Below are 57,091 nucleotides of genomic sequence, written 5' to 3' on the forward strand. Positions count from 1 at the left end.
CGGTAGAAGGCCAGGACGTCGTCGACGACGCGGGCGGCGACCCCGGGTGGCAGCCCGGTGGACGCGGCCACGCGCTCGACGATGTCGGTGTCCTCCACGCGGGCCATCATGCCTCTTCTGGTGGCGAACCCCAAATTCCTGCCCGAAATCGGGCAAGTTCTACCTGGTTGGACACTTTCCGTGGCCGTGGCCGTGGCCGCGGCCGCGGCCGCGGGCGGGGACGTGCGACAAGACGAGATCTGGGACGCCGACGCCGCCGAACGCTACGACACCCCGGGCCGCGGGAGGTTCGCCCCCGAGGTCGTCGGGCCCGTCGTGGAGCGCCCGGACGGCGGGCGGGCGCTGGAGTTCGCCATCGGGACCGGGCGGATCGCCGTCCCGCTCGCCGAGCGCGGCGTGTCCGTGACCGGCATCGAGCTGTCGGAGCCGATGCCGGCCCGGCTGCGCGCGAAGGCGGCGATCCCGGTGGTCGCGCGAACCTGCCGACCCAGGACGAGCAGGTGGCGTGCTTCCCCAACGCGGCCCGCCACCTGGAGCCGGGCGGCCGGTTCGTGATCGAGCTGGGCGTCCCTGTGTCCCACCACTTCACGTTCGGCTCGGGACGGCAGGCGCGGGCTCCGCTTCGACCAGCGGAAGGCGCACGCTCGCGTGCGGGATGACGCCCAGCTCGGCCAGCGCGGCCTTGGCGTTCGCCGCGGCCGTGCCGGACCGCATGAGCCGGTCCGTCAGCGGGATCAGCTCGTCGTGGATCGCGCGCGCCTTCCCGAGGTCGCCGTCGCGGACGGCGCGGATGAGGTCGGCGGTGCGCTCGGCCGCCACGTTGGCCACGACGCTGACCAGGCCCGCGGCGCCGCACGCCAGGTACGGCAGGTTGAGCTCGTCGATGCCGCAGTAGTACGCCAGCGACGTCCGGCTCAGCACCGTCATCGCTTCGGACAGGTCGCCCTTCGCGTCCTTGACCGCCCGGATCCGCGGGTGGCCGGCCAGCTCGATCAACGTCGCCGCCGTCATCGCGACGCCGGTGCGCGCCGGGACGTCGTAGAGCATCACCGGCAGCTCGGTGGCGTCCGCGACGGCCAGGCAGTGGGCGAGCACGCCGGCCTGCGTCGGCCGGGAGTAGTAGGGACAGACGAGCAGCAGCGCGTCGGCGCCCGCCGCCTCGGCTTCGCGGGCCCGGCGGACGCTCGAGGCCGTGTCGTGGGTGCCGACGCCGGCGATCACGCGCGCCCGGTTCGCCACCTGGGCGGCCACGGCCCGGACGAGGCCGGCGGACTCGGCGTCGGAGAGGGTCGGGGACTCGCCGGTGGTCCCGCCGACGACGAGGCCGTCGCACCCGGTGGCCAGCAGGTGCTCGACGAGCCGGGTCAGGCCGGGTGCGCTGAGCGCGCCGCCGGGCTCCATGGGGGTCACCATCGCGACGAGGTTGGCGCCGAATTCGGTCATGGTCCGACCGTGCCGGGTGAAACTGCTGCGGTCCAGCGATGCTTTTTTGCCGATATTGCGTAGTTTGGCTTTACTAATCCGGCCAAAGTAGGCCGGCCCCCCACGCGGCAGGTAACCCGTTGCCGCGAAAGTCATCCGGCCGTGACTGCGGTCGGATTGGTAAAGATCGGCACAGCATGATTGAGGTGGGTGCACTGCGGGCGTTGCGCTCCGTGGCGGCGCTCGGGACGCTGGCGCGGGCGGCCGAGGAGCTGGGGTTCACGGCGTCGGCGGTGTCGCAGCAGATCAAGCGGCTGGAACGGCAGGTGGGCGTCCCGGTGCTGGCGCCGGCGGGCCGCGGGGTGGTGCTGACCCCGGCGGGCCGGGCGATCGTCGACTCGGCGCCGGAGGTGTTCCAGGCGCTGGAGCGCTGCGCCGAAGCCGCCCAGTCGGTCTCGGAAGGCGCACCGCGGGGCACGCTCCGGGTGGTGGCGTTTTCGACGGCGATCCGCGGCCTGCTGGCGCCCCTGATGCCGCGGCTGGCCTTCCCGGAACTGCGCGTGGAGGTCACGGAGCAGGACCCGGACGAGGCGTTGCGCAGCGTTCTCGCGGGGACCGCCGACCTGGCGCTGGTCCACGACGCCGACGGGTTGCTGCCCACGCCGTTGCCGCCGACGCTGGTCCGGCGGTGGGTGCACACGGACGTCGGCGACGTGGTGGTGAGCCGCACGCACCCGCTCGCGGAGGCCGGAGCACCGCTGGACGAGCATTCGCTGGCCGGGCACGCGTGGGTGACCAGCCCGCCGGGAACCGTTTGCCACCAATGGTTCCGGCGGTTGTTCGCGGAGGAGCCCGATGTGCGTCACCGGGTCGACGATTTCGCGACGCAGCTGTCGCTGGTGGCGTCGGGGCAGGTGGTGGCGTTGGTTCCGAGGCTGGCGCGGCCGCCGCTGGGGGATGGCTTGATCGCGCGGCCGCTTCGACGGCCGCCGAAGCGGGAGGTGCACGCGGTGTGGCGGCGGAGCGCGGAGGCCAGCCCGGCCATCCGGGCGATGCTGGCCGAGCTGGATCCGGTTGCGTGTGTTGAGGGCGGGGCTTCGGCCGGTGCTGGGGTCGGGGTGTGACGGGAGCCGTTCGGGCCGGGCATCGGCCGGGTCGTGTTCGCCGCACCGACCCGTCGCTCGGACCAGGCCCTGGCCGGGGAAACGTCAGTCCTTGAAGGCGTCTTCGGCGCTCGGGTAGGTCGGGAAGAAGTCGGCGAGGCCGATCAGCCCGAAGGTCCGGCTCAGCCGGGCCGGAACCGCCGCCAGTGCGACGCCCGCGCCGGCCGCCTCGGCGACGTTGCGGGCCGCGATCAGCGCGGAAATCCCGCTGGAGTCGCAGAACGTCACCCCGGCCAGGTCCACCACCAGCAGCTGACCGGGCTCCAGGGCGAGCGCGGCCACCCCGGCGCGGAGGCGGGGCGCGGTCGCCACGTCGAGTTCGCCCTCGACGGTGACCACCGCCCCGGCCCCGGTGGTGCGGGTGGCGACGGAGAACGGGGTGCCGGTCACGCTCGATCGCCTCCGGGAAGCGGGATGCTCAGCGCCAGCAGCGCCGTGTCGTCCTCGACGCCGTCGCCGAAGCCGGCGAGCAGGCCGGTCACCGCCGTGATCACCGCCGGTGCCGTCGTCGGCGCCAGGCCGGTCAGGTGCGTCCGCAGCTGCTCTTCGCTGTAGCGGACGCGGCCTTGCGTGCGGGCTTCGGTCAGGCCGTCGGTGTAGAGCAGCAGAGTGTCGCCCGGGTTCAGGAAGACGTCCTCGGTGGCGAAGCGCGCCCGGGGCAGCGCGCCCACCAGCTGGCCGCCCGGGACGGGCAGGAACGCGGACGTGCCGTCGGCGCGGATCAGCAGCGCCGGCGGGTGGCCGCCGGTGGCCAGGGTGACCGCCGCGCCGTCCGCCCCGGGCCGGATGCGACCCTGGATGACGGTGCAGTAGCGCGGATCGGCGCCGCGGTACTCGTGGTGCAGCACGGTGTTGAGGCGGTCCAGCACGGTGGCCGGCTCGGGATCGTGCACCGCGGCGGCGCGCAGGGTGTAGCGCGCCAGCGACGTCACCACGGCCGCGGCGGCGCCCTTCCCGGACACGTCGCCGAGGAAGAACCCCCACGTGTCCCCGGTCAGCGGGAACAGGTCGTAGAAGTCGCCGCCGACCTCGTCGGCCGACGCCGGGTGGTAGTAGGCCGCGACCTGCACGCCGGGCACCTCGGCCAGGGCGGGCGGCAACAGGGTTTGCTGCAGCGTCCGCGCGAGCCGCTGCACCCGGTCGCGTTCGCGCTCGGCTTCTTCGCGCGCCCGCAGGAGTTCCTGCTCGTAGGCCCGCCGGTCACGGGCGTCGAAGATCGTGGTGCGGATCAGCTGCGCCTGCCCGTCCGTGCCGGTCTTGACCGTCGAGGTCACCAGCACCGGCAGCCGGCCCCCGTCGGCGGTCTTCAGCTCGAAGGCGACGCCGCCGAGCTCGCCCTGCATGCGCAGGAGCGGCGCGAAGTGCGTCTCGTGGTAGATCCGGCCGCCGACGGTGAGCAGATCGGCGAACCGGCGCCGGCCGACGACGGCGTCGCGCTCGTAGCCGAGCCAGCCGAGCAGGGTGGTGTTGATCTTTGCGATAGTGCCGTCGAGCAGCGTCGAGAGGTACCCGCAGGGGGCGTGCTCGTAGAGGTCTTCCGCGCTGTCCTCCAGCAGGGCCGAGAATTCCGGGGCCGCGCTCTCCCGACCACCCGGACCGGGGTGGTCTTCGCACATCACGGCCCGCTCACGAACGCCGTGATCGCGGCGGCCGTCGCCTCCGGCGCGCTGAGCTGCGGGCAGTGCCCGGTGGCGGCGAGCGTCACCAGGGTGCTGCCGTCGATCTGCTCGTGGGTGAACCGCCCCACCGCGGGCGGCGCGATGGCGTCGTTCTCGCACTCGAGGATCAGCGTGGGCACGGAAACCTTCGCCAGATCGGCCCGGTTGTCGGAGAGGAAGGTGACCCGGGCGAAGACGCGCGCGATCGCGGGATCGGTGCGGCAGAAGCTGTTCGTCAGCTCCTCGCCCAGCTCGGGGCGGTCCGGGTTGCCCATGATGACCGGCGCCATGGTCGCCGACCAGCCCAGGTAGTTCGACTCGAGCGAGTCGAGCAGTTCGTCGATGTCGGCCCGGCTGAACCCGCCGTGGTAGTCGCCGTCGTCGAGGTAGCAGGGCGACGGCGTGAGCAGCACCAGCTTCGCGAACCGGTCCGGTTCCCGGTTGACGGCCAGCACGGCGATCATCGCGCTGACCGAGTGGCCCACGAGAACGACGTCCCGCAGGTCGAGCTCGTGGCAGATGGCGAGGACGTCGTCGGCGTAGCCGTCGAGGCTGCCGTAGCGCTCGGGGGTCCAGGCGGAGAGGTCCGAGCGCCCGGCGCCGGTGTGGTCGAAGAGAACGACCCGGTACCGCTGCGCGAGTGCCGGGACGACGAGCCGCCAGAGGTTCTGGTCACAGCCGAAACCGTGCGCGAGCAGCAGGGTGGGGCCGTCGTCCTGGCCGGTGACGGTCACGTTGTTCCTGGCGCGCATGCTCACCGCGCACATCCTGCCACCCACCCCGCGGCCCTGCGTGCTGAGCAACGCAACCACGGTCAGCGGCGCCGCTGGGCGAAGCCGTCGAGCAGGCAGTCCAGGCCGAGCTCGAAGCGGCCGTCCGCCGTCAGGTCCGGCATGTCCGCAAGCCACGTCGCGAGCGAGTCGTCGGCCATCTCGGGTGCATACGCCTGCAGGTCCTCCGTCGAGCCGATGCCGAAACTTTCGAGCAGCACCAGCTCCCGGCTGACGCTCATCGCCGTTCCCGTCACGTAGTTGTCCAGCAGCGACGCATACGCGACGGCGGGGGACAGGCCGGCGCCGTCGAGCACCGACAGCAGGAACGCCGCCCGCCGGAGGGTGTGCGGCCCGAACGGGGGCCGGCCGTCCACCAGCTCGGCGTACCAGCGGTGCCGGCCGATCATCGACCACAGGCTGATGGCGAGCCCGCGCAGGTCGGCGCGCCAGTCGCCGCTGGGGGCGGCCGGCACCGCGACCTCGGCCGACACCGCGTCGAGCATCAGGTCGACCAGGCCGTCCTTGTTCAGCACGTACCGGTACAGCGACATCGGCGTCGACACGCCCAGCGCGTCGGCCACCGTCCGCATGGTCAGCGCGGCGACCCCGCCGGCGTCGGCGACCTCGATCGCCGTGCGCACCACCGCCGCGCGGGTGAGCGCGTTCTTCCGGCCCGGCGGCTCCGGGTGGTGCCAGATCAGCTGTGGCATGTCCGGAATATACAGCGTACATTCAAGTGTACGACGTACATTCCGATGGGGGGATGGATGCGGCTCAGGGGAATCAACTACGACACCGGCTTCGGCGGCGCGGTCGGCGACCGGTCGCGCCGGGACTTCGAGCCCGCGGTCGTGCGGCGGGAGCTCGAGATCATCGCGACCGACCTGCACTGCGACACCGTCCGGATCAGCGGCGACGATCCGAGCCGCCTCGCCCTCGCCGCACACGCCGCGGTCGATGCCGGGCTGCGCGTGTGGTTTTCGCCGTTCCCGATGGACCTCACGCCGCCGCAGCTGACGCCCTACTTCGCGGAGTGCGCCCGGCGGGCGGAGGAGATCCGGGCGCGGGACCCGGAGACCGTGCTCGTGCTCGGCTGCGAGATGTCGTTGTTCTGCACTGGGTTCGTTCCCGGCGCCGTCCTCATGGAACGCCTGCGCAACGCGATGGACCCCGCTGCCTGGGCCGGGTTCGAGCACGAGTGGGACTTCGGCGCGATGCTGCGGGACCTCGTCGAGACCGCGCGGGAGCACTTCGGCGGCCAGGTCACCTACGCCGCCGGGGACTGGGAGGAGATCGACTGGACCGCGTTCGACTTCGCGGCCGTCAACCTGTACCGCTCGGCCGCCAACGCCGAGGACTTCGCCCGGCACGTGCGGGGCCACCTGAGCCACGGGAAGCCGCTGGTCGTCACGGAATTCGGCTGCTGCACCCACCGCGGCGCCGCCGACGCGGGCGGTACCGGGTGGACGATCGTCGACTTCGAGGCCGAGCCGCGCGTGCTGAACGGCGACTACGTCCGTGACGAGGCCGGGCAGGCGGCGTACTTCACCGAACTGATGGACGTCTTCGAGGCCGAAGGGGTGCACGGCGCGTTCTGGTTCACCTTCGCCGGCTACGAATGCCCGTCCGATCCGGACCCTCGACGCGATCTCGACCTGGCGAGCTACGGCGCCGTCAGAGTCCTCAATGGACAGAGCGGAGCCGCGTACCCGGGGCTCGCCTGGGAACCGAAGGAGGTCTTCCGCGCGATCGCGGCCCGGTTCAGCCGCTGAGCGCGTCTTCCCGGGTGCTGGTGACGGCCAGTGCCTCGTGCAGGCCGGTCAGCCGGAGGGTGCGGTTGACGACGCCGTCCTCGGGCGCGACGACCCGGAGCCGGGTGGCGGTGCCGGCCGCGTGGCGCGCTTCGAGCAGCACCGTGATGCCGATGGACGCCAGGAAGGACACTTCGGACAGGTCGATCACCAGCACGTCCGGCTCGCCCGCGAGCGCGGCGGTGACGCCGTCGGCGAGGAGGGGCGCGCTGAGCAGGTCGACCTCGCCCGCGATCGCGAGCACGACCGCGCTGCCGGCGTCGTGGGCCGTCACGCGCAGGAGGTCCTGGGGGCGGACGCGGTTGCCGTCAGCGGTCACGATCACCCCTGGTCTGCATGCGCGGATCCCTTCTCTCGGTTCACTCCGGGTGGGTGGTACCCCGGGTGCCCGACGACGAAACATCCGGCAACGACCCGAACGGAGTCACCGCGCGGTGGAGCCGCCGAGCGGCATCGCGGGCAGGCCGAGCTTGCGGTGGTCCCAGGAGCGCGTTCGTTCGACGTCGAGGCGGACGGCGACCCGCTTGGTGAGCATGAATTCGACCATCGGGCGGACGTCTTCGCTGTACGGGCCGGTGTACCGCTCCCAGACGTTGACGCCGACGGCCCACAGCGCGTCCGGGTCGTCGACGATCGTGGCCCGGCCTTCGAGGGCGACCCCGCGCAGCGCGTCGTAGGTGTCGCCGGTTTCGATCAGCACGGTGACGCGGCCGTCCCGGCGCAGGTTCGCGGCCTTCTGCGACTTGGCCTTGGTTTCGAACCACAGCACCCCGTCGAGCACGGCGTACCACATCGCGACGAGGTGCGGCTGGCCCGACGGCCCCAGGGTGGCGAGGGTCGCGACGCGCTGCTCGTCGAGGAACCGGCTGACCTCGTCCGCGGACATGACGATCTGCGCGCGCTGGTTCACCCGTGCTCCTCCGTGAGAGATAGTCCAGAATGAGACTATGTCTCAGAGTGAACCGGAAGGCCTGGCCGTCCGCAAGAGGCGGGCGACGAACGCGCGGATCGCCGCGTCGGCGGCCCGGCTGGCGGGACGGCACGGCGTCGCAGGGACAACGGTCGAGCACATCGCGGCGGACGCCGAGGTCGCCCGCGCGACCTTCTTCCGTTATTACGAAGCCAAGGAAAGCGCGGTGGCGGCGGGGATCACCGGCCCGTGGCTGACCCTGGTCACGGCGGCGCTCGCCCGGCAGCCGGCCGAGCTGGCGCCGAAGGAAGCGCTGGTGGCGGCGTTCGGCGAGCTCGCGACGGAGTTCCCGGCCCACGAGGACGCGATCCGCGAGCTGGCCCGGCTGACCCGGACGTCGGCGACGCTGGCGGCGTGGACGGCGCAGACGTACCAGCGTTACGAGCGGGCCATCGCGGAGCTGCTGGCCCCGCGGTTCCGGGACGCGCCGGAGGGCGATCCGCGGCCCCGGATGCTGGCGGCCCTGGCGATGGCGGCGGTCCGCATCTCACTGGACGACTGGGTCGGCGGCGAGGGCCCGCTGCGGGACCTCATCGGCCGCGCGCTGGACGCGATCTCGGTGGCCGGGTAGGCGGCTCGCGTGAGTGGGGCCGTATCTCGCGTGGCTGGGGGTGCGACTCGCGTGGCTTGGGGGCCGTATGTGGCATGGCTGGGGGGCCGTATCTCGCATGGCTGGGCGTAACTCGCGTGATCGGGGGGCGTGTCTCGTGTGTTTGGAGGGTCGACACGCGTGTTTGGAGGCTCGACACGCGTGATTGGGGGGACGACACGGGTGGGGTCAGATCAGGGGTTCGGCTCGGTAGTGGGCGATGCGGTCGGCCAAGCCCCGGGCTGCCGGGTCGCTCCGGTGGTGGGTGAGGAGGCGCTCGAGCGGGGCCAGGCGGTCCTTCGGGCGGACCGAGCCGACCGTCCCGGCCAGGTCGACCGCCTCCGCGCCGATCCGGGTGGCTTCGTCGACGTCGCCGCGGAGGGCGTGGTTCTGGGCCAGCATGATCAGCGTCAGCGAGCGGCTCCGGGCCATGTCGGCGCCGTACCGGTCGGCGGCCGCGGTCAGCTGGGTGATCGCCGCGCCGCTGTGGCGGGCCGCCACCGCGGTGGCCAGCTCGGTCAGGACCGTGCCGCGCATGGCCGCCATGTCCGTCTCGCGGAAGAACGCCTCCCACGGCCTCGGTTCCGGCCACGAGTCCGCCGTCGCGAACGCGGCTTCGGCCTCCTCCAGTCGGGTCAGGGCCGAGTGCTCGTCGCCGGCCATCGCGCACGCCCACGCCTCGTTCGCCGCGAGGATCGCCAGGGCCCGGCGGGAGTCCGAGCGCCGCGCCGCCGCCCGGCCGCGGGCGAACTCGGCCAGCGCGCCGTCAGCATCGTGGCGGTGCAGGTGCACGCGGCCGAGCCGGTAGTGGATGTTCGCGATCAGGCTCTCGTTGCCGGCCTCGGCCGCGATGTCCAGCGCGCGCTCGAAGCGGCGTCGCGCCGGCTCGTCGCGTCCGATGTCGAACTCCGTCCAGCCCAGCAGGTTGTGCACGTCGGCCAGCACGGTGTACAGCCTGGCCCGCAACGGATCCGGGACCGTGCCCCAGTGCAGCAGCACGCTCGCCGTCTTCACCACCTGGACGGCGTCCCGGCAGAACCCGCCGCCCTGCCGGTAATCCAGGGCCCGCAGAACTCCGACGGCCGCTTCCAGCTGGGCCACGTCGGTGTCTTCGATGCCGATCGGAAGCGGAAAGCCATCACCTGTCGTCGTCACCATGACCTCACCTCGCGCAGGAGCGCACGCATGGTCGGGTTACCGGCGCAGGGGGAATACCCAGGAGCGCCCGGAAAGAAACGGCCCTCACCCGGCAGGGGGGCACAGGAACCGCGGGATCGGCAACCGGGCGCAGGCCGCCGAGCCGGCCGTCCGGCCGGCGCCGCCGGGGTGAAGCGAGGCAGACCCGACGTTCCCGGGCTTGCCGACCGGGCCGACCCGAACGGATCACGCCGGAAGTAAGCGCTTTCTCGATGATCTTTCGCCCGGCTGATCCGGTTCGACTTCTTCGAAAGTATCGGTACTTCCGGGGAAATCATTGCTGGTTGACGCCCGTCCGCGCGCGGACTTATCGTGCTTGAACCGATTCGGGGGCCCGCGAGTCCGGCCGCCGTCCGCTGCGGAGACATCACCTGCCCGGAACGGCCCCTTCGAAGGAGATCGGATGACCCTCTTGCGCACCGGCCGTCTCGCCACGGCGGCCCTGCTCCTGGTGACCGTGGCCCTGCCCGCTCCGTCGGCTTCGGCCGCAAACTCCCTCGGCATGCTGGGCGCGGACGTCTCGACCGTCCAGCGCGCGCTCGACCTCGGCGCCAAGTACACCGACGCGGCCGGGGTGGCCCGCGATCCCCTGGACATCCTGAAGGGCGCGGGCGTCAACTACGTGCGGCTGCGGGTCTGGAACAACCCGCGCAGCGGTTACAACAACAAGGCCAAGGTGCTGCAGTACGCCCGCGCGGTGAAGGCCAAGGGGCTCAAGCTCCTGGTCGACTTCCACTACTCCGACACGTGGGCCGACCCCGATACGCAGACCAAGCCCGCCGCTTGGGCGTCGCACGCCATCGGCCGGCTGCAAACCGACGTGTACGACTACACCTACGACCTCTGCACCGGCCTGAAAGCCCAGGGCACGACACCGGACAGCGTGCAGATCGGCAACGAGATCAACATCGGCATGCTGTGGAACGACGGGAAGGTCGTCGACAACGACTTCACGAACCTCAGCCTGCTGCTCAAGGCCGGCTACAACGCCACCAAGGCGTGCAACGGCGGCACCCAGGTGGTCGTCCACACCGCCGACGCCGACAGCGACGCCCACGCCCGCTGGTTCTACGACGGCATCCGGGCGAAGGGCGTCCCGTGGGACATCACCGGCCTGTCCTACTACTGCTACTGGCACGGGACGATGGCGGCCATGGCCGGCGTGGTGTCCGACGTGCGGTCCCGGTACGGCAAGCCGGTCGTCCTCGCCGAAACGGCCTACCCGTATACCACGGCCAACGACGATGGCACCCCGAACGTCATCTCGGCCGCGCAGCCGTGCGCGGGGTACCCGGCCACCCCGGCCGGGCAGGCGGCGAACTTCACCGCGGTCCAGGACACCGCCCGCGCGGCCGGCGCGATCGGCGTCTTCTACTGGGAACCCACCTGGTACGCGGTGACCGGCAACGGCTGGGACCCGGCCGACCTCGCCGGGTCCGGCAACGGCTGGGAGAACCAGGCCGTCTTCGACCGCTCCGGCCGGTTCAACGCCCAGGTCCGGTGGCGAGCGTGAAAACGCTTTCTCAAACCGCGGGGCGGCGAGCTTAACGTTCAGCAGATTGGCCGGTTTCTGTCTCGTGGCCGGTGTTCCGCCCGAGGTCCGCGTGTTACCGTGGGAGCGCTCCCAGCCTGAAACTTTCCTGTCGAGCGGTTCTCCAGGAGGTCGGTAATGAACTGGCGATTCTTCCGCGCGCTCGTGGCCGGCCTGCTGCTGGCCGCCTGCGCCGTCGTGGCGCCGGCCGGGCCCGCCGTGGCCCGAGCGGCCGCGCCCACGCGGGTGATGGCGCTGGGTGACTCGATCACCGGGTCGCCCGGCTGCTGGCGGGCGCTGCTGTGGAAGCACCTCCAGGACACCGGCCACCCGGACGTGGACTTCGTCGGCACCCTGCCCCCGCAGGGCTGCGGCTTCACCCACGACGGTGACAACGAGGGCCACGGCGGATTCCTCGCCACCGGGATCGTCCGGGACAACCAGCTGCCCGGCTGGCTGTCGGCGACGCACCCGGACATCGTCCTGATGCACCTGGGCACCAACGACGTCTGGAACAACATCCCGGCGAGCACGATCCTCGACGCCTACACCACGCTGCTGGGCCAGATGCGGGCCGCGAACCCGGCGACCAAGCTGATCATCGCGAAGATCATCCCGATGAACCCCGCCAACTGCGCCGCCTGCGGCCAGCGGGTCGTCGACCTGAACAACGCCATCCCCGGCTGGGCGCAGGCACACTCGACGGCCACGTCGCCGATCACCGTCGTCGACCAGTGGACCGGGTTCGACACCGCGGCCGACACCGGTGACGGCGTGCACCCGAACAACACCACCGGCATCCAGAAGATGGAGAGCCGCTGGTACCCGGCGCTGGTGGCCGCCCTCGGCACCGACACGCCCGCCGCGACCGGCCTGCACGTCGACGGCACCCGGATCCTCGAGGGCAACGGAAGTCCGTTCGTGATGCGCGGGGTGAACCACGCGTACGTCTGGTACCCGAGCCAGAACCGGGCCTTCGCCGACATCAAGTCCTTCGGCGCCAACACGGTCCGGGTCGTCCTCGGCAGCGGGCAGCGGTGGGGACCGACGCCGGCCGCCGAGGTCACCAGCGTCATCGGGCAGTGCAAGCAGAACCGGCTGATCTGCGTCCTGGAGGTGCACGACACCACCGGGTACGGCGAGCAGAGCGGCGCCGCCACCCTCGACCAGGCGGCGAGCTACTGGATCAGCGTCGCCAGTGCGCTGAAGGGCCAGGAGGACTACGTCGTGATCAACCTGGGCAACGAGCCGTTCGGCAACGACCAGCAGGTGAGCGCGACCTGGCCGGCGGCGACGGGCAACGCGGTCAAGCGGCTGCGGGCCGCCGGGCTGACGCACCTGCTGATGGCCGACGCGCCGATGTGGGGCCAGGACTGGCAGAACATCATGCGCGACAACGCGGGCACGGTGTTCGCCGCCGACCCGCAGCACAACACCGTCTTCTCCATCCACATGTACGGCGTCTACGACACCGCGGCCGAGATCAACGCCTACTTCGACGCCTTCCGCACCGCCGGGCTGCCCCTGGTCGTCGGCGAGTTCGGGAACATGCACACCGACGGCAACCCGGACGAGGACACCATCATGGCCCAGGCGCAGGCCCGCGGCCTCGGCTACCTCGGCTGGTCGTGGAGCGGCAACAGCAGCGACGTCGCCTACCTCGACATGACGAACAACTTCGACCCGGCCGGCCTGACGACCTGGGGCCAACGGTTCCTCACCGGCACCGACGGCGTCCGCCAGACGTCGAAGGAAGCCACCGTCTACGGCGGCGGCCAGGCGGACACCCAGGCACCGTCCGTTCCGGGCACCCCGGCCGTGTCGGGCGTGACTTCGAGTGGTGCCACGCTGAGCTGGACGGCTTCGACCGACAACGTCGGCGTCACGGGCTATGACGTCCTCCGCGCGCCGGGGGCGAGTGGTGGGACGTTCGCGGTGGTGGGTTCGACGGCGACGACGTCCTACACCGACAGCGGGCTGGCCGCTTCGAGCACGTACCGGTACCAGGTGCGGGCCAGGGACGCTGCCGGCAACGTCTCGGGCGCGTCCGGTGCCGCGTCGGTGACGACGAGCGCGGGTGGCGGGGCCGGTGGGTGCAAGGTCGCCTACTCCGCCTCGAACTGGGGCGGCGGCAACGGGTTCACCGCCAACGTCACCATCACGAACACGGGCACCGGTGCGCTCACCGCCTGGATACTGGCGTTCACCTTCGCCGGCGGCCAACAGGTGACTCCGCCCGGCTGGGGCGCCACCTTCGCCCAGTCCGGCGGTGCCGTCACCGCCAAGAACCTGAGCTGGAACGGTTCGCTGGCGCCGAACGCCTCGACCGGCATCGGCTTCAACGGCACCTACACCGGCGCGAACCCAGCACCGACGGCGTTCACGCTCAACGGCAGCGCCTGCACGACCGGCTGAGTCCATTCTGGACGGAACTCTCGTCCCGCACCGAACCCGGAACGGAGAAACCATGCGTGACTTCGGCAAGCGGCTGGTCTTCGCCGCCACCGGCCTGGCCGTGGCCGGGCTGCTGCCCGCCCCGGCCGCCGGCGCGGCCGCCGCGCCGCAGCTCGACCGGCTGAACCGCGGGGTGGTCAGCGTCCACACCGCACAGGGCAACGCCGTCGGCTGGCGCCTGCTGGCCGGCGACCCGGCCGGCGTGGCGTTCAACGTCTACCGCGACGGCGCCAGGGTGACCGCGAACCCGGTCAGCGGACCGACGAGCTTCGTCGACGCGGGCGCGCCCGCCGGGGCCCGGTACACCGTGCGGGCGGTCGTCGGCGGCGTCGAGCGGATGTCCGCCTTCGCCGCGGAGGACTCGCTGACCTTGGAAAGCGGTGTCGCCGCGAGCACCCGGGACGTCCCGATCCAGCCGCCGTCCGGGGGCACGACACCGTCCGGGGAGAGCTACACCTACACCGCGAACGACGCCAGCGCCGGTGACCTCGACGGCGACGGCCAGTACGAGCTCGTGCTGAAGTGGGACCCGACCAACTCGAAGGACAACTCGCAGTCGGGCTACACCGGCAACGTCTACGTCGACGCCTACCGGCTCGACGGCACCCGCCTCTGGCGGATCGACCTCGGGCGCAACATCCGCGCCGGTGCGCACTACACGCAGTTCCAGGTCTTCGACTACGACGGCGACGGCAAGGCCGAGGTGGCGATGAAGACCGCCGACGGCACCCGGTCGGGCACCGGCCAGGTGATCGGCAGCGCGAGCGCCGACTACCGCAACTCGAGCGGGTACGTCCTGTCCGGCCCGGAGTTCCTGACCGTCTTCAACGGCCAGACCGGTGCCGCGGTGTCCACGGTGAACTACGACCCGCCGCGCGGCACGGTGTCCTCGTGGGGCGACAGCTACGGCAACCGCGTCGACCGGTTCCTCGCCGGCACGGCCTACCTGGACGGCTCCCGCCCGAGCCTGATCATGAGCCGCGGCTACTACACCCGGACCGTGATCGCCGCCTGGGACTTTCGCAATGGCGCGCTGACCAAGCGGTGGACGTTCGATTCGAACTCGGCCGGCTCGCAGTACACCGGCCAGGGCAACCACCAGCTGGCCATCGCGGACACCGACGGCGACGGCCGCGACGAGATCGTCTTCGGGGCGATGGCGATCGACGACAACGGCAGTCCACTGTGGAATACCCGCAACGGCCACGGCGACGCCATGCACGTCGGCGACCTGATCCCGGCGCGGGCCGGCCTGGAAGAGTTCAAAGTGGACGAAGACAAGTCCAAGCCCGCCGCCTGGATGGCCGACGCGAGGACCGGCCAGATCATCTGGCAGAACGCCTCCTGCAACTGCGACAACGGCCGCGGCGTCTCGGACGACATCTACGCCGGCAGCCCCGGCGCCGAGTCGTGGTCGTCCGCGGTGTCCGGTTTGCTGAACACCAGCGGCCAGAACATCGGGCGCAAGCCGTCGTCGGCGAACTTCGTCATCTACTGGGACGGCGACGCCCAGCGCGAGCTGCTGGACGGAACCCACATCGACAAGTACGGCACCGGCGGCGACACCCGGCTGCTGACCGCCTCGGGGGTGCACGCGAACAACGGAACGAAGAGCACGCCGTCGCTGCAGGCCGACTTGTTCGGCGACTGGCGCGAGGAGGTGGTCTGGCCGACGTCGGACAACCGCGCGCTGCGGATCTACTCGACCACGGACGCGACGAGCATCTCGCACGTCTCGCTTATGCAGGACCGCCAGTACCGGGAGGCCGTCGCATGGCAGAACACGGCGTACAACCAGCCACCGCACGCCAGCTTCGCGCTCGCCCGGTGACGGCGGTGGCCCGCGCCGAGATCAACTAGGGTGGGCGGTGCCCTGGGGGAAGGCGAGAGCGAGGAGCGGCCGTGCCCACACTGACCGAATTGCCCCGGTGGACGATTCGGACCTCCGGCGACCAGGCCACCTTCACGCCCACGGGCCACGAAGCCGGCGCACCCGGGATGCCGCGCGGACTGGTCCTGCGCGAGGAAGACCTCCCCGGCTTCGCCAAGGCGCTCGGCGAGGTGATGAAGCTGCCGACCTACTGGACGGCACGCGCCCGGGCGGGCCGGCTCGCGCTCGACGGCGAACCGGCCTGGTCGGCGCCCCGGCGCGACCCGGTGGACGGCTTCGTCCACGTCGACGGCCCGTGCCACGGCTCGGGTGACTCCTTCACCGTCGACCTGGCCGACGTCCGCGCCCTGCGGGTCCGGATCGCTGCCTACCTGCACCAGCGGGGGTTCGAGGCCCGGTCCGGCGGGTAGCCCGGTGGCACCCGCGGGGACAGGGAGACGACATGGCCATCCGGCTCGGCAGCACCGTGCTCAACTGCACCGACCTCGACACGATGACCCGCTTCTGGTGCGCGGCGCTGGACCTCGAGCCGTCCTCCGAGGACGACGGCTTCCGCCTGCTGCGCGGCCGGTACGTCAACCTCTCTCTGCAGCGGTCCTCGACGCCGGTGTCCGCGCGCGACCAGATGCACCTGGACCTCTACACCGACGACCAGCGGCACGAGGTCGACCGGCTGATCGGCCTGGGCGCGCGGTTCGTGCGGCACGTCGACGACGATCCGGCCGACGACTGGGTCGTCCTCGCCGACCCGGAAGACAACCTGTTCTGCGTCTGCGCGAAACCGGCGGAGGAGGTCCGCGACCCCGCGGCCCGGACAGGTGCCGGCCCGGCAGCGTAGTCTCGGTCTGTGCCGATGCCGACCGAGCGGGACAGCAGACCCCGCGACCACGTGTGCCGGGGATACCGGCGGCGCGGCGAATTCGTGTCCCACGCGCAGGAGTTCCTGGCCGAAGGGCTGGCCGCCGGCGAGCGGGTGCTCTACGTCGCCCCTGGTGACGAGGCCGCGCTGACCGGGCAGCTGCGGGCGGACGAGCGCTGCGACGAAGGGCTGGACAGCGGCGCGGTCCAGGTCGCTTCGGTCGACGCGACGTACGCCATGGGAGCCGTCGTCGACCCCGCCGGCCAGGTCGAGCTCTACACCGCGGCGACCTCCGACGCGCTGGCGGCCGGGTTCACCGGGCTGCGGGTCGCGGCCGACGTGACGTCGCTGGTGCGCACCTCGGCCCAGGTGGACGCCTTCGCCCGCTACGAGCACCTGGTGGACCACTACATGGCCGGCCACCCGATGTCGGCGATGTGCGGCTACGACGTGGGCGAGCTCGGGGGCGACGTCGTCGCGCAGCTGGCGTGCATGCACCCCACCGACTACGACGGCGGGACCCGGTTCCACCTGCACGGCCACGCGCGCGGCGGCAGCGCCGCGGCGCTCGACGGGGACTTGGACCTGGAGTCTCGCGGGAGCTGGCCGCTGGCGCTGGAGCGCGCCGGCCTTCGGTCCCAAGGAGGAACGATCGCCATCGACGCCGCCGGTCTCGACTTCGTCGACCACCGCAGCCTGATCGCGCTGGCCGACTACGCCGAGCGGCACGCCGCCACGGTGGTCCTGCGGACGAAGCTGTCCACGCCGGCGCGGCTCGTGGAGTTGCTGGACCTGCCCGGCGTGCGCGTGGAGCGTGCCGCATGAACGTCCAGGGCTACGACCACGCCGCCGTCCACTACAGCGGCGACGAGGACCTGCTCGCCGTCGCCGTGCCCTTCCTGGAAGGCGGGCTGGCGACCGGCGAACCGACGCTGGTGTCGCTGGAGCCGGAACGCGCCGAGCTGGTGCGCGCCGCCCTGCCGTCGTCGGCGCGGGTGGAGTACCTGTCCACCAGCGACCTGTACGCGCGGCCCGCCGCGGCGATCCGGTCCTACCGCGAGCTGCTGGCCGGGTTCGTCGCCGGTGGCGCGGCCGGGATCCGCATCTTCGGCGAGATCCCGCAGGCGGCGATCGACACGTCGTGGGACTGGTGGGCCCGCTACGAGGCGGCGGTCAACCACGCCTACGGCGAGTTCCCGCTGCGCAGCATGTGCGCGTACGACACCCGGACGACGCCCCGCCACGTCCTCGACGACGTGGCCCGCACACACCCCTTCGTCGCCACCGCCGGCGGCGGGCACCGGACGAACACCGGCTACGTCGACCCGCTGTCGTTCCTGGCCGACCCGCGGCCGATGGCGCCGCTCCCGATCGAAGGCACCGCGCCGCTGGCCGAGCTCGCCGACCCGCGGCCGTCGGACGCCCGCCGGGCGGTGCTGGCCACGGCGCCGGTGGACCTGCCCGCGGACGAGGTGGACGACCTCGTGCTGGCGGTCAGCGAGATCGTGGACAACGCGCTCCGCCACGGCCGCCCGCCGGTCCGGGTGCGGATCTGGGCCGGCGCCGGGCAGATGGTCGTTTCGGTGCACGACACCGGGCCCGGGCCTGCCGATCCGTTCGCCGGGCTGCTGCCGGCGGACCGGAGCATCGGCGGCCGCGGGTTGTGGATCGCGCATCAGGTCTGCAGCGAGGTGACGCTGCACCGGGACGAGACCGGCTTCACGGCTCGTCTCACCGCGGGCCGTCCCTGGTGACGGCGGTTCAGGCGCAGCGCGGCTGACCCGGGCAGCTCCGCAGCAGCTTGACGATCGGCGCGGCCGGGATCGTCCCATCCGGTGCCGGCATCCCCTGCGGCCAGGAGATCGACAGCGCGACCGCCGAGGAATTGTTGCGGTAGTTCGTCTCCAGCAGCGTCCGGTCCGCGTTCACCGTGTTCACCAGGTCGTACGTCCCGGTCGGGACGCGGGTGATGTCCAGCCACTGGAAGTCCACGGTGAACTTGTAGTCGTCGCCCGACCCGACCGAAATGCCTTCGAGCACTTCCAGGGCCGTGGGTTCGTGGTGGCGGCACATGTTTTCGCGCAGGGTCGCGGCGAGGTCGGCGTCGGGTCCGGTGTCGCCCGGGACGTGGGCCAGCAGGCCGGCGTCGTGCACCTCGAACCGGTCGCCGAGGCAGAAGCCGTTCTTGCGGTCGGTGACCACCGTCTTGCCCTGCCGGGAAACCAGCGCGAAGTGCTCGAAGTTCATCAGGTGCCAGTGCTGGTGGGCGAGCGCCGGTTCGTAGTACGTGAACGCGCCGGTGGCCCGCTGCGCCGCCGCGTAGCTGCCCGGGATGGCCCCGTTCGTGCCGATGCGCAGCGCCTGCCGGACCGTCATGTTCGGCTGCCGGGTGTTGTCGCGACGGCCGTACAGCAGGAGCGGCCCGTCGCCGACGTTCTCCTCCGCGCTGGTGAACCGCAGCCGGACGGCCTTCGCCGCCGACGGCGCGACGCAGGGGCCGTTGGGCGCGGCCGGGTCGATCACCAGGCAGACGTCCCAGGCCGTGCACAGCGGGAGGAGGCCGGCACTGCCGCCGGCGCACCCCGGCGGGGCCTGGCGGAGGTCGGGGAGGAGGAAGTCCGGCCCGGTGTCGGCGCGGGGAGCGGAGGCGGAAACGGTGGTGGCGAGGGCCACGAGCGCCAGTACCGCGAATTTCTTGAGCAAGAGCGGGCCGTCCTGTCCGGTATTCCGATCGCGGTCATTCTAGGGCGTCCGCAATTCCACCGGGCGACACCGTGTCGTCACACGATCGACTGAGTGTCCCGCGGTTTCCCGGTTCCGGTCAGTAGCGTGCGGCGAACTCCCCGCCCGAAAGGACTGCACCGCATGTCGACGACCACCGCAGATTTCCGTGGAGCCGGCTCGCCGGCCGTGGAGCCCGCCGGAACCGGGGGCATCACGCTGGTCTGCGGCACGCGGCCGGAACTGATCAAGCTCGCGCCGCTGATGCGGGTGTTCGGCGACGAGTGCGCCGTCGTCTACACGGGACAGCACTACGACCGCTCGCTGTATTCGCGCATCCGCGCGGATCTGCCGCCGTCCGACCGGTTCCACGAGCTCGGCGTGGGCGCCGGCCGCCGCGGCGGACAGCTCGGCCGGACGATCAGCGCGGTCGACGAGGTCCTGGCGGACCGGCCCGGCCGGGCGGTGGTCGTCCAGGGCGACACGACGTCGGCGCTCGCCGGCGCGCTGGCGGCCAACGCGCACGATCTCCCGCTGGTGCACGTCGAGGCCGGGCTGCGCAGCCACGACCGGGCGATGCCGGAGGAGCACAACCGGGTGCTGATCGACCACCTCGCCGACCTGTGCTGCGCGCCGACCGAGCTCAACCGGGCCCACCTGCTGGCGGAAAACGTGCCGGACGAACGGATCACCGTCACCGGCAACACCGTCGTCGAAGCACTGCAGGCCGCCCTTCCGTCCACAGAGGACCGCCGGGCGGTGCTGTCGGCCCGCGGCCTGGAGCGCGACCGCTTCGTCCTGGCGACGATCCACCGCCCGGAGAACGTCGACGACGCCGCGCGGCTGGCGGTGATCCTGCACGAGCTGGGCCGCCTGCCGCTGCCGGTGGTGTTCCCGCTGCACCCGCGCACGGCCAAGAGCATCGACCGGTTCGGGTTGCGGCACCTGCTGGAGCCGCTGGTCGAGCTGGAGCCCCAGGCCTACCCGGCATTCCTCGCGCTGGCCGCGGAGGCGGCGGTGCTCGTGTCGGACTCCGGTGGCATCCAAGAGGAAGCGAGTGTCCTCAAGCGACCGGTGGTGGTGGTCCGGCGCAGCACGGAGCGGCCGGAGATCGCCGGCACGTTCGGCACCAGGGTGCTCCCCGGGCCGGGCATCGGCGCGGAGGTGGCCCGCTGGCTCGACGACGTGGCCGCCCACCGCGAGCGCCTCCACCACCTCCCGTCCCCGTACGGCGACGGATCCGCCGCCACCCGCATCGTGACGGCCCTCGCCGCCCTCCTCGAGCAACGAGCGGGCTGATCCGCCCGCGGCCGTGTCGTCCGCCCAGGTACGCGTGTCGTCCATCCAGGTACGCGTGTCGTCCGCCCGCGTGGACGACACGCGTACTCAACTGGACGACACGCGTACCCCGGTGGACGACACGGCGGGGCTCGATCAGCGGGCCGGGGCGGCCGCGGGCTGGTCCGCCAGCAGGGAGACCACGTCGTTGGCCAGGCGGACGCTCGAGTTCCAGCTGGTGACGTCCGGGTAGACGTGTGCGGTGGTGGCCAGCAACAGCCCAGTCCCTTCCACGGTCACCGCCGGGCGCTGGGCCAGGTACCCCAGCGGGTACACCGGTTCCACGAACGGTGCCTTGAAGACCCGGACCTCCTCGACGTCGTCCGCGGCGAGCTGCGGGTACAGCTGCCGCAGCTGCGCCGTCCAGCGCGCGGCGATCGCCGTGTCGTCGTCGCGGTACAGCGGGGAGCCGCGGTCCGTGTAGTGCATGACGTACACCAGGTGGCGGCCGTCGTGCGCGCCGGCCAGTGCGGACATCGCCACGACGCCGTCGAACTCCGTGCCCGAGTGCAGCACCGGTGTCCAGTAGTGCTCGGTGACCGGCTTCCGGAGGAAGAACACGCCGTTGACCACGCCCTGGTAGGGCAGCTCCACCTGGGGCAACCGGGCCGCGAGCGCGTCGTCGGCGATGCGCCGCAGCAACGGCAGCGGCACCGTCGAGATCACGTGGTCGGCTTCCAGGACCTCGCCGTCGGCCAGGGTGAGGACCGAACGGCCGTCGCTGCTGCTCAGCCGCCGGACGGGCGTCGACGTGCGCACCACGCCGCCCTCGCGCGAAATCGACGTCCGCAGGGCGTCGATGATCGCCTTGTAGCCGCCGTCCGGGTAGCCGCGGGTGGCGACGTTGCGCTCGCGGCCGAGCCGCTGCCACAGGTACAGCGCCGGCACGTCCCCGAACGACGGCCCGAACTTCGAGCCGAACATCGGCGCGAAGAGCCGCTCCCAGACGACGTCGCCGTAGAGCCCGCGCAGCCAGTCCTCGGTGCGGAGCGTGTCGAGGTCGCGGCCCTGCCCCAACCGCCGCAGCAGCAGCGAAACCACGCCGAAGCGCACGCGGTCGTGCAACCTCAGGGGGGAGAAGCGGAGCAGGTCGAGCGGGGAGTTGAACGCGTGGTGGCGGCCGTCGACGACCATGCCCATCGTCGTCTCCCGCCACCGCACCGCGTCCCGCAGGCCGACTTCGCCCAGCAGGGCCAGCAGGCTGGCGTCCGACGGCATGATGCAGTGGTAGAAGCGCTCGATCCACCGGTCGCCGTGGGCGAAGAACGTGCCCAGGCCGCCGAGCTGGTCGCTGCTCTCCAGCAGGGTCACGCGGGTGCCGCGGCGGGCGAGGCGGTGGGCGGCGGCGAGGCCGCAGATGCCGCCGCCGATCACGGCGACGTGCGGGGAGTCGGGAGAGGTCACCGGGTCACAGCTTCCGGTAGGGCGCCGGGCTGAGCCGGTCGCGGGCGAGCAGTTTCAGGTATTGCACGACGGTCCGCCGCAGCTTCAGCTTGCTCGGCCCCTGCTTGCGGTCGTACCGCAGGGCCAGCGGGACCTCGGTGATCACCGGGCGGCAGTGGCGCAGCTTGAGCAGCAGCTCCACCATGCAGGCGAACCCCTGCTCCTCGATGAGCCGCTCGCCCCAGTGCGCCGACGCGCGCGCCAGCAGCGACGCCCGGTAGGCGCGGTAGCCGCTGGTGAAGTCCCGGACGCCGTCGACGTCGAGGGCGCGGTGGAACAGCTGGGCCGCGCCGCGCGAGAGGAGCCGCCGCCCGAACGGGGCGGTCCGGTCGTCGCCGCCCGGGACGAACCGGGAGCAGATGGCGACGTCCGCGCCGGCGGTGATCTCCGCCTGCAGCGCGCGGATCAGGGCCGGGTCGTGCGTGTCGTCGGCGTCCATCACGACGACGACGTCGTCGGGGCCGGCCTCCTCCAGCGCCGCCCGGAGCCCGGACTGCACCGCGCGGCCGAGCCCGAGGTTCACCAGGTGCCGCACGACGCGGACGTCGAGCCCGCCGTAGCCGGCTTCGGCCACCGCGACGGTGGCGTCGGCCGAACCGTCGTCGACGACCCAGACGGTGACCTCTTCGGTGCGGGCCACGTCGGCGAGCCGGTGCAGCAGCGGCGGCAGGGACGCTTCTTCGTTGAACGCGGGCAGCACGACGTGCGCCCGTCCGCCGGTCCGGGCCCCGGTGGGATCCGGTCCGGCGCGGTCCGGTTCGGACAGTGTGGCCAGGGTGGTCTCTTCGCGTGCCACGGTTCCCCTTGTCTCGTCTTTGCGCATCACCCGGCCGGAATCGGGTTTCGTGCGGCCGTCGAGTCCTATTCGGCTATGTTGTGTGGTTTCTTTAGTGGCCCCGGAAGTCCCTCGGAAGGATGCGCGTCATCAGGATTACTTGGTGTTCCCGAAAATCACTGGATCGGGTTGATGGGGCGCCCCGATCGAGTGCATTTCCGGGGATTCGCGAAAAAATTCACCCGATCGAGCCGGTGGTGCCTCGAATGGCTGAGTCGTGAAGAAAGCGAGAATGGAATCCTCATGTCAAGTAGAGGTCGAGACCGGTGACTGAACTCAGAGACACGGTCGTCACCGAAGCGGTGCCGACGCAGCGGCGCGTCCGCACGGGCGACCGGCCGCGCGACGCCGTCCGCTCCCGCCCGCTCCTCGCCCGGGTCAACGCCGTGGCCGTGCTGCTCGTCGCCGTCGACGGCGCCGCCTGGCTGACGGCGGTGCTGCGGACCGGCCCCGGCCCGGCGTGCGCGGCGGCGACCGCCGTGGCCCTCGCCGGGGCGCGCGTGGCCGGCCGCGTCCACCGCCGCCGGCTCTGGCTGTCCTGGCTGCAGGACCTCCCGCGTTCGGTCACCGCCACCGCACTGGCGTTCGCGCTCGTCACCGGGTTCGGGCTGGTGGCCGGGGTGGACGGCGACGACACGGCCCGGATGCAGGAGGTCGTGCTGTGCTTCGCCGTGCTCAGCGAGGCCGTCCGCCCGGCCGTCTTCGCGTTCGGCCGGTGGGGGCGGCGACGGCTGCGGCGCTGCGACCGGGCCGTCGTCGTGGGGTCCGGCCGGATCGGCGGCGAGCTGGTCCGCACCATGCTGGAGCACCCCGAATTCGGGCTGCTGCCGGTCGGCGTGGCGGCGTCCGGCCGGGAGCCGGTGCCGTCCGGGCTGCCGGTCGAGCGGATCGACGACGACCTCACCGGGGCCATCACCCGGCTGCGCGCGGGCACGGTGGTCCTCGCCCCGGCCGACGACCGCGACCACGCGATCGTCGACGCCGCCATCACCGCCCACCGCCTCGGGTGCGTCACGCTGGTGCTGCCGCACCTGTTCGAGCTCTGCCCGGACGGCCCGGGGGTCGACCGCCTCCGCAGCTACCCGCTGGTGTGGCTGGGCGGCGCGCCGACCCGGCGGCCGAGCTGGTGGGTCAAGCGCGCGGTCGAGACGGCGCTGGCCGCGGCCGCGCTCGTCGTCCTCGCCCCGGTCATCGCGGTCTGCGCGCTCGCGGTCGCGGTGGAGAGCGGGTTCCCGGTCTTCTTCCGGCAGGTGCGGGTCGGGATGGACGGCGGCACGTTCGTCCTGTTCAAGCTGCGCAGCGTCCGGCAGGCCGCCGTCGACGATTCGCAGACGCGCTGGTCGGTCGCGGGGGACCACCGGGTCGGCCCGGTCGGCCGCTTCCTGCGCCGGTCCTCTTTGGACGAATTGCCGCAGCTGTGGAACGTCGTGCGCGGTGACATGTCGCTGGTCGGCCCGCGGCCCGAGCGGCCGGTGTTCGTGCACGAGTTCTCCGCCGTCCACGACCTGTACTGGGCCCGGCACCGGGTGCCGACCGGGTTGACCGGGCTGGCGCAGGTGCACGGCCTGCGCGGGGACACCTCGATCGCGGACCGGGCGCGCTACGACAACTACTACATCGCGAACTGGTCGTTGTGGCTCGACGTCAAGATCATCATCCTCACGGTGGGAGAACTGCTGTGCCGAAGGCAACGCTGATCCGCCGTCGCCCGGCGGCGTCCTGGACGGCCACGGTGGTGCTGCTGGCGAGCTGCCTGGCCGGCTGCGTCGCCAGCTCGGCGCAGGAGCTCGCCGCGCCGCCGCCGAAGCCCCTGGCGCCCTGCGCGTGGTGGTACGGGATCGGCCAGCCGCCGACGGCGCAGGAGATCGAGCTGGCGGCCAAGCGCTACCAGGTCGTCGTGCTCAACGCCGACCAGGGCGCGGCCATGCGCCGGCTGCACCAGCTCAACCCGCGGGTGAAGGTGCTGGTGTACAAGGACCTGTCGAGCACGCGCAACTACCCGGGCGCGGTCGACAGCGGCCAGGACGCGGTGTTCCTGCCGAGCGGGATCGGGTACGTCGCCGCGCAGGAGCACCACCCGGAGTGGTTCGCCCAGGACGTCAACGGCCGCCGGATCGAGTGGCAGGGCTACCCGAAGCACTGGCAGATGACGGTGTGGAACCCGGACTACCAGAAGGCCTGGACCGACGCCGTCGTCACGGAAGTGAAGCGGGAGGGCTGGGACGGCGTGCTCGCGGACAACGACTTCAACTCCCTGAGCCACTACTCGTCGGCGGTGCTCGCGGGCACGGCGAACGTCACGGAGACCGACCGCAAGCTCCGCGACGGCCTGGACGCGTTCCTGGCCAAGGCCGGCGACGCGCTGACGAACGCGGACAAGCTCCTGGTGCCCAACGTGTCCGAGACGCACCTGGTGCCGGGCCGCTGGACCGCGCACTCCCGCTTCGGCGGCGCGATGGAGGAGAACTTCGGCTTCCGCGAGAACGGCGGCACCGGCGGCCTGCTGACCTTCCGCGGCAACGAGTTCCAGGAGCTGCGCGCGCAGGCGGCGCTCGGCGAGTCCCTGCTGCTGCTGGTGACGCGGACGCACAACGCGCGTGAGGAGCGGTCCGGTTACGCGAGCGCGGCGTTGCTGGCGGGCCCGCGCACGTGCTGGACCCGCGCGACGACGGACGACTACCGCGACCCGGAGTGGTCGACCCTGCAGGATTCCGGGCTCGGCGAAGCGGTCGACGCGGCGAGCCGGCTGCCCAACGGCGTCTGGAGCCGGACGTTCACCAACGGCTGGGTCGCGGTCAACCCGACGGCCTCCAGCCAGACGGTGGTCCCCCCGGAGGGCCTCGTCAAGCCCGGCGCACCCCCCTCACCCACCCCGACTTCGTCCCCCACTTCCGCGCCCACCGCCACGTCCACCCCGGCCCCACCCCCGCTCACCCTCGAAGCCGCGGACGCGGTCGTCCTGGTCGACCCGCAGCAACTGGTGAAGCGAGGAGCCTGGCGAGTCACCCGCGACGAGTTCCGAGTCGGCCGCCTCTGGGCCCGCTAACCCGTGTCGACCCCCCAATCACGCGTGTCGACCCTTTAATCACGCGTGTCGACTCTCCAGTCACGCGAGTTCCGGTGTCCGGAGGGTCATCACGCGTGATTGGAGGGTCATCACGCGTGATTGAAGGGTCGACACGATGTCGTCAGCTTCTCGTAGAGGGCGAGGTGACGGCGGGCGCAGGACTCCGGGCGGTAGCGGGCGTGGGCGCGTTCGGCGAGGAGACGGCCGAGCCGGCCCGGGTCCGGTTCGGCGAACAGGGCGCGTAGGCGCGCGGCCAGGGCCGGGACGTCGCCCGGCGGGGCCAGGAACGCGGGGCCGCCCGGGACGTCGAGCATCGCGGGGACGCCGCCGGTGGCCGTCGCCAGGACCGGCTTGCCCGCGGCCATCGCTTCGGCCACCACCAACGGCTGCTGCTCCATTGTGGACGGCAGGACCAGCGCGTCGGCGGACGCGAGCAGCGCCGGGACGTCCGGCCGGAAGCCGAGAAACGTCACGCGCCCCGCCAGCGGCTCCTGCCGCGCGACTCGCTCCGCGGCCGCCCGCTCCGGGCCGTCGCCGACCACCGTCAGCCGCGCGTCGGGCGGCAGCACGCCCGGCAGGGACAACGCCGCCAGCAGGTCGAGCAACCCCTTGCGCTCCACCAGAAGCCCGGCGAAGACGAGATGCCGCACCGGACCCCGCGGCGGAGACGGCGACGCCTCGGCGACGCAGTTGTCGACGTGCACGATCCGCCGCTCGGGCACCCGCAGGCGACGGCGCAGGAACGCCCCCATCGCGTCCGCCGGCACGATCGTCCGGTCCAGGATCCGCGCGACGACGGCGTCCGCGGCCAGCACCGTCCGCGTGTACGCCGACGGCCCCGCGGCCCCCCGCGCGCCCCGGAACCACGGCTCCGCGACGTCGTCGGGCACGCCGTGGTAGGTCTGGACCAGAGCCGGACCGCGCCCGAACCGCAGGCCGGCGATCACCAACCCGGCGCGCCTGTCCTGCGCGTGCACGACGTCGGGCCGCCACGCCCGCAGCGCCGCCCGCGCCCGGCCCGCCGCGGCGAAGTCCTCCTTGTCGGCCACCGCGAGTTCCTGGTGGAGGCCGTCGAGCAGCGAAGCCCCCCGCGCGGGCACGGGACCGAAGACGCGGACGTCGTGGCCGTCGGCGGCCAGCGTCGCGGCCAGGCGGACGGTGACGTCCACCGGACCGCCGCGGTCCTGGGTGAGGAGATAGGCGATGCGGGTCACGAGAGGCGCTCCGACGGGGTGAGTTTGTCGACGAGGGCGGCGATCTGGTCGGTCATCCGCCCCCGGTCGAAGGACAGTTCCACGCGGCGGCGGCCGAGTCCGCCTTCGCGCCGGGCCAGCGCAGGGTCGGCCAGCCGCGCGGCGACGGCGTCGGCGAGCAGGCCGACGTCGCCAGGCGGCACCATCGCGCCCGCGTCGGCGACGCTCTGGCGCATCCCGCCGACGTCGAAGCCGACGACCGGCCGCGCGCACGCCATGGCTTCCAGCGGCACCAGCGCCATGCCTTCGGCGCGCGAGGGCAGGACGACGACGTCCGCGGCGATGTACCAGGCCGCGGGATCTTCGGTGTGCCCCGGCCAGTGCACGGACGCGTGCCCCGCGACCGGGTGCCGCTCGCGCCAGAGCGGGCCCATCGGGCCGTCGCCGGCGAGGACGAGCTGCGCGTCCGGCAGCCGCCGGAGCACCGCGGGCCACGCCGACAGCAGCTGGTCCTGGCCCTTGAGTTCGGCGAGCCGGCCGACGCAGACGGCGATGGGTGCGTGTTCCGGCAGCCCGAGCCTCCGTCGCGCGGCGGCCCGGTCACCAGGGACGAACCGGGTGGTGTCGACGCCGTTGCAGACGACCTCCGCCTCGGCGGTCACCCCGGCGGCCCGGCCGGAAACGAGCTCGTCGTCGCTCACGCACACGAGGAGATCGGTCCACCGCGACGCAAACCGCTCCCACGCGGCGGACGCGCGCAGCAGCGGCCCGCTCGCCGACTCGAAGGACCACATGTGGGGCTGGAACACCGTGGGCCGCGAACCACGGACGGCCAGCCTTCCGGCCAGGCCGGCCTTGGAGCTGTGCAGGTGGACGACGTCGGGGTCGAGGCCGGCGAGCAGCCGGCGCAGCCGCAGCGCTTCGGCGATCGAGCCGGGCCCGGGCGAGCGGCCGGCGGACCAGCTGCGCAGGGCGACCCCGTGCTCGCGCGCGCGATCCGGCAGCCAGCCGGACGGCGGGCAGGCGATGGTGACCGACCACCCGCGGTCGCGTTGGGCGACGGCGAGTTCCAGCACGACCGCGGCGACGCCGGCGGTGACCGGCTGGGTGACGTGCACGAGCTTCACCGGAGACCTCCTCGGCGCAGTTCGGCGAGCGCACTCCGCTGCAGCACCACCGTCGCCCCGGCGTATCCGGCGACGAGCACCGCCGCCTCCGCCACCACCCCCGGCAGCGAGCCTCCGAACCACCGCCCGGCAACCACCGCCGGGACCGCGCCCGCCACGCAGGCCAGCGCCACGCGAACCGCCATCCCGCCCAGCTCCGCCACCGACGGCGCCACTCCCAGCCCGGCCAGCACCCGCCACGCGACCGGGACCACCAGCCACGCGGCCGCGAGCTGCACCACCGACACCGCCCCGATCCCGGCGTGCGTCAGCACCACCAGCCCCACCGCGAGCAGCACCAGGTGCGTCGTCTCGAGCGCCAGGTACCGCCGCACGTGCCCGGTCGCCTTGACCGCCTGGTACCAGATCTGCAGCAGGCAGATCCCCACGCCGTAGCCCGACAGCAGCACCAGCGGCCCGGCCGCCCCCGCCCAGCGCTCGCCCAGCAGCACGACGTGGCCGGCGAGGACCGCGAGCGCCAGGTACAGCCCGCCGGTCACCACGAGGACCGCCCGGGTGAACCGCGCGACCGCCCCGGCCAGCGGCGCCCCTTCGCGCCGCAGCCGGGTGAACACCGGGAACGCGACCGCGCCGAGCACGACCGCCACCATGATGTACGGCACCCACGCCAGCCGGTACGCCAGCGAGTAGACGCCGACCGCGTCCGGCCCGAGCACGTGCCCCACCGCGAAGTAGTCGACGTTCACCAGCAGCGCGCCCACGACCGCCGCCGGCCCGACCACGGCCACCCAGCCCAGGACTTCGCGCGCGGCCGCGGTGTCCCAGCACGGCCGGACGCCGCCCCGGGCCAGCGCGCCGAACACCGGCTGCGACACCGCCGTGGCGAGCAGGCCGAGCACCAGCGACAGCGGCCCGGCGCCGGACACCGCGAGCACGACCGTCAGCGCCGCGCCCAGCACCGCGCTGCCGCCGTCGGGCAGCAGCCGCCGCCGGAAGTCGAGCTCGCGGTGCATCAAGCCCATCTGCACCCCGCCCGCCGCCGAGAACGGCAGGCCGAGCGCGGCCAGCCGGACCAGCCCGGCGGCGTCCGGCGTGCCGAGCAACGCCGTCAGCGGACCGGCCAGAGCCGCCAGCGCCACGGCCAGGACGAGCCCGGCGCCGACGCTCAGCGTGAGCACCGTGCCCGCCGTCCGGCGCGGGTCGCGTTCGGTGCGCCCGATGACGTCGTAGACGCCGATCGACTGGACGACCTGGCCGAGGTTCACCAGCGCCACCGCGAGCGCCACGGCGCCGAGCTGGCCCTCGGTGAGCAGGGCGGCCAGCACCAGCGTGACCAGCATCTGGCTGCTCTTGCTGACGAGGTTGACCACGCCCAGCCACAGCGAGCCGCGGACCGCGCGGGTCCCGAGCGCGGCCGTCACGCGGCCCTCCTCGCGGCGACCACGGCGAGCACCCACGCCACGACCACCGCGGCACCGTCCACGGTCACCGACGTCCGCGGCCCGAACAGTCTGTCCACTGTGTACAGATGGGCGAAGGGGACGGCGAGCGCGAGGACGGCCAGCCCGGCCGCACCCCACCCGGGCGCACCCCGGTGGCGCCACCACAACGCGGCCACCACGGCCATCGCGGGGACGGCGATCAGCACGTCACCGGGCTGGTGCACCACGCAGACGACCACGGCGAGGAGGGTCAGCAGATCGGCGACCGGCTCTTTCGCCCGCCGGATGAGCAGCGCGCTCGCGACGAGCACCCCGGCCAGCACCACCAGCTCGGACGGCGTCCAGCCGGTGACGCGGAAGACCACCGCGGCGACGTCGATGCGTTGCGCGGTCACGGAATCGACGGCGCCGTAGTCGGTGCCGCGGGCGTGGGTGAGGTTCGCGAGGACGACGTCGACGAACGGCCCGATGCCGCCACCGCGCACCACGAGGAGCACGACGACCGGCAGGCTGGCCGCCGCGGCGATGGCGGTGCCCAGCAGCGCGACCCGTCGCGAGCCGCGGGCAAACAGCAGGACGGCCAGCGGGAAGCCGTACTGCGGCTTGAGCCAGGCGAGCGCGAGGGCGGCGGCCGCCCACCCGGGCCGGTCGCGCCGGGCGAGCAGGGCCCCGGCGGCGCCGAGGGCGATCAGCGGGTTGATCTGGCCGACGTAGAGCTGCGCCTTCCCGACCTGGCTGGTCACGAGCAGCGCGGAGACGACGGCGGTGGTGACGCCGAACGGCACCGGAACGTACCGCCTGACGGCGTGCGCGGTCAGCGCGGCGAGCGCGACGAGCAGCAGCAGCGAGAAGAGGGTGAACGCGACCGCGCCCACGCGGTAGCCGGGCAGCGCGAACGGGGCGTGCAGGATGAGGTGGTAGGGCTGGTAGAGGTTGAAGTCCTGGCGGACCGGCCAGTGCGCGAACATCGCGGCCGGGTCGTAGGGGTTGCCGCCGGCGAGGAACTCGCGGATGGGGAAGTAGAGGGCGTCCCGGAAGTCCTGCAACCGCTCTTCGCCCGCGACGGCCGGGGTGGGCAGCGGGACCTGCCACGCGGGGGAGACGGCGTGCCAGGCGCTCACGACCCCGGCGAGCGTCGCGAGGAGCAGGACGAGACGCTCCTTGGGGGACATGCCGTGCTGTTCGAGGGCAACGCTCTGCTCGGCGGTCATGACAGCACCACCGCCACCAGGACCGCGTCCACCGGCAGCACCCCGACCGCCGCGGTCAGCTCGGCCTGGTTGCGGCCACCCGCCGTGACCGCGACCACCGAGGCGCCCTCGCCGCTCTCCTCCGGCAGCCCCGCCGCCAGCTTGGCCGCGACCTCGGTCAGCGACGGGGTCACCGGCACCACCCGCACCGGCCGTCCGGCCGCGCGGCACAGCACCGCCAGCCGGTCCGCTGCCGACGGGTCCTCCTCCCGCAGCACCGCCACCGGGCGGCGCACGCCCGCCGCCGCCAACGCCCGGCGCACCGGGCCCGGGCCCGCACCGCCCGGCGTCAACCGGCGCACGGCCGCCGTCGCCAGGCCCGCGGCGACCGCGCCCACCACGGCCAAGCCGCCCACCAGCGGCACGTCCGGGGCCACCGTGACCACGTCGGGCCGCGCGTCCAGCGTCCGCAGCTTCCCGGCCGGCGCCAGCAGATCCGCGTCGATCATCGCCTTGCCGAGCGCCATCGCCGCGGCTCCGGCCTGCTCGGCCGAGGGCGCCCGCACCGACAGCCGCGCCAGGCCCGAGGCCGGGACCAGCTCGACCGCCACGTGCCCGGCCAGCTCGTCCGCGCTGTACCCCGAAACCGGGGCCGCCGCGGCGAGCACCGACGGGCTGCGGGCCAGCTCCACCAACGCCGGCAGCGCCAGAGACACGACCTCGCCGTACGGCGCACCGTCCGCCGCGGCGGGGGCGGCGAGCAGGCTCACCCGGCCCTGGTACTCGGCGCCGCGCGTCAGGCCGACGACCAGCACGAGCGCACCCACCAGCAGCGCCACGACGACGCTGGAAACCACGGACTTCATCGGGCACCTCGGATCAACTCGTCGTAGGACTTCATGAGCGTGTGCGGGTCGTAGTCGCGTTCGATGGCCCGGATTCCGTCAGCGCCAACGGTTTCTCGCGCGGCCGGGTCGAACAGCAAGCGATCGAGCGCGGCGGCCGTCGCGGCCGGATCCGCGGGCGGCACCACGATCCCGCCACCCCCGGCGAGCACCCCGCCGATCCCGCCGACGTCCGTCGCCACCACCGGCCGCCCGGCCGCCATCGACTCCAGCACCGCCAGCGGCAGGCCTTCCCAGTCGCTGGTCAGCACCGTGGCGTCGGCCGCGGCCAGGAGGTCCGGCACGTCCGCGCGCGTCCCGAGGAACTCGACCCGGCGGCCCAGCGCCGCCGCCCGGCGCTCCAGCTCCGGACGCAGGCTGCCGTCGCCGGCCAGCCACAGCACGGCGTCGCCGTCGACCGCGGCCCACGCGTCCAGCAGGACGTCGTGCCGCTTCTGCGGTTCGAGCCGGGCCAGGCAGAGCGCGACCGGTGTCCGCGAAGGGACGCCCAGCGACGCGCGGATCTCCGCGCGCCCGAACACCGGCGTCCTCGGGAACACGGCGTTGGGGATCACCACCGGACGCTCCAGTCCCGACGCCGTCAGCCGGTCCGCGGTGGCCTGCGAGACCGCGACGACCGTGCCGGACGTGCGGCGCAGGATCCGGGCCGCCGCGGCGTGGTCCGGCTCGGCCACGCCGTGGAAGACGGTGATCGGCCGGCGTCCGGCCAGCCGGGCCACCAAGCTCGCGCCGACGTTGTGGGCCAGCACGACGTCGGGCCGGAACCGCGAAATCGCCCGGCGGGTCGCCCAGGCCGCCTTCAGCACGCCCGCCTTGCTGCGGCGGGCGAGCGGTACCGGGAACGTCGGCACGCCGGCCGCGGCGAGCGCGTCGGCGCGGAAACCCCCGCCGCTGGCGACGGCGGACACCCAGCCGTACTCCTCGCCGCGGGTCACCATGCCGGCCACGAGCGTCTCCGCCCCGCCCGCCCCCATCTCACTGATCACGTGCAGCACCCGCATCGGCGCTCCCCTCTCCTTCTCGAACCCGGGCTTCGGCCGCGACGGCGAGCGCGGCCAGCGACCACAACGGCAGGTAGTACTGCTCGGACAGGAACGTCGAGGTGACCAGCACGGCGAGCAGCGACGCCTGGATCGCGACCGCTTCCGTCCGCCGCGGCCCGGGGCCGGCCAGCCGGACCGTCCGCTCGCTCGCCACCGCGGCGACGCCGACCACCCCGGCGAACAGCGCGAATCCGAGCAGGCCGAGTTCCGCGGCGACCTCGAGGTACATGTTGTGCGCCACCGGGGTCTGCTCGTCGACCTCGGCGTTGTGCGACTCGGCGGCGTAGTGCTCGCGGAACCCGCCGGGGCCGACGCCGAGCACCGGCCGGCCGGTCAGCATCCGGGCCGCCGCCTGCCAGCGCAGCTCCCGGGTGTCCACATTGGTCGCCGCGATGAAGCTCTTCTCCTGCAGCGCCCGGTCCAGCTGCGGCCCGGCGAACAGCAGCGCGCCCAGCCCCAGCCCGGCGACCGCGACGGCCGCGGCGGCGAGCACCCGCCAGGGCAGCACGCGGCGCAGCAGCAGCCAGCCGACCGCGGCGGTCAGGCCGAGCGCGCCGCCGCGGGAGAACGTCGCCGTCGCGCCGGCCACCAGGACGATGCCCGCGGCGGTCAGGACGAATCCCCGGCCACGGCGGTGCAGCGCCGCGAGCAGCGGGACGGCGGCGACGAGGAAGTAGGCCAGGTCGTTCGGGTCCGGCTGCGGCCCGCTCGCGCGCGCTTCGCCCTCGGCGACCAGGCTGTAGAGGGCGCCCGCACCGGCGACGGTGGCACCGGCGGCCGCGGCGAGCAGCAGCCACCGGATCGGGACCTCGCGGCTCGCGACGTCCGCGAGCACCGCGGTGACCACCAGGAACGGCAGCCAGCGCACGGTGTACTCGGCGGTGAACGCGCCGGCCGCGTGCACGGACGCCGTCGCTGCCAGCACGACCGCGAGCAGCGCCAGGACCGCGTGCAGCGGCGTCGGGCGGGGTGGCTGCCGCCGGCGGACCCGCACGACGAGCCAGACGACGATGAGCAGCGCGGGCGCGGCCTTCCCGAGCTGGCTCTGCACGGCTGTCAGGTAACCCTCGACCGGCGCCAGGGCGACGGTCGCGCACGCGAGGACCCGAAGCAGGGTCGCCTCGACGTTTTCGCGCTGGGCCGGCCGGACGACCGCGACCAGTGTCATCTGCCGAGGTCCAACCTGGTCACCGGCCGGGTGCGCCGCACGGCCGTCCGGCGCACGTACTCCCCGGTGCCGACGACGTCGAAGTGCTCGCGCAGCGCGGAAAGCACCCAGCCGAGCCAGGCCACCTTCCGCGCACCGGGTGCGGCCATCCCCGGGAAGAACTCCATCCCGGGCGCGTCGGCCGCACCGAGGACGTCGGTGGGGTGCAACAGCAGTGACGGCGAGACCCCGCGGACGAGGCAAAGCCGCAACGCCGTCCGGAAGTACGCCCGGGCCAGCCGCGGCGAGATCGCGTGCAGCTGCAGCAGGTACGAGCCGTGGATCGGCGTGCGCAGCAGCGGCATCGTCGTCACCGGCAGCTCGACCAGCGTGCTGCCGGCGCACGTCTGCCAGCGGTAGGCGTGCACCGGCGCCAGCACGCGCGAGACGCCGCCGAACAGCTCGCCGGCCCCTGCGTCGACGTTCTTCGCGGTGCGGTTGTGGTACGCGCGGGCCAGCGGGCCGATCCACGTCGGCAGCGTGCTGGCGTCGTAGGCGTAACCGCGCTCGGCGAGCAGCTCGACCAGGTCGCGCGTGACGCTGTAACCGGGGCCGCGGAACCCGCTCGGCCGGGGCGCGCCCGCGGCGGCGATCGCCTCTTCGGTGCGGCCGAGCTCGTCTTCCAGGCGGTCGCGGGAGTAGCGGTGCAGCCAGGGTTCGTGGCCGAAGGAGTGGTTCGCCACCTCGTGCCCGGCCGCGGCGATCTCGGCGACCGCCTTGGCGCCGTCTTCGCGCACGACGTCGGCGCCGACCACGAAGACCGTCGTCGTCAGGCCCCGCTCGCCGAGGATCTCCAGCAGCCGCGGCACCGCGGACGGCAGGAAGCTGGGCCGGTCCCGCCAGCCCGGATCGCCGTGGGTCTTGAGGTAGGCCCACAGGTTGTCGAGGTCGACCGAGACGCTCGCGAGCGGCCGCGGCGTCACGCGGCTTCCCCGGCGAGGGCAGGAGCGGCCGCGCGGGACTGCACGCCGAGCAGCAGGACACCGCACACGACCACGGCGAGCCCGGTGGCGACCCACGGCCCCTGCCCGGCGACGACGTGGTCGCCCAGGGCGGCGATGCCGGTGACCGACGCCAGCACGATCGTGGTCGCGTCCGCGGTGGCCACCACCGCGGCGGCCGGGCCGCGCTGCAGGGCGGAGGCCATCGAAGCCTGGCCGAGCACGGCGGCCGCCAGCATCAGCCAGGTCAGCGGATTTCCCGGCAGGGCCGCGAGATCGAGGTGGGCGAGGGTCCGGCTGGCCACCGCCACGACGGCGAACGCGACGCCGGACAGGACCGCGGCCGGCAGGAACGTCCCCGCCCGGCCCGCCGGGATCATGGCCAGCCCGATCCCGAGCACCACGGCCGCCAGCGCGGCGACCCCGGCGGGCGGGAGGTCCGTCGCGACCGAGGCCGACGACGACCCGGCCAGCACGACCAGCCCGGACGCCAGCAGTACCAGCGTCATCACCTCCCCGGCGCGGATCCGCCAGCCGAGGACCGCGACGCCGAACGCCGTCGCCAGCCCGATCGCCGACGACGACGCGGTCTGGACCAGGTACAGCGGCAGGGAAGCCCGCGCGAAGAACGCGAGCGCGAAGCCGCCCACCTGACCGGCGAAACCCAGCAGGTACAAGCGATCGGCGGCGAGCCGGGCCAGCAGCCCCAGTCCCGCGCCCGGCCGGTTGCCCGCCCGCCGCGCGGCGACGCTCTGCGCGACGATCCCCACCGCGTAGAGCACCGCGGACGCCACGAGCACCGCGTAATCCACCACGAACCACTCCTCACGTCCCGCACCGCGAACCGGGTGATCCGGCAAAGCGTAGGAACGCGGAAGTGGCTTCACTTTCGAAGGATGGGGTTGCGGAATTCGTCACGCTCCGAGACGGATCTGCGGGCCACGAGCAACCCCATAGCGTGACGCATGGCCGTGTTTCGAGGTGTAGAACACGTTGCGTAGTAACGGTTCGTCGATCGCCCGCGACATCCTCCGGACCGGACGGCGGAAACCCGCGGCGGCCCACCCGTTCGGGCTACAGGAACCCCGGTCAGGGGTTCGCGCACCCCACACGATCGGTGAACCGGCTGGAATGCGGGACGGCCCATCAGTACGTTTTTCCCACCGAGGCGGAACAATGCCTTGAATGCTGCTCCAGCAATTGTCTTGTCGAGGAGAATCCATGCTGAAGAAAATCGGCTTCGTCGCCGCCGCCATGGCGGCCGGGGCTTTCGTCACCGGTGGGATCGCGGCCGCCGGGACGCCGGACGAAGAGCACGGCCACCACCACGGCCACCACGGCTGGGACCACACCGGTCAGGTCGGCCTGGTCAACCTGAACAACACCGACGCGCTGCACAACGTCCAGGGCACGCTCGGGCTGTGCCACAACAACGTCAACGTGCTCGGCGTCCAGGTGCCGGTCCAGGAATCGCTCAACGGCATCGGCGTGCCGATCCTGTCGCCGGGCGCCAGCGAGGCCGAAGGCGAGTCGCCGTACAACTGCGCCTCCAGCGGGCTCGCCGACGGCGGCACCAGCCAGGGCGACTGAGCTTTCCGCCCCGGCGGAAAGAAATGATTTCCGACAATGGCGCGGCTCCGGCGCGCGCCGTGGAATACCGCCCCGTGCCGGGGTGGGCAGTTGAGGAGTTCTTTTCGTGATCAAGCAGCTCGGATTCGTCGCGACCGCACTGGCGGCCGGCTTGGCCGCGTTCGGTGGCTCGGCCTCGGCGACCAGCATCACCGTCGAGGGCCACCCGGCCGACCACAGCGAGCAGTTCGGCCTGGCCAACGTGCAGAGCCTCGACGCGCTGCACAACGTGGACCTCGTCGGCGGCGTCTGCGACGACAACGTCAACGTGCTCGGGGTGCAGGTCCCGGTGCAGGACGTCGCCCAGGGCGTCGGCGTGCCGGTCCTGTCGCCGGGGGCGAACGAGGCCGAGGGCTCGTCGCCGTCGAACTGCGCCAGCGGCAGCATCGCGGACGGCGGGACGGCCCAGGGCCACTGACCGACCCCGGTGGGGAGCCGTCGCGCGGATGCAGTGTCCGTGCGGCGGCTTTTCGCGTTTTGCGGGCCGAGGAAGCAGAGGAGCACGACCGTGCCCGGTGACGTCGACCCGGTGGCCGAGAACGCGCAGCTGCGCGAGGCCCTGTCGTCCCAGCCGGTGATCGAGCAGGCGAAGGGCATGGTGATGCTCTTGCGCGGGTGCACCGCCGCGGAGGCGTTCGGCGTGCTGGTCACCGTGTCGCAGCTGAGCAACGTCAAGCTCCGCGACGTCGCCACGGTCGTCGTGGCCGCCGGCAGCGACGCCGAGCCGGGACTGTCCGATGCGGACGCGGAGCGCGCGGTCCGCGCGGTGTTGTGCTGCCACCTGCTGGACGGGTCCGGCTAGTGCCCTGAGTCGTTGATTCGCTGGCAGTATGCGGCGAGGAATGTGGCATGACCGGTAGCGTGGGCGGACGCTCAACGCCAACGGTGGCAGCTTCGGGCTCGGCATCCCCACACCCTGGCTGGACACCGGCCACGAAATTCAGACGTAGGGCACTAGCTGCTGGGAACCGGCGAGGACGGGCGTCGCCCGGCTGCGGGCTCGGCTGAGGGGTTCAGGCCTCGCCGGTTCACCAGCCGGAATTCCGTTCCCGGGGTCAGGGGAACGAGTTCCGTACACTCGAGCCTAGGGCTTCCGCCGCGTTTTCGCCGCGATTCTTCGAGTGGTCGCGGCGTGAACGAGTGTGCGAATGGAGCCGGTTTTGCGGGAAACGGTTTTCCGCGTGGTAAACCTCGCTGACCCGATCGGGCCAATGGCGGCCAGGTCAACGGCTTGCGGTGCGCACCCGATGGTGGCGCGAAGTGGAATTGTGCCCGTGCGGAACAGTACGTTTCCCCCACGCGGGACGGAGAACACACACCTCGCCCCCGTCCTGTCCGATGCACCGAACGATCGAGGAGAACAAATGCTGAAGAAGGTTGGAATCGTCGCGGCGGCCATGGCGGCCGGCGCGTTCATGGCCGGTGGCGTCGCGGCCGCCGACACGCCGTTCGACCACGACCACCACGGCGGCCACACCGGGCAGCTCGGCCTGCTCAACCTGAACAACACCGACGTGCTGCACAACGTCAACGCCGTGGTCGGCGTGTGCGACAACAACATCAACGTGCTGGGCGTCCAGGTGCCGATCCAGAACTCGGCCAACGGCATCGGCGTGCCGATCCTGTCGCCGGGCGAGCACGAGGCCAGCGGCGAGAACCCGGAGAACTGCGCCTCGGGCGGCATCGCCGACGGCGGCACCAGCCAGGGCCACTGAGTCCCCGCGCCACGGCTGCCCGTTGTGTGTGCGGAAGCCGGCCGGGGCGCGGAACCCGGCGCCGCGCCTGATGTCGTGCGGCGTGCCCGGAACAGGGAGCGAGCTGCACACTCCGGTTCCCCGTCCCGGGCACGCAGCGACCTGGTGCCGACGCCGGCACGGGTGGGACCGGCCCAGGGCCGGTCCCACCCGGCGCAGCGAAGCCGCGATCGGAGTCCCGATCGCGGCTTTCGCCGTTTCTACCGGCGGCCGAGAAGCCGGCCGACGACCCCGCGGCGGCGCCTGGGCGTGGTGCCCACCCGCAGCACGATGTCCAAGAGCGCCGCCTGCTGTTCGCTGGCGGCACGGCTGTAGCCGGGCGACGCCGCCACGGCGCGCCGAAGGTCGTCAGGGTCGGCGGTGCCGGTGTCGAACCCGGTGACCCGGGTGACGTCGATGGGGCCTCGGCACGGTGTTTCCACGCGAAAGTTCTCCTGCGGTCGGACGGTCCGTGTCTCGTTATCGCTCCGTTACCGCCTGAGCGTTACCGCCACCGTGTCGCCCGGTCAGGTGAGAACCGGCGAGCCCGGACCGCCGCCCGAGATTTCGTACGTTCGCGGGGGAGGCCGGCCGCGGCGTACCGGCACTGGTGCCGCGGCGACCGGTTCCGCGCCCGTACCAAAGCTCGAGTACCGCCCGCTGAAGCCGGCGAAGAGGCTCAGACGCGGCTCCACTTCTGGTTCGCCTGGCCGTTGCAGGACCACAGGATCGCCCGGGTCCCGTTCGCGGTCGCCGCCCCTTCGGCGTCCAGGCACAGTCCTGATTGGACGTTGCGGAGCGTGCCGTCCGAGCCGAGCGTCCACTTCTGGTTGTTCTGCCCGGTGCACGAGCGGCTGGTCACCTGGGCGCCGCTCGAGCCGCCGTCGAGGCACTTGTCGCCGAAGACGCGGATTTCGCCGTTCTCCCAGGTCGTCCACAGCTGGTTGGCGGCGGTCTGGCAGTCCCAGAGCAGCGTGCCCGCGCCGGACGCGGTGGAGGCGTTGTCGACGTCGAGGCAGCGGTTCGAGCCCGTGCCGCGCAGCCGTGACGTCGTGGCCGTGAGCGGGGTGCCGCCGGAAACGCGGTAGGCGGCGATGCCGTGGGCCGGCACGCTCGCGCTGATCGGCCCGCTGGACGCCGACGTGCCGCCCGTCCACACGTCGGTCAGGGTGAACGACGTCCCGGACAGCCCGATCTGCGCCGCGGTGGTGCTGATGGTCGTCGTGCCGCTGCCGCGGTTGAGCAAGCCGACCGCGACCGACCCGTCGGACAGCGGTTTGGCGAACACCTCGACGTTGCCGTCGTCGCGCACCCGGCGGCCACCGGCGCCGAGCCGGTCCTGGTCGATCGCCAGCAGCCGCGGGTTGCGCAGGACCGCGCTGATGTCCGCGGACATCGTGCGGATGTCGTTGCCCGCCATCAGCGGCGCGGCCAGCAGGGCCCAGAGCGCGAAGTGGGCGCGGGACTCGGTCAGCGACAGGCCGGGCCGGCCGACGACCAGCATGTCCGGGTCGTTCCAGTGCCCGGGCCCGGCCTGCGCGGCCAGCGGCGCGGTCACGTCGAGGACGTTGCCGACGCCCATCGGGTAGCTGTTGGTGTTGCCGTTCTGCCAGATGTCGAGCAGGTCTTCGGTGGTGCGCCACAGATCGGCGACCTGGCCCCAGTCGTACTTGTCGCCGGTGATGGCGTGGTAGCTGTTCGGGTTGATGCTGTAGACGATGGGCCGCCCGGTGCCGCGCAGCGCGTCGCGCATCAGGCCGAAGCGGCTGACCTGCTCGTCGCGCGTTCCGGCGGGGGAGCACCAGTCGTACTTCAGGTAGTCGACGCCCCAGGAGGCGAACGTGCGGGCGTCCTGGGCCTCGTGGCCCTGGCTGCCGGTCGAGCCGGGGTAGGTGCCGGTGCGCTGGGCGCACGTGCGGTCGGTGGGCACCTGGTAGATGCCGAACTTCAGGCCGCGGGCGTGGATGTAGTCGCCGAGGGCCTTCATGCCGCTCGGGAACTTCGAGGCGTTGGCGCGCAGGTTGCCCTGGCTGTCGCGCTGCGGGTCGAACCAGCAGTCGTCGACGACGACGTACTGGTAGCCCGCGTCGCGCATGCCGGAGGAGACCATCGCGTCGGCCGCTTGGTGGATGGTCGACTCGCTGACGTTGCAGCCGAAGCTGTTCCAGCTGTTCCAGCCCAGCGGCGGGGTCACCGCCGGGCTCCCGGGCGCGGCGACGGCGGCCGCCGGGACCGCGGCGGCCAACGACAACGCGGCGGCCGCCGCGGTGAACAAGTGCAGGACCCGTGAACGGGTTCGAGCGGGCATCGTCGCCCCTTTCCGGACGGGCGGACCGGGAGTTAGCGTTAACATTTCCGGTCGCGCTGAAACTTTCGGAAAATTTCGCGTTGGCTGACCCGGTGACCCAGGTATGTATAGACGAACGCCGGTACCGCGTCCACCCTCCTTCGCCGATCATTGCCAAAGGCGCACGTCGATGATTACAGTCCCCTGTCTGGGAGCGCTCCCACTTTTGCCGAGCTCGACGACGAGGAGATGGCGAATGCGGGTAAGAAGATTCCGGGCTGGTCTGGTGTTACTGGCGGTGACGGCGCTCGGGCTGACCGCGGGTTCGGTGCCCGCGTCCGCCGCGGACTACGAGCGGCTGCTCAACGGCACCTTCGCCAGTGGCACCCTCGACCCCTGGTGGGCCGGGTCCGGGACCACCGGCCGGGTCACCGGCGGTGAGTTCTGCACCGACGTCACCGGCGGCACGGCCAACGGCTACGACGCGCTGGCCGGCCAGAACGGCGTCCCCTTCGAGGCCGGGCAGGAGTACACGCTGGAGTTCGACGCGCACGCGACGACCAGCCAGCAGATCTCCGCCGTCGCCGGCGAAGCCGTCTCGCCCTACCGGCAGATCTCCCGCACCGACCTGACCGTCACGCCGGCGACCCAGCACTTCACCGTCACCTTCACGTCCACTTTGGACTTCCCGGCCGCGGGCAACGGCCAGCTGGCCTTCTGGTTCGGCGGCCAGGCCGCGAACAACACCGTCTGCCTGGACAACATCTCGCTGATCGGCGGCGTGCTCCCGCCCGGTGGCCTGCCGCCGACGAGCGGCATCCGGGTGAACCAGGAAAGTTACACCCCCGGCCTGCCCAAGCACGCCACGGTGATCAACAGCTCGACGTCGCCCGTGACGTGGACGTTGCGCAACGCCGCCGGCACCGCGGTGGCCACCGGCCAGACCCGCCCCCGCGGCGCGGACGCCGCCTCCGGCGAGAACGTCCACGACATCGACTTCTCCGCCTACGACACCGCGGGCACCGGCTACACCCTGGTCGTCGGCTCCGAGACGAGCTTCCCGTTCGACATCTCCGCGGACGGCCTCAAGAAACTCCGCTACGACTCGCTGGCGTTCTTCTACAACCAGCGCAGCGGCATCGCGATCGACGCCCAGTACGTCGGGGCCACCTACGCGCGCCCCGCGGGTCACGTCAACGTGGCACCGAACCAGGGCGACAACAACGTGCCGTGCCGGTCGGACCTGAACTGCGGTTACACCCTCGACGTCCGCGGCGGCTGGTACGACGCGGGTGACCACGGCAAGTACGTCGTCAACGGCGGCATCGCGACCTGGGAGCTGCTCGACGAGTACGAGCGCGCGCTGAAGCTGGGCGACGCGAGCGCGCTGGGCGACGGGAAGCTGGCCATCCCGGAGCGGGCGAACGGCGTCCCGGACATCCTCGACGAGGCCCGCTGGGAGGTCGACTTCCTGCTCTCCATGCAGGTCCCCGACGGCAAGCCGAACGCGGGCATGGTGCACCACAAGATCCACGACGCGGCGTGGACCGCCCTGCCGACCCGGCCCGAGCTGGACAGCCAGCCGCGGCGGCTCTCCCCGCCGAGCACGGCGGCGACGCTGAACATGGCCGCGGTCGCGGCGCAGGCGTCCCGGCTGTGGCGGACCATCGACCCGGCGTACTCGGCGAAGCTGCTCGCCGCGGCCGAGAAGGCGTACGCCGCGGCCAAGGCCAACCCGAACCTGCTCGCCGACCCCAATGACGGCACCGGCGGCGGGACCTACAGCGACAACACCGTGACCGACGAGTTCTACTGGGCGGCCGCGGAGCTGTTCGCGACGACGGCGAAGAGCGCGTACCGCACCGACGTCACCGGCTCCGCGCTCTACCGCGGCGTCAGCTTCAACACGCACGGCTTCGACTGGGGCTCGACCGGCGCCCTCGGCGACATCACCCTCGCGCTGGTGCCCACCGACCTGCCCGCGGCGGACGTCGCGGCCATCAAGACGGCGATCACCACGACGGCCGACAGCCACCTCGCCCAGATGGCGGGCATGGGCTACCCCGCGCCGTACCGCACGGCCGACGGCACGTACGAGTGGGGCTCGAACGGCCTGGTCGCCAACAACGGCGTGGTGCTGGCCCTGGCCTACGACTTCACGAAGCAGGACAAGTACCGCGACGGCGCGTTCCAGGCCATGGACTACCTGCTCGGCCGCAACCCGGCGAACTACTCCTACGTCTCCGGGCACGGTGACCAGGCCGTGCAGAACGTCCACCACCGGTTCTGGGCGCACCAGCTGGACCCGTCGCTGCCGATCGCGCCGCCCGGGGCACTGTCCGGCGGGCCCAACAGCGGCCTGCAGGACCCGACCGCGGCCCGGCTCCTCGCCGGGTGCCCGCCCCAGCGCTGCTTCGTCGACGACATCCAGGCGTACTCGGTGAACGAGGTCGCGATCAACTGGAACTCGGCGCTGGCCTGGCTGGCGAACTGGACGGCGGAGAAGTCGCCGTCCGCGGTGGACACGACCGCCCCGGCCGCGGCAGGCAAGCCCGCCGTGTCCGCGGTGTCCGCCACCGGGGCGACGGTGACCTGGGCGGCGTCTTCGGACGCCGAAAGCGGGATCAAGAACTACGACGTCGTCAGCGTGACCGGTACGACCCGCAAGGTCCTCGCCACCGTCACCGGGACCAGCGCGACCTTGACCGGGCTGTCGCCGTCGACCGCCTACACGCTGGTCGTGGTGGCCCGCAACGGCGCGGGCCTGACCGGCCCGGATTCGGCGTCGGCGCAGTTCACGACGCTGCCGGACGCCTCGGGCGGCGGCTGCTCGGTGACCTACACGGCGAACAGCTGGTCCGGCGGCTTCACGGCCTACGTCACGGTCACCAACACCGGGACGGCGGCGTGGTCGAACTGGGTCCTGAAGTTCACCTTCCCGGGTAACCAGAAGGTGACCCAGGGCTGGTCGGCGACGTGGGCGCAGTCCGGTGCGGCGGTCACCGCCACGGCGATGCCCTGGAACGCCTCCGTGGGCGCGGGCAAGTCGGTGTCGATCGGCTTCAACGGCAGCTACACGGGCAGCAACGCGTCACCGTCGTCCTTCGCGGTGAACGGGAAGACGTGCGGCTGACGCCCGTTCCGGTCGTTCGATCGGCGGACTGACGAAGACTCCGCTAACGTCACACCTGCGGGCAGGTGCGCCTCCTCCCCCCTCGGCGCATCTGCCCGCACTTTTCCGCCTCTTGTCTCCGCCCGCACCGGCGCTCACCATGAGTGGTCCGGGGCGGGAGGAGGACGCCGTGGCCGAGCCGGCGATCGTCGTGGACGGGTTGCGCGTCCGCCGCGGCGGCGAAGAGGTGCTGCGCGACATCGGGTGCACCGTGCGGCGCGGGACGGTGACCGGCCTGCTGGGGCCGAACGGCTGCGGCAAGAGCACGTTGATGCGCTCGATCGTCGGTGTCCAGCTCGTCGAGTCCGGGCGCGTGGACGTGCTGGGCCGGCCCGCCGGCCACCCCGAGCTGCGGCGGCGGATCGGCTACGCGACCCAGGACCCGGCGATCTACGCGGACCTGACCGTGACCGAAGCCCTGCGCTACTTCGCCGCGGTGCTCGGCACGACACCGTCGGACGTGGACCGGGTGATCACCCAGACGGGACTCACGAAGTCGGCCCGCGTCCTGGTCGGCCGCCTCTCCGGCGGCCAGCGCGGCCGCGCCAACCTGGCGGTGGCGCTGCTGGGCACGCCCGAGCTGCTGGTGCTGGACGAGCCGACGGTCGGCTCCGACCCCGAGCTGCGCGACGAGCTCTGGCAGCTGTTCCACGGCCTGGCCGCCGCCGGCGTCACGCTGCTGATCTCCAGCCACGTCATGGACGAGGCCGCCCGCTGCGACGACCTCCTGCTGCTGCACCGCGGCCGGGTCCTGGCCCGCGGCACGCCGGAGGACCTGCGGGCGCGGACCGGCGCGCCCGACCTCGAGCAGGCGTTCCTGCGCCTGATCCGGGACCGGACGGAGGCGGCGCGGTGAACGCGCTGGCCACCACCCGCCGGATCCTCACCCAGCTGCGGCACGACCCGCGCACGGTGGTGCTGCTCATCGCCGTGCCGAGCGTGCTGATGGTCCTGCTGCGGTACGTGCTCAACTCGGAGCAGCGGTTCAGCGCGGTCGCACCGGCGTTGCTCGGGATCTTCCCGTTCACGATCATGTTCCTGCTGACCTCGGTGACGACGCTGCGCGAGCGCACGACGGGCACGCTCGAGCGTCTGATGACCCTGCCGATCGGCAAGCTGGACCTGATCCTCGGCTACGCGCTGGCGTTCGGCGTGCTGGCGACGCTGCAGGTGGTCGTGGCGGCCGGGATCTCCCTGACCTGGCTCGGGCTGGACATCGCGGGCTCGGTCTGGGTGCTGCTGCTCGTGGTGGTGCTGGACGCGCTGCTCGGCACGGCGCTCGGGCTGTTCGTCAGCGCGTTCGCCCGCACCGAGTTCCAGGCGATCCAGTTCCTGCCGGTGTTCGTGCTGCCGCAGTTCCTGCTGTGCGGCCTGTTCGTCCCGCGCGGCGAGATGGGCTGGGTGCTCGGCGCGGTGTCGGACGTCCTGCCGCTGTCGTACGCCGTGGACGCGCTGACGCAGGTGACCCGCTCGGCCGAGGTCGACGGCACCCTGGTCCGCAACATCGGGATCATCGCCGGGTGCGTCGTCCTGGCCCTGCTGCTGGGTGCCGCGACGCTGCGCCGCCGCACGCCTTGAGGACGGCCGGGGCCGAACGACGCGCATGCCGGTGGTCATCGACTGGCGAGGCCGCCCATGATGGCGTCGATGATGCCCTGGTGCGTCACCGCGTAGGACCGGCGGTCGAACAGACCGAGCCCGTACTGGCCGTTGTTGCCGTTGTCCCAGTAGACGGTGGCGGCGCCGTACTTCTTGGCCGTCGACACGACGGCCCGCGCGAAGTCGGCCCGGTACCGGTTGTTCGCGGAATCGAACGCGGACTTGTCGACGGACCCGAATTCCCCGACGACGGCCGGATAGCCCTTCGCGACGAATGCGTTGTACACGAGTTTCAGCTGGGCGTCGAGGTAGTCTTCCTGACCCCAGGTCGACTTTTTCGACGGATTGGTCGCGCCCCGGCCCCACTGCGTGATGTTGCCGTTTTCCTCGCCGGCGAAGTCCCACGGGCTGTAGTAGTGCACGGAAATCATGATCCGTTTTTCGCCGGCCGGAATCGACGGGGAACGGAACTGGTCGGTCGGCATCGTGAAGCCGTAGTTCCCGGTGGTGTAGTCGATGTTGGTGTTCCAGCCGGCGACGAGCAGCCACCGCGAAGCGTTGTTCCCGCCGGTCTTGCGCACGGTGTCGACGAAGATCTGGTCGTAGGCGTTGATGTTCGAGTAGCACGGCTGCGTCGGCGTGCCGTACTGGCCGTCGAACTCCTCGTTCATGGCTTCCATGATCAGGTGCTGGTCGTAGCCGGCGAACCGGGCCGCGACCTGTTGCCAGACCTTCTGGTACTTGGCTTTGACGGTGGCCTGGTCGCCGGCATCGCAGATCAGCCAGGAGCCGGTGATGGTCTTGTAGCCGTCGCCGTGCATGTTGATCAGCACGTACAGGCCGCGCTGGTAGGCGTAGTCGACAACCTGCTGGATCCGGTTCAGCCAGGCGGCGTTGACGGTGTAGTTCGGCCCGGCGCCGATGTAGCCGAGGTAGGAGATCGGAATCCGGATCGTCTTGAACCCGGCGGCCTTGACTTTGTCGACGAGCGCTTGGGTGATGGTGGGCTGCCCCCAGGCGGTTTCGCTGGGCACACCATTGCTGTTGGCTTCCAGCTGGTTCCCCAGATTCCACCCGGCCCCCATGTCGGCAACGATCTGCGACGCAGTGAGCTGACCGGCGGCGCCGGCCGGAGCAACCCCGCAGACGCTCGCGGTGACGCCCAGCACGGCGGCAAGGAAGAGCTTCATTGCTCTCGAAGTCATGGCGGATACCTTTCCTGCCCCTTGGTGGACATATTCCAACATGCCCGAAAGCAGGGGTCAATCCCGCCGTGAACAATCGAAAGAATCGACGAATATTCGACAGATATTCGCGTGTCGTCCGGACCGGTCGACGGCCGGCTGGGGCCACCTCCGCGGTCCCGCATAAGGTGGGCAGGGGTCGTCACGAGCAGAGGAGTTCGCATGGAAGGCATCAACCCCGCGGTTCCGCCCAGCGGCACCGGCTGCGCGGACTGCGACAGCGCGAACCCGCCGGGCTGGTGGTTCCACCTGCGCCGCTGTGCCGAATGCGGGCACATCGGCTGCTGCGATTCCTCGCCCGCCCAGCACGCCAGTGCCCACGCCGCCGCCAGCGGGCACCGGATGGCGCGCAGCTTCGAGCCCGGCGAAGCCTGGTTCTGGGACTACACCGACGAGGTCCTCTACGAATCCGGCCCGGCGCTCGCCGCGCCCGAACACCGGCCGCTCAGCCAGGCCGTGCCCGGGCCCGCCGGCCGCGTGCCCGAAGACTGGACCCAGCACCTGCACCGGTAATCGTTCCTGTCTCGTGGACAACCTAGGCGAGGCGCCGGCAGGCTGCTATTGTGGCTTGAAACGTTTCAACGATGCCGTGGAGCGTTCATGTCCGGATCTCGCGTGCTGCTCGCCGTCCTGTCCGCCCTCCTCCTGATCGCGCCGCCGAGCGTCGCCGCGCCCCCCGGGGCCATCCAGGCCGGCGACCTGCGCGTCGACAACGTTGTCAACCCCCTCGTCGCCGGCCCCAGCCCGACGCTGAGCTGGAAACTGCGCTCCGACCGGCCCGGAGAACGGCAGACGGCCTACCGGATCCTCGTCGCCAGCGATCCGCGGCTCCTGCAGGAGGACCGCGCCGACGTCTGGGACAGCGGCCGCGTCACCGGCGCCGACTCCGTGGCCGTCCCCTACCGCGGGCCCGCCGGGAAACGGAACTACTGGACCGTCGAAGTCTGGGGCACCCGCGGCGGACCGCCCGCCAAGGCCGCGCCCGCCTGGTGGGAGACCGGCGCCGACTGGTCCGGTGCCCAGTGGATCAGCCCGGGCGACGCCTACGCCTGGCAGGACTTCGTCCTCGACGTCGACTTCGCCATCAAGTCCGCGGCCGCGAGCGTGGTCTTCCGCGCCACCGGCCCCGACGATTTCCTGCTGTGGCAGGTGAACGCCGCCGAGGTGCCGGGCAAGGTCCTGCTGCGACCGCACGTCAAGAGCCACGGTTCCTTCGCCCTCCTCGGCGAAACCGACGTGAGCCGGCTCGTCACCGTGAACGTCCCACACCACCTGCGGATCGACGCGCGGGGGAGCACCGTCGTCACGTCGATCGACGGCACCCAGGTCGACTCCCGGACGGTCGACGCCGTGCGCAGCGGCACCATCGGGTTCCGGACCTCCGTCAGCCAGGGCACCCCCGAAGCCGCCGCCTACGACAACCTCACCGTCCACGGCATCGACGGCACCCGGCTGTTCTCCGACGACTTCGAGTCCACTCCGGACGCCCGCTTCCCCGGAGCCACGATCACCGACGGCAAGCTCGAACCCCAGGGCGACCCGCTCCTGCTCGCCCAGTCATCGGACGCGCCGCTGCTGCGGAACGAGTTCGTCCTCGACAAACCCGTCGCGAGCGCCCGCGCGTACGTCTACGGCCTCGGCTTCTACGAACTGCACCTCAACGGCGGGAAGGTCGGCGACCAGGTGCTGACGCCGGGAAGCACGCCGTACGACCGCCGCCTCCTCTACGACTCCTACGACGTCACGAACCAGGTCCACAAAGGACCAAACGCGGCCGGACTGTGGCTGGGCAACGGGTACGGTCCCCGCTTCAGCCAGTACGGCTTCCGCTGGACCGGACCGAAGCAGGGCATCCTCGCGCTGGCCGTCACCTTCACCGACGGAACCCGCCGGACGATCACGACCGACAGCTCCTGGCGCTGGTCGGACGGTCCGGTGACGGCCAACGACCTCTACGCCGGCGAAAACCACGACGCCCGGCTGGAGAAACCCGGCTGGGACCGGCCGGGGTTCGACGACTCGGCCTGGCACCCGGTGCGGACCGTCGCCGCCCCGAACGGGGAGCTCATCGGGTCGACCGCGCCGCCGATCCGGGTCGTCCGCACGCTCCGGCCGGTGGCCATGACACAGCCACGCCCAGGCGTTCACGTCTACGACTTCGGTGAGAACTTCGCGGGCTGGGCCCAGCTGCGCGTCGCCGGGCCGGCGGGCACGACCGTGCGGATGCGCACCGCGGAAGAGCTGGCCGAGGACGGGATGCTCGACACCGCGACCAACCGCAACGCCGCCTCGACCGACTCCTACACCCTCGGCGCCGCCCGCGGAGTCCAGGTGTACGAGCCCCGGTTCACCTACCACGGCTTCCGCTACCTCGAGCTCACCGGCTACCCGGGGACGCCGGACCTGGGCAGCGTCGCCGGCCGGGTCGTGCACGCCGACGTTCCCGCCACCGGGCACGTCGAGACGTCCGATCCGCTGCTGAACGCGATCTGGGCCGACAACCGGCGCGCTGTCCTGAACAACTCGATGAGCCTGCCCACCGACAACCCGGTCCGCGACGAGCGGACGCCGCCGGGCATGGACGTGCAGGCCTACCACGACGCCGCCGTCCTCGACTTCGGCATGGAACCCTTCTACCGCAAGTACCTGCTCGACCTGCCACCCGGGACGGCGTTGCCCAGCGACGACGGGAACGCCCAGCTGCCGGACATGGGCGGCGGCTCGGTCGACCTGGCCTGGTCGCTCTACGAGCAGTACGGCGACCTCCCGCGGCTGGCCGCCGCCTACCCGTTGATGAAGGCGTTCGTGGACACCAACGCGGCCGCCCACCCCGGCCACGTCTGGCCCGAGGACCGCGGCTTCGGCGACTGGTGCCCACCCGACCGGAGCCCGAACGCCAACGGCGGACAGGGAAATCCGTCCGCGGGCGCGTGCTTCAGCGAGCGTTCACTGGTCAACACGGCGTTGTCCTACCGGCAGGCCGAAGACGTCGCGAAAGCCGCGCGGGCACTGGGAAAGACCGCCGATGCGACGCACTTCGGGGAGCTGGCGAGCGCGATCGCCGCCGCGTTCAACGCGCACTTCCTCGTCGGCGCAACCTACGGCGACGGCCGTCAGACGACCAGCATCCTGCCGCTCGCGTTCGGGATGGTTCCCCCGGACAAGGTGGCCGCGGTCGGCGCGAAGCTCGTCGGAACGATCCTGACCAAGGACGCCGGGCACCTCGACACCGGCATCTTCGGCACCCGGTACCTGCCCGAAGCGCTCGCCAAGGCCGGCCGCATCGACGTCGCGCTGACCGTGCTCCGGCAGCGGACCTACCCCGGATTCGGGTACGAGATCAGCCGGGGCGCGACGACGCCGTGGGAGCAGTGGACGTACGAGTCCGGCATGGAAACCCACGACCACGCGATGTTCGCCGGGATCAACGCGGCCTTCTACACGCAGTTCGCCGGGATCACCCCCGCGGCGCCGGGCTACGCGTCGATCGCCATCGCGCCCCAGGTGCCGCCCGGCCTCCGGCACGTCGCGGCGTCGATCGACACGGTCCGCGGGCCGGTCGGCGCCGAGTGGACGCAGACCGGGTGCCGCTTCGACCTGACCGTCACCGTCCCGGTCAACGCGACCGCCACGGTCACCCTGCCCACGGGGGTACGGATCCCGGTCGGCTCCGGGACGTCGAAGTTCACCGCCCGCCACTGCGCCTGACCGGGGAGACCCGGTTTCCCCGTCCCGGCCGGGCGGCGAGGCGATGCTCGGCGACCGCCTCCACCCCGAGCGACGCGGGTCACCGCGCCATGGCCGCCGCTGTCCCGCTCGGCGGGCCGCCTCACGAAGCGGTACGGGGAGAAACGGCGGTCGACCATCTGGACTTCACCGTCCGGCCGGGTTCCGTCACAGGCTTTCCTCGGCCCGGACGGGGGCGGAAAGCCCACCTCGATGCGGATGATCATCGAGCTGGTGAGGTCGTCACAGCCCGGCGTGGTCGTCAGGGCCTCGCCCACTTGTCGCGGTGGGCCGACCGGAGTGTTTCGGCTTCGGCGCGCGCTGAGGCGGAGACCCGGTGCCGTGACCACCCCGCCAGCGTCTCGGCCATGTGCGTGAGTACGGTCCGGCCGTGTTCGGTGAACTCCGGCCGGGCAGTGAGAAGCGACACGGTCTCGGTCGTGGCCCTCAACCAGCGGGCGAACTCGACCTCGGCCTCGTGCACCCGCTCGGGGTCCGTGTCGATTTCGCGCTGCCGCCCCCAGAACCCGACCACACCGACGTAGGCGTATGCGCCGTGGAGAAGCCCCAGCAGAGGCCGCGGGTCCTGCCGCCAAGGCGCATAAAAGCGTTCGGACGATGAGGTTTCGAGCAGCGGCAGGACGTCGAGCAGTCCCGTCAGCTTCGCGTGCTGGACTTCGTGCACCAGCGTGAGTGCGGCTGCACGGGCATCGTCCGGCAGTGACAGCAGGACGCACCCGAACGCGTCCGCCAAAGTCGCGCTGGCGGGATCCGGCTCGGTCTGCCGCAGCGGGGTTGCCGTGTGTACCGTCTCGACGACCGGTTCGGCGGTACCGTGCCGGCGCAGCAGGTCGATGCCGCCCGAGAGCACCCGGCTCCACTTCTCCGCCTGGCGGCTGCCGACCCGCAGGAGGTCGCCGGCGAACGGCTGGGGCAGCGAGCCGAGGCCCCACCGATCGAGTGTGATCGTCTTCGGGCCGAGCCGGACGGAAACCAAGGGCGACCACCCCGGCGCCGGAGCCTGGAACCCGGCGAGCAGGCGAACCCGGTGGCCGCCGACGTGGATCACACACCCGTCGCCGTCCGGCTCGACACGGATGTCCGGCCCGCCGGGTGCCACGGTGCCCAGCGAAGGCAGGTGGATCGACGCCCCGGAAGCCGTGGGCAGTTCCGCCGGCAGCCCCGCCCGCACCGCCGCCGCGGCCGCTACGTTCGCCAGTGAAGAAGGCGGGAATCGCGTTCCGCCGTGCACCAGCTCGCGGGCCGCACCGATCGCCCACATCGCCACTTCCGGTTCACCGAGCACGCGCGCGACCGCGTCCGCGGAGTGCCGGTGCGCCTCGCTCAGCACGTGGCAAGCGTGCTCGACCACCGAAGCGTCCGGATGGCCGAGCCGGCCGGCCTCGGTCACCAGGAATCTGATGGCGAGGAGTGTCCGGCTCCGGCCGGCCCGGCGCAGCAGCCGGATGGCCTCCCGGCCACCGCCTCCGCCGGCGATCCGGACGAACGCTTCCTCCGGCAACCGGCACGGAAGGGTGCCGATCACCGGGCCGCTCCGGCGGTGCGCAGGGCGGCCACGTCGCGGCGCAGCGTCGTGCGGATGTGCCGGATCAATGCCCCGAGATCCCGGCTGTAGACGGACGGATTGGCGAAGCCGGTGCCGGCCTGGTACCGGTGAGCGCGCAAGCCTCCTCCGCACACCCGCGCGACGTCGCAGGGAACGCAGGCCTCCGGAAGACCGTGCTTCCCGAGCTGCTGTGCCCGCACATCAGGCAACTCCAGGAGGTCGTCGAAAGAATGTGAACGGACATCGAGGCCGGTGGCGGCAGCGCCCGGGTAGGTCGATTTGAGGGTGTCGGACAACTCGATGCTGCCGTCGGTCTCGACCACCGCCATACCCAGCGGGGCCAAGCCGAGGCCTTCGACCCTCGGCGTACCACCGAACAATCCGTGGATGATCTCCTCGAACATGCGCACGCCGGTTTCCCGGACGGGAGCGCCGTACCAGCGATCGAAGGCCGCGATCAGCCAATCCCCGTACGGCGTGGCCGGCGACAGCGGCGGACGCCGGGGTGGTGGTGTCGTCCAGTTGCCGTGCGGCAGGAGGAAATCGATCATGGGCGGTTCGTGCGCGATCAAGGCCTCGTACGTCGCGACCGCGTCGGCGGCCAGGTCGATCGTGGCGAGAATGCCCGCGAAATACGGCCGGAGATCCGGTTCCCGGAAGATGCGCAGCCGGTCGACCACCAATGCGTGGCTGCTTCTGCCGCGACGATCACGGCGGCGGTCCTGGCTTTGCGGAAGACCGTCCAGGCTCACCCCGACGCGGACGCCGGCTTCGGCGAGGGAGCGCACCCGGCGCTCGGTCAGCAGCGTTCCGTTCGTTTGCACGGTCATCAGCGCGTGAACCCGGCTGCCGAGCGCCGCGCGCACGGTCCGCACGCACCGGACGAGCGCGGCCGTTCCCGCCAGCATCGGCTCGCCACCGTGGAGGACCACCCGGATTTCGGGCAGTCCGTGGCGGTGGGCGTGCTCGGCGATGCGCCCGGCAGTGATGTCGACGAGTTCGTCGGAAAGTACCTTGGGCCGGGTGCGCCATCCCTGATCGGCCATTGTGTACACGTAGCAGTAATCGCAGGTCAAATTGCATCTGCTGTGAACCTTGATCACAAACTGGCGCACCGGACGTGGCGGGAGCGGCCACGATTCCTTCATCTTCTTCCCCTCCCCGGACGGCCCGATCGCGACCCGTTCCGCCGACTGGCTGGACAAATCCATGACAACGAGTGAATCGTGAGGCGAGCGGCGGTCACCGGTGCTTCCGGCTTGATATGCTACCGGCCTGTTCAGCTACGCGGGGTGACGATATTGTTCCGGAGGCGCCGAGGTGGTCCATGGTCCGGATATCGATTCCGATCTCGTTGACGTCGCCGATCTGTCGCTGGAGGAACTGGAAGAGCTGCCCGACACCGTCCTGCGGGCGAGTCTCCGCCGCCTTCTGGCCGCACCGGACTCCGAGGCGCAGTTGTTCTCCATGTTCTCCAACAGCTCCTAGCCATGATCTTCCTTTCCCTGTAATGGTCCGTAGCTGTCCAGCGACCTGAGTAGAGATGACCACGTACCGAAATCCACCAGCGGCTCCGAGGCGTCCTACCCTGCTCATTGCGTTCGTCTCCGCCGACGACGCGGTGGACCGGGCAGGTGCCGTCGCCAATGTCGCGTGCTTGATCGCCAGTCACGGACATCCCGTGCTGGCACTGGATCTGCCCGAGGCGATCCATCAAGTCGCCGATTACCTGCGTCCGTTCGCCGCCGAGCGAGGGGCCTCGCGCGAGCTGGCCGGTGCCGCACTGGACCGGGAGTTCACCTCGGCGTTCGGTTTGACGGAACTGCGGGAAACCATCCAGAACCGATACACGATCCAGCCAGGTCTCGGCTTGATCGACGTTCTGACGTTGCCGGGACTGGAGCGGCAACGGCAAACCTGGCGGGCGGCGGCGAGGCAAGGGGATCCGGCTCGGCTCCGCCGGGCGTTCACCGAGTCGGCCTACGAGTACGTGCTCGTCAACGCACCCTCCCTGCTCGAGCAGTCGGACGAAGACGCCGGGGCGATCTTCCGGTCGATCGCCACGGTGTGCGATGTCGCCGTGGTGTGCTTTTCCCATCGCGAGGCCTCGATCCGCGAGGCGGTGCGCATCGGGGAATCCCTCCGCCGCCGGGCTCCCGGAGGCATCCAGATCGTGCCCGTCGGCTTGGACATCGCGGCCGGGCAACAGGACGTCGCCGGCGTAGCCGCCTTCGCCGGCCTGCTCGCGACCAACCCGCGGCCGGGCCGCGTCCTGGCGCTACCGGAGTTCAGTACGCCGGTGCCGGTGCTCGCGGCCCTGCTGGACGAGCCGGAGCTGGTCGCTGCGCACAGCGCGCTGGCGGCCGCCTTGACTGCCGGGGCGGTGACCGGCTTGGGGCTCCTGTCGCAGCCGATGCTCGATCGCTATCGCCGGGCGACCGGCTTCACCGCCGGAGTGCCGCCCCGCTTCTTGATCGCTTACACCCCGGCGGATCGGTTGTGGGCCGATTGGCTGGCCGCGAACCTGAGGGCGGGCGGAGCCGAAGTGGGCACGGTCCGCGCCGACGCGGCTTGGCTCGACGGACCGGAGCAGGTCGAGCTGATCGTTCTCGGCAGCCAGGCGTTCAGTGCGTCCGGTGAACGCCGGGAGGCCGGCGAGCTGGCCGATCGAGCGGCCGCCTGTACCGAAGTGGTGGTGGACGGCTCGGCGCTGTCGCTGCCCGGCGCGACGGCGTTGCGGCTCGACGGGCTCGAGCCGCACGACGCTGCCGTGCGGTTGCGCAGTTTCTTCGGGCTCGCCCGGCCGGTCTCGGAGAGTGTCCCGTCTGCCGGTGGCATCGCGCGGCACCCGGACGAGGAACCCGGTCTGACGAACCTGCCGCCTGCCCGTCCGCAGCACATCGGCCGGGCAGAGGCACTGGAGGAGCTTCGTGATCGGTTGCTGAGCGGCCCGGGACCGGTCCGGGTCGGGGGCGGGCCGGGCTCCGGCAAGACCGCGTTGGCCCGCGAGTACGCTCACCGGTTCGCGAACGCCTATGACGTCGTGTGGTGGATCTCGGCCCACGACCGCGAATCCGCACTCGCCGGGTTGGTCACGCTGTGCCAGAAGCTGAGAGCCAAGGCTCCCGTGGACGTCCCCGGTCCGCTGCGCCTGCCCACTTCCGAGCTCGTCACGCCGAAGTGGCTCTTGATCTTCGACGACGGTGACTCGCCGGAGGCGTACGCCGGACTGCTGCCACCACCCGGCCGGTGCCACGTGATCGTCACGGCGGCGGCGGACGGTGACATCGAGGTGGCTCCGTTCGCGACCGCCGAAACCACGGTCTTCATGCAGCAACGACTGCCGTGGCTGACCGATGCGAAGCAGCTCGCCGAACTGGCAGGCGCCCTCGGGCACCGCCCGCTCGCGATGGAGCTGTCCGCGGCGTGGCTCACCGAGGTGCTCACCACCAGCGCGATCAACCCGGAATCCACGAGCGCCGAGACGCGCGCGGCCGTCGGCAAGCACATCGACCAATTGGGGAGCCGGGCACCCGGCTCGGACGCGGTCGCCGCGGTTCTCGACGTCGTCACCGCCGGTCTGCGGGATTCGCAGACCGGCCGGATGACGTTGCTGCTGGCGCGGTTCTGCTCGCTGCTGTCGCCGGAAGGCATCAGCCTGGCTCTGCTGCGGTCGAAAGAGGTCCGTCAGGAACTGATCAAAGCCGGCGGTCAGGACGCCGCGCGGCTCGCCGTGGACGCGGCGGAACTGGACGTCTTCCTGGCTCGGGGGGCGCGGCTGGGACTCTTCCGGGTCGATTGGGGTCTGGCACGAACGCTCACGTTCGAGCGGGTGATCCGGCAGCTGCTGCGGGACTCTCTGCCGCACGGTTTCGACACTCTCCTGCGAGGTCACGTCTTGGCCGCCCTGGCGGCCTACAGCCCGACCGAGCAGGAGCTCGACCAGCCGCACGCCAGGGCGCGCTTCGCCGAATTGAACCGGCACATCATGTCGGCCGGCGCGCAGCAGAGCGATGACCCGATGGTCCGCCAATGGCTTGTCAACCAGGCGAAGTACCTCTATCGCACCGGAGAGCCCGATATCTGGGAAGTGGCCGTCGAGCCTACCCGAGAGGGTTACGAACGATGGCTGGCGGCTCACTCGGAATCCGACCCCTACGTGTGCATGCTGGCGAGCCAGCTCGCCAACCTCTACCGCGAACTGGGTCGCTACGAGGAGGCACTGCAGCTGGACTCCCGCGCCTTGGAGGTCCAGCGCCTGCACCAAGGACGCGCCCACTACCGGTCGCTCCTGGCCGCCCGGGGACTGAGCGCCGACCTCCGCGCGCTCGGCAGGCTGGCAGACGCAGTCGTCGAGGACACCGCCACGTTGCACGGCCTCCAACGGGCATTCGGAGAAGACCATCCGCAGACGCTCGACGCGGAGAACAACCTGGCCGCGGCACAGTTCCACGCCGGGGACATCGATGCCGCGTGCCAGAGCGGGCAGGCGCACTGCGATCGCCGTGCGCGGCTCTTCGGCCGGGATGACCCGCGCAACTGGCTGGCCCTCGCCAACCTGGGTGTCTACCAGCGGGCGATGGGGCGATTCGAAGATTCGATCGCCACCCTCATCCGGGCTCACGGGCTCGCAGCGGCTCTCCGGCCGGAGCCGAAGCAGGCGCGTCCGGCGGTGAGCTGGCAGTGGTCGATCAGCGAACGCCTGGCCTCGAGCCGCGCGGCCACCACGGCGAAAAGCCGCAACGGTGAGGCGCTGACCGCGTTCCGCGACCTGCTCGGTGACCGGCATCCGCAGGTCGTGGCCTGCAAGCTCAGCTACGCCAACGCGCAGCGGCAGGTCGGCGAGTTCGAGCACGCGGTCACCGGCATCACCGAGTGCATCGAGGTGTTGAACACCGCGGACGGCCACGCCCATGACGTGGCGATCTGCCGCGTGATGCTGGCGCTCGCGCTCGTGGGAGCCGGCCACGCCGGCGAGGCCGTCCTGCCGATCCAGGAGGGTACGCGGGCCTTGACCGCGCACGTCGGCCCTTTTCATCCGCTGAGCCTGGCCGCCGGCGTCGATCTCGCCGTCGTCTTGGCCGTTGCCGGCCGGGCCGAAGAGGCGCTCACCGCGGCACGCGAGGCCTCCGAAGCGTGCACCGATTTCCTGCCGCGCATGCATTACTACCGTGACATCGCCGCGTCGAACCTTCGGCATCTCGGTACCGGCGGCGACGATCTCGGTGGCTTGCGCACCCTCGATCTGGACATCTCGATGCCATGAGCCACGAGCGCGAGGAAGAATCGACGAGGGGACCCGAGATGGCACCGAGCGGCGGCAGTACTCCGGAGCTCACCACACACGTGGGCGGACACCTGCCC

At 72.0% G+C, this 57,091-nt stretch carries 52 protein-coding genes (2 of these 52 cut by a window edge); 26 read left to right on the top strand and 26 right to left on the bottom strand.

Translation table 11 applies throughout. The annotated features are described in order from the left end of the window. Positions 1–110, bottom strand: partial view of a hypothetical protein gene (locus H5965_RS17780; protein WP_310971117.1) — the 5' portion only. 163 nt of this gene lie to the left of the window's left edge; 110 of the gene's 273 nt are visible here — the first part of the coding sequence; its start codon is at positions 108–110; its stop codon lies off the left edge, out of view. Positions 111–180: 70 nt separating this feature from the next. Between H5965_RS17780 and H5965_RS17785 the strand changes: the two genes are divergently transcribed. Next, positions 181–555, top strand: coding sequence for a class I SAM-dependent methyltransferase (locus H5965_RS17785; protein WP_310971118.1), 375 nt, complete (start codon positions 181–183; stop codon positions 553–555). A 30-nt stretch (positions 556–585) separates the two neighbouring features. Here H5965_RS17785 and dapA read toward each other — a convergent pair whose 3' ends face one another. Continuing rightward, a complete protein-coding gene (gene dapA, locus H5965_RS17790) occupies positions 586–1,443 on the bottom strand; it encodes a 4-hydroxy-tetrahydrodipicolinate synthase (RefSeq protein ID WP_310971119.1) in 858 nt (285 codons plus the stop codon). A 176-nt stretch (positions 1,444–1,619) separates the two neighbouring features. On the opposite strand from dapA, the gene H5965_RS17795 reads away from it, so the two are divergent. Beyond that, positions 1,620–2,546 carry a LysR family transcriptional regulator gene (locus tag H5965_RS17795; protein WP_310971120.1) on the top strand — a complete coding sequence of 309 codons (927 nt, stop codon included), beginning with the start codon at positions 1,620–1,622 and terminating at the stop codon, positions 2,544–2,546. 84 nt (positions 2,547–2,630) lie between these two features. On the opposite strand, the gene H5965_RS17800 is transcribed toward H5965_RS17795, so the two are convergent. Genes H5965_RS17800 through H5965_RS17815 form a run of 4 tightly spaced genes read right to left on the bottom strand, consistent with a single transcriptional unit; the run spans position 2,631 to position 5,726 of the window. After that, positions 2,631–2,975, bottom strand: a complete 345-nt coding sequence (locus tag H5965_RS17800; RefSeq protein WP_310971121.1) for an STAS domain-containing protein — start codon at positions 2,973–2,975, stop codon at positions 2,631–2,633. After that, positions 2,972–4,201: a SpoIIE family protein phosphatase gene (locus H5965_RS17805; RefSeq protein ID WP_310971122.1), complete on the bottom strand. Its 1,230-nt coding sequence runs from the start codon at positions 4,199–4,201 to the stop codon at positions 2,972–2,974. Before H5965_RS17805 ends, H5965_RS17800 begins: the two co-directional genes overlap by 4 nt. Beyond that, the gene (locus H5965_RS17810; RefSeq protein WP_396136912.1) at positions 4,201–5,001 is read right to left on the bottom strand and encodes an alpha/beta fold hydrolase; all 801 of its coding nucleotides are present in this window, start codon (positions 4,999–5,001) and stop codon (positions 4,201–4,203) included. Before H5965_RS17810 ends, H5965_RS17805 begins: the two co-directional genes overlap by 1 nt. A gap of 56 nt (positions 5,002–5,057) precedes the next feature. Beyond that, a complete protein-coding gene (locus tag H5965_RS17815) occupies positions 5,058–5,726 on the bottom strand; it encodes a TetR/AcrR family transcriptional regulator (protein WP_310971123.1) in 669 nt (222 codons plus the stop codon). A gap of 57 nt (positions 5,727–5,783) precedes the next feature. Here H5965_RS17815 and H5965_RS17820 point away from each other — a divergent pair, with 57 nt between their 5' ends. Next, positions 5,784–6,788 (top strand): hypothetical protein, encoded by a 1,005-nt coding sequence (locus H5965_RS17820; RefSeq protein WP_310971124.1) that lies wholly within the window; start codon positions 5,784–5,786, stop codon positions 6,786–6,788. On the opposite strand, the gene H5965_RS17825 is transcribed toward H5965_RS17820, so the two are convergent. Next, entirely contained in the window at positions 6,778–7,152 is a 375-nt protein-coding gene (locus H5965_RS17825) for an STAS domain-containing protein (RefSeq protein WP_310971125.1), read from the bottom strand. The two genes, H5965_RS17820 and H5965_RS17825, sit on opposite strands and share 11 nt — an antisense overlap. Positions 7,153–7,251: 99 nt before the next feature. After that, positions 7,252–7,713 (bottom strand): PPOX class F420-dependent oxidoreductase, encoded by a 462-nt coding sequence (locus H5965_RS17830; RefSeq protein WP_310971373.1) that lies wholly within the window; start codon positions 7,711–7,713, stop codon positions 7,252–7,254. A gap of 61 nt (positions 7,714–7,774) precedes the next feature. Here H5965_RS17830 and H5965_RS17835 point away from each other — a divergent pair, with 61 nt between their 5' ends. Continuing rightward, positions 7,775–8,368, top strand: a complete 594-nt coding sequence (locus H5965_RS17835; RefSeq protein ID WP_310971126.1) for a TetR family transcriptional regulator — start codon at positions 7,775–7,777, stop codon at positions 8,366–8,368. Positions 8,369–8,575: 207 nt separating this feature from the next. Here H5965_RS17835 and H5965_RS17840 read toward each other — a convergent pair whose 3' ends face one another. After that, positions 8,576–9,544 (bottom strand): hypothetical protein, encoded by a 969-nt coding sequence (locus H5965_RS17840; RefSeq protein WP_310971127.1) that lies wholly within the window; start codon positions 9,542–9,544, stop codon positions 8,576–8,578. 442 nt (positions 9,545–9,986) lie between these two features. Here H5965_RS17840 and H5965_RS17845 point away from each other — a divergent pair, with 442 nt between their 5' ends. The 7 genes from H5965_RS17845 (at position 9,987) to H5965_RS17875 (ending at position 18,072) form a co-directional block, all read left to right on the top strand. Then, positions 9,987–11,096, top strand: a complete 1,110-nt coding sequence (locus H5965_RS17845) for a glycosyl hydrolase 53 family protein (protein WP_310971128.1) — start codon at positions 9,987–9,989, stop codon at positions 11,094–11,096. A 156-nt stretch (positions 11,097–11,252) separates the two neighbouring features. Further along, positions 11,253–13,529 carry a cellulase family glycosylhydrolase gene (locus H5965_RS17850; RefSeq protein WP_310971129.1) on the top strand — a complete coding sequence of 759 codons (2,277 nt, stop codon included), beginning with the start codon at positions 11,253–11,255 and terminating at the stop codon, positions 13,527–13,529. A gap of 52 nt (positions 13,530–13,581) precedes the next feature. Next, positions 13,582–15,399 carry a rhamnogalacturonan lyase gene (locus H5965_RS17855; RefSeq protein WP_310971130.1) on the top strand — a complete coding sequence of 606 codons (1,818 nt, stop codon included), beginning with the start codon at positions 13,582–13,584 and terminating at the stop codon, positions 15,397–15,399. A 71-nt stretch (positions 15,400–15,470) separates the two neighbouring features. Continuing rightward, the gene (locus H5965_RS17860; protein WP_310971131.1) at positions 15,471–15,869 is read left to right on the top strand and encodes a hypothetical protein; all 399 of its coding nucleotides are present in this window, start codon (positions 15,471–15,473) and stop codon (positions 15,867–15,869) included. A 32-nt stretch (positions 15,870–15,901) separates the two neighbouring features. Further along, on the top strand, positions 15,902–16,297 hold the full coding sequence (locus tag H5965_RS17865; protein ID WP_310971132.1) for a VOC family protein: 396 nt from the start codon (positions 15,902–15,904) through the stop codon (positions 16,295–16,297). A 15-nt stretch (positions 16,298–16,312) separates the two neighbouring features. Then, positions 16,313–17,143, top strand: a complete 831-nt coding sequence (locus H5965_RS17870) for an MEDS domain-containing protein (protein WP_310971374.1) — start codon at positions 16,313–16,315, stop codon at positions 17,141–17,143. Next, positions 17,140–18,072 carry a sensor histidine kinase gene (locus H5965_RS17875; RefSeq protein WP_310971133.1) on the top strand — a complete coding sequence of 311 codons (933 nt, stop codon included), beginning with the start codon at positions 17,140–17,142 and terminating at the stop codon, positions 18,070–18,072. The genes H5965_RS17870 and H5965_RS17875 overlap by 4 nt, the downstream gene beginning before the upstream one ends. Before the next feature lie 7 nt (positions 18,073–18,079). Here H5965_RS17875 and H5965_RS17880 read toward each other — a convergent pair whose 3' ends face one another. Continuing rightward, positions 18,080–19,021 carry a lysyl oxidase family protein gene (locus H5965_RS17880; protein WP_310971134.1) on the bottom strand — a complete coding sequence of 314 codons (942 nt, stop codon included), beginning with the start codon at positions 19,019–19,021 and terminating at the stop codon, positions 18,080–18,082. Positions 19,022–19,183: 162 nt separating this feature from the next. On the opposite strand from H5965_RS17880, the gene wecB reads away from it, so the two are divergent. Continuing rightward, positions 19,184–20,338: a non-hydrolyzing UDP-N-acetylglucosamine 2-epimerase gene (gene wecB / locus H5965_RS17885; RefSeq protein ID WP_310971135.1), complete on the top strand. Its 1,155-nt coding sequence runs from the start codon at positions 19,184–19,186 to the stop codon at positions 20,336–20,338. A 135-nt stretch (positions 20,339–20,473) separates the two neighbouring features. Here wecB and H5965_RS17890 read toward each other — a convergent pair whose 3' ends face one another. Then, positions 20,474–21,781 carry an NAD(P)/FAD-dependent oxidoreductase gene (locus tag H5965_RS17890; RefSeq protein ID WP_310971136.1) on the bottom strand — a complete coding sequence of 436 codons (1,308 nt, stop codon included), beginning with the start codon at positions 21,779–21,781 and terminating at the stop codon, positions 20,474–20,476. A gap of 4 nt (positions 21,782–21,785) precedes the next feature. Then, positions 21,786–22,616: a glycosyltransferase gene (locus tag H5965_RS17895; RefSeq protein WP_310971137.1), complete on the bottom strand. Its 831-nt coding sequence runs from the start codon at positions 22,614–22,616 to the stop codon at positions 21,786–21,788. Positions 22,617–22,921: 305 nt separating this feature from the next. Between H5965_RS17895 and H5965_RS17900 the strand changes: the two genes are divergently transcribed. Both H5965_RS17900 and H5965_RS17905 read left to right on the top strand, forming a co-directional pair. Continuing rightward, the gene (locus H5965_RS17900) at positions 22,922–24,352 is read left to right on the top strand and encodes an exopolysaccharide biosynthesis polyprenyl glycosylphosphotransferase (RefSeq protein ID WP_310971138.1); all 1,431 of its coding nucleotides are present in this window, start codon (positions 22,922–22,924) and stop codon (positions 24,350–24,352) included. Next, positions 24,334–25,701 (top strand): putative glycoside hydrolase family 15 protein, encoded by a 1,368-nt coding sequence (locus H5965_RS17905; RefSeq protein ID WP_310971139.1) that lies wholly within the window; start codon positions 24,334–24,336, stop codon positions 25,699–25,701. The genes H5965_RS17900 and H5965_RS17905 overlap by 19 nt, the downstream gene beginning before the upstream one ends. A 110-nt stretch (positions 25,702–25,811) precedes the next feature. Here H5965_RS17905 and H5965_RS17910 read toward each other — a convergent pair whose 3' ends face one another. The 9 genes from H5965_RS17910 to H5965_RS17950 are packed head-to-tail and all read right to left on the bottom strand — an operon-like array spanning position 25,812 to position 35,585. Further along, positions 25,812–26,936 (bottom strand): glycosyltransferase family 4 protein, encoded by a 1,125-nt coding sequence (locus tag H5965_RS17910; RefSeq protein WP_310971140.1) that lies wholly within the window; start codon positions 26,934–26,936, stop codon positions 25,812–25,814. After that, positions 26,933–28,042, bottom strand: coding sequence for a glycosyltransferase (locus H5965_RS17915; protein WP_310971141.1), 1,110 nt, complete (start codon positions 28,040–28,042; stop codon positions 26,933–26,935). Before H5965_RS17915 ends, H5965_RS17910 begins: the two co-directional genes overlap by 4 nt. After that, complete coding sequence (locus H5965_RS17920; protein ID WP_310971142.1) at positions 28,039–29,463, bottom strand: oligosaccharide flippase family protein; 1,425 nt, start codon at positions 29,461–29,463, stop codon at positions 28,039–28,041. The genes H5965_RS17915 and H5965_RS17920 overlap by 4 nt, the downstream gene beginning before the upstream one ends. Then, positions 29,460–30,695: a glycosyltransferase 87 family protein gene (locus tag H5965_RS17925; RefSeq protein WP_310971143.1), complete on the bottom strand. Its 1,236-nt coding sequence runs from the start codon at positions 30,693–30,695 to the stop codon at positions 29,460–29,462. The genes H5965_RS17920 and H5965_RS17925 overlap by 4 nt, the downstream gene beginning before the upstream one ends. Continuing rightward, entirely contained in the window at positions 30,692–31,540 is an 849-nt protein-coding gene (locus H5965_RS17930; protein ID WP_310971144.1) for a hypothetical protein, read from the bottom strand. Before H5965_RS17930 ends, H5965_RS17925 begins: the two co-directional genes overlap by 4 nt. After that, positions 31,537–32,580, bottom strand: coding sequence for a glycosyltransferase (locus H5965_RS17935; protein ID WP_310971145.1), 1,044 nt, complete (start codon positions 32,578–32,580; stop codon positions 31,537–31,539). The genes H5965_RS17930 and H5965_RS17935 overlap by 4 nt, the downstream gene beginning before the upstream one ends. Further along, entirely contained in the window at positions 32,555–33,790 is a 1,236-nt protein-coding gene (locus H5965_RS17940; RefSeq protein WP_310971146.1) for an O-antigen ligase family protein, read from the bottom strand. Before H5965_RS17940 ends, H5965_RS17935 begins: the two co-directional genes overlap by 26 nt. Then, positions 33,787–34,752: a polysaccharide deacetylase family protein gene (locus H5965_RS17945; protein WP_310971147.1), complete on the bottom strand. Its 966-nt coding sequence runs from the start codon at positions 34,750–34,752 to the stop codon at positions 33,787–33,789. Before H5965_RS17945 ends, H5965_RS17940 begins: the two co-directional genes overlap by 4 nt. Beyond that, entirely contained in the window at positions 34,749–35,585 is an 837-nt protein-coding gene (locus H5965_RS17950) for a hypothetical protein (RefSeq protein WP_310971148.1), read from the bottom strand. The genes H5965_RS17945 and H5965_RS17950 overlap by 4 nt, the downstream gene beginning before the upstream one ends. A 406-nt stretch (positions 35,586–35,991) precedes the next feature. Between H5965_RS17950 and H5965_RS17955 the strand changes: the two genes are divergently transcribed. The 4 genes from H5965_RS17955 to H5965_RS17970 all read left to right on the top strand — a co-directional run bounded on the left by H5965_RS17955 (position 35,992) and on the right by H5965_RS17970 (position 38,114). After that, on the top strand, positions 35,992–36,360 hold the full coding sequence (locus H5965_RS17955) for a hypothetical protein (RefSeq protein ID WP_310971149.1): 369 nt from the start codon (positions 35,992–35,994) through the stop codon (positions 36,358–36,360). A 106-nt stretch (positions 36,361–36,466) separates the two neighbouring features. Further along, entirely contained in the window at positions 36,467–36,817 is a 351-nt protein-coding gene (locus H5965_RS17960; protein WP_310971150.1) for a hypothetical protein, read from the top strand. Positions 36,818–36,907: 90 nt separating this feature from the next. Further along, the gene (locus tag H5965_RS17965; RefSeq protein WP_310971151.1) at positions 36,908–37,201 is read left to right on the top strand and encodes an ANTAR domain-containing protein; all 294 of its coding nucleotides are present in this window, start codon (positions 36,908–36,910) and stop codon (positions 37,199–37,201) included. 562 nt (positions 37,202–37,763) lie between these two features. Continuing rightward, entirely contained in the window at positions 37,764–38,114 is a 351-nt protein-coding gene (locus tag H5965_RS17970) for a hypothetical protein (protein WP_310971152.1), read from the top strand. A gap of 239 nt (positions 38,115–38,353) precedes the next feature. On the opposite strand, the gene H5965_RS17975 is transcribed toward H5965_RS17970, so the two are convergent. Further along, positions 38,354–38,575: a hypothetical protein gene (locus tag H5965_RS17975; protein WP_310971153.1), complete on the bottom strand. Its 222-nt coding sequence runs from the start codon at positions 38,573–38,575 to the stop codon at positions 38,354–38,356. A gap of 236 nt (positions 38,576–38,811) precedes the next feature. After that, positions 38,812–40,440: a ricin-type beta-trefoil lectin domain protein gene (locus tag H5965_RS17980; RefSeq protein WP_310971154.1), complete on the bottom strand. Its 1,629-nt coding sequence runs from the start codon at positions 40,438–40,440 to the stop codon at positions 38,812–38,814. A gap of 235 nt (positions 40,441–40,675) precedes the next feature. Here H5965_RS17980 and H5965_RS17985 point away from each other — a divergent pair, with 235 nt between their 5' ends. The 3 genes from H5965_RS17985 (at position 40,676) to H5965_RS17995 (ending at position 45,169) form a co-directional block, all read left to right on the top strand. After that, positions 40,676–43,552, top strand: a complete 2,877-nt coding sequence (locus H5965_RS17985) for a glycoside hydrolase family 9 protein (protein WP_310971155.1) — start codon at positions 40,676–40,678, stop codon at positions 43,550–43,552. A 169-nt stretch (positions 43,553–43,721) separates the two neighbouring features. Continuing rightward, positions 43,722–44,447 carry an ABC transporter ATP-binding protein gene (locus H5965_RS17990; RefSeq protein WP_310971156.1) on the top strand — a complete coding sequence of 242 codons (726 nt, stop codon included), beginning with the start codon at positions 43,722–43,724 and terminating at the stop codon, positions 44,445–44,447. Then, positions 44,444–45,169, top strand: coding sequence for an ABC transporter permease (locus H5965_RS17995; RefSeq protein WP_310971157.1), 726 nt, complete (start codon positions 44,444–44,446; stop codon positions 45,167–45,169). The genes H5965_RS17990 and H5965_RS17995 overlap by 4 nt, the downstream gene beginning before the upstream one ends. 35 nt (positions 45,170–45,204) lie before the next feature. On the opposite strand, the gene H5965_RS18000 is transcribed toward H5965_RS17995, so the two are convergent. Then, the gene (locus H5965_RS18000; RefSeq protein ID WP_310971158.1) at positions 45,205–46,395 is read right to left on the bottom strand and encodes a glycoside hydrolase family 5 protein; all 1,191 of its coding nucleotides are present in this window, start codon (positions 46,393–46,395) and stop codon (positions 45,205–45,207) included. Between the two features lie 201 nt (positions 46,396–46,596). On the opposite strand from H5965_RS18000, the gene H5965_RS18005 reads away from it, so the two are divergent. Together H5965_RS18005 and H5965_RS18010 are read left to right on the top strand one after the other, a co-directional pair. Next, positions 46,597–46,947: a UBP-type zinc finger domain-containing protein gene (locus H5965_RS18005; protein WP_310971159.1), complete on the top strand. Its 351-nt coding sequence runs from the start codon at positions 46,597–46,599 to the stop codon at positions 46,945–46,947. An 87-nt stretch (positions 46,948–47,034) separates the two neighbouring features. Further along, positions 47,035–50,142 carry a family 78 glycoside hydrolase catalytic domain gene (locus H5965_RS18010; protein WP_310971160.1) on the top strand — a complete coding sequence of 1,036 codons (3,108 nt, stop codon included), beginning with the start codon at positions 47,035–47,037 and terminating at the stop codon, positions 50,140–50,142. Between the two features lie 280 nt (positions 50,143–50,422). On the opposite strand, the gene H5965_RS18015 is transcribed toward H5965_RS18010, so the two are convergent. Then, the gene (locus H5965_RS18015) at positions 50,423–51,706 is read right to left on the bottom strand and encodes an aKG-HExxH-type peptide beta-hydroxylase (RefSeq protein WP_310971161.1); all 1,284 of its coding nucleotides are present in this window, start codon (positions 51,704–51,706) and stop codon (positions 50,423–50,425) included. Continuing rightward, on the bottom strand, positions 51,703–52,938 hold the full coding sequence (locus H5965_RS18020) for an FxsB family cyclophane-forming radical SAM/SPASM peptide maturase (RefSeq protein ID WP_310971162.1): 1,236 nt from the start codon (positions 52,936–52,938) through the stop codon (positions 51,703–51,705). The genes H5965_RS18015 and H5965_RS18020 overlap by 4 nt, the downstream gene beginning before the upstream one ends. A 109-nt stretch (positions 52,939–53,047) precedes the next feature. Between H5965_RS18020 and fxsA the strand changes: the two genes are divergently transcribed. From fxsA to H5965_RS18035, 3 genes are all read left to right on the top strand, one after another. After that, a complete protein-coding gene (gene fxsA, locus H5965_RS18025) occupies positions 53,048–53,215 on the top strand; it encodes an FxSxx-COOH cyclophane-containing RiPP peptide (RefSeq protein WP_310971163.1) in 168 nt (55 codons plus the stop codon). A 193-nt stretch (positions 53,216–53,408) separates the two neighbouring features. Beyond that, positions 53,409–56,993 (top strand): FxSxx-COOH system tetratricopeptide repeat protein, encoded by a 3,585-nt coding sequence (gene fxsT / locus H5965_RS18030; protein ID WP_310971164.1) that lies wholly within the window; start codon positions 53,409–53,411, stop codon positions 56,991–56,993. Beyond that, on the top strand, positions 56,990–57,091 hold the start of the coding sequence (locus H5965_RS18035; protein ID WP_310971165.1) for a hypothetical protein. The gene runs 930 nt beyond the window's last position; the window shows 102 of its 1,032 coding nt (coding positions 1–102); the start codon lies at positions 56,990–56,992; its stop codon lies beyond the right edge, outside the window. The genes fxsT and H5965_RS18035 overlap by 4 nt, the downstream gene beginning before the upstream one ends.

Origin of the sequence: Amycolatopsis sp. 505, from assembly GCF_031625235.1 — a bacterium.
Lineage (GTDB): Bacteria > Actinomycetota > Actinomycetes > Mycobacteriales > Pseudonocardiaceae > Amycolatopsis.

Excerpts from the sequence above, each read along its gene's own strand:
- dapA (WP_310971119.1), bottom strand. The coding sequence starts at position 1,443 with ATGACCGAATTCGGCGCCAACCTCGTCGCGATGGTGACCCCCATGGAG.
- H5965_RS17795 (WP_310971120.1), top strand. The coding sequence starts at position 1,620 with ATGATTGAGGTGGGTGCACTGCGGGCGTTGCGCTCCGTGGCGGCGCTC.
- H5965_RS17805 (WP_310971122.1), bottom strand. The coding sequence starts at position 4,201 with ATGTGCGAAGACCACCCCGGTCCGGGTGGTCGGGAGAGCGCGGCCCCG.
- H5965_RS17815 (WP_310971123.1), bottom strand. The coding sequence starts at position 5,726 with ATGCCACAGCTGATCTGGCACCACCCGGAGCCGCCGGGCCGGAAGAAC.
- H5965_RS17820 (WP_310971124.1), top strand. The coding sequence starts at position 5,784 with ATGCGGCTCAGGGGAATCAACTACGACACCGGCTTCGGCGGCGCGGTC.
- H5965_RS17830 (WP_310971373.1), bottom strand. The coding sequence starts at position 7,713 with ATGTCCGCGGACGAGGTCAGCCGGTTCCTCGACGAGCAGCGCGTCGCG.
- H5965_RS17835 (WP_310971126.1), top strand. The coding sequence starts at position 7,775 with ATGTCTCAGAGTGAACCGGAAGGCCTGGCCGTCCGCAAGAGGCGGGCG.
- H5965_RS17840 (WP_310971127.1), bottom strand. The coding sequence starts at position 9,544 with ATGGTGACGACGACAGGTGATGGCTTTCCGCTTCCGATCGGCATCGAA.
- H5965_RS17845 (WP_310971128.1), top strand. The coding sequence starts at position 9,987 with ATGACCCTCTTGCGCACCGGCCGTCTCGCCACGGCGGCCCTGCTCCTG.
- H5965_RS17850 (WP_310971129.1), top strand. The coding sequence starts at position 11,253 with ATGAACTGGCGATTCTTCCGCGCGCTCGTGGCCGGCCTGCTGCTGGCC.
- H5965_RS17855 (WP_310971130.1), top strand. The coding sequence starts at position 13,582 with ATGCGTGACTTCGGCAAGCGGCTGGTCTTCGCCGCCACCGGCCTGGCC.
- H5965_RS17865 (WP_310971132.1), top strand. The coding sequence starts at position 15,902 with ATGGCCATCCGGCTCGGCAGCACCGTGCTCAACTGCACCGACCTCGAC.
- H5965_RS17870 (WP_310971374.1), top strand. The coding sequence starts at position 16,313 with ATGCCGACCGAGCGGGACAGCAGACCCCGCGACCACGTGTGCCGGGGA.
- H5965_RS17875 (WP_310971133.1), top strand. The coding sequence starts at position 17,140 with ATGAACGTCCAGGGCTACGACCACGCCGCCGTCCACTACAGCGGCGAC.
- wecB (WP_310971135.1), top strand. The coding sequence starts at position 19,184 with ATGTCGACGACCACCGCAGATTTCCGTGGAGCCGGCTCGCCGGCCGTG.
- H5965_RS17925 (WP_310971143.1), bottom strand. The coding sequence starts at position 30,695 with ATGACCGCCGAGCAGAGCGTTGCCCTCGAACAGCACGGCATGTCCCCC.
- H5965_RS17930 (WP_310971144.1), bottom strand. The coding sequence starts at position 31,540 with ATGAAGTCCGTGGTTTCCAGCGTCGTCGTGGCGCTGCTGGTGGGTGCG.
- H5965_RS17935 (WP_310971145.1), bottom strand. The coding sequence starts at position 32,580 with ATGCGGGTGCTGCACGTGATCAGTGAGATGGGGGCGGGCGGGGCGGAG.
- H5965_RS17940 (WP_310971146.1), bottom strand. The coding sequence starts at position 33,790 with ATGACACTGGTCGCGGTCGTCCGGCCGGCCCAGCGCGAAAACGTCGAG.
- H5965_RS17955 (WP_310971149.1), top strand. The coding sequence starts at position 35,992 with ATGCTGAAGAAAATCGGCTTCGTCGCCGCCGCCATGGCGGCCGGGGCT.
- H5965_RS17970 (WP_310971152.1), top strand. The coding sequence starts at position 37,764 with ATGCTGAAGAAGGTTGGAATCGTCGCGGCGGCCATGGCGGCCGGCGCG.
- H5965_RS17980 (WP_310971154.1), bottom strand. The coding sequence starts at position 40,440 with ATGCCCGCTCGAACCCGTTCACGGGTCCTGCACTTGTTCACCGCGGCG.
- H5965_RS17985 (WP_310971155.1), top strand. The coding sequence starts at position 40,676 with ATGCGGGTAAGAAGATTCCGGGCTGGTCTGGTGTTACTGGCGGTGACG.
- H5965_RS18000 (WP_310971158.1), bottom strand. The coding sequence starts at position 46,395 with ATGACTTCGAGAGCAATGAAGCTCTTCCTTGCCGCCGTGCTGGGCGTC.
- H5965_RS18005 (WP_310971159.1), top strand. The coding sequence starts at position 46,597 with ATGGAAGGCATCAACCCCGCGGTTCCGCCCAGCGGCACCGGCTGCGCG.
- H5965_RS18010 (WP_310971160.1), top strand. The coding sequence starts at position 47,035 with ATGTCCGGATCTCGCGTGCTGCTCGCCGTCCTGTCCGCCCTCCTCCTG.
- H5965_RS18020 (WP_310971162.1), bottom strand. The coding sequence starts at position 52,938 with ATGGATTTGTCCAGCCAGTCGGCGGAACGGGTCGCGATCGGGCCGTCC.